This window comes from Roseovarius sp. (assembly GCF_040223625.1).
Taxonomy (GTDB): domain Bacteria; phylum Pseudomonadota; class Alphaproteobacteria; order Rhodobacterales; family Rhodobacteraceae; genus Roseovarius.
Map to the genome: position 1 here is coordinate 1 of NZ_JAVKFX010000048.1, position 55,134 is coordinate 55,134.

General features: G+C 66.5%; 53 protein-coding genes and 3 tRNA genes (1 of these 56 only partly in view). 30 read left to right on the forward strand and 26 right to left on the reverse strand.

The genetic code is table 11. From position 1 onward, the window contains the following. Positions 1–124: 124 nt before the first annotated feature. A tRNA-Gln gene (locus tag RLN94_RS14280) sits at positions 125–199 on the reverse strand. Positions 200–293: 94 nt separating this feature from the next. Next, positions 294–815 carry an SH3 domain-containing protein gene (locus RLN94_RS14285; protein ID WP_350133035.1) on the reverse strand — a complete coding sequence of 174 codons (522 nt, stop codon included), beginning with the start codon at positions 813–815 and terminating at the stop codon, positions 294–296. A 105-nt stretch (positions 816–920) separates the two neighbouring features. Between RLN94_RS14285 and RLN94_RS14290 the strand changes: the two genes are divergently transcribed. Continuing rightward, positions 921–1,907, forward strand: coding sequence for a 2-hydroxyacid dehydrogenase (locus tag RLN94_RS14290; RefSeq protein WP_350133037.1), 987 nt, complete (start codon positions 921–923; stop codon positions 1,905–1,907). Positions 1,908–1,946: 39 nt separating this feature from the next. On the opposite strand, the gene RLN94_RS14295 is transcribed toward RLN94_RS14290, so the two are convergent. After that, positions 1,947–2,921, reverse strand: a complete 975-nt coding sequence (locus tag RLN94_RS14295) for a quinone oxidoreductase family protein (RefSeq protein WP_350133039.1) — start codon at positions 2,919–2,921, stop codon at positions 1,947–1,949. Between the two features lie 131 nt (positions 2,922–3,052). On the opposite strand from RLN94_RS14295, the gene ggt reads away from it, so the two are divergent. The 4 genes from ggt (at position 3,053) to RLN94_RS14315 (ending at position 9,355) form a co-directional block, all read left to right on the forward strand. Then, positions 3,053–4,837 carry a gamma-glutamyltransferase gene (ggt, locus tag RLN94_RS14300; RefSeq protein ID WP_350133041.1) on the forward strand — a complete coding sequence of 595 codons (1,785 nt, stop codon included), beginning with the start codon at positions 3,053–3,055 and terminating at the stop codon, positions 4,835–4,837. A 92-nt stretch (positions 4,838–4,929) separates the two neighbouring features. Further along, entirely contained in the window at positions 4,930–5,907 is a 978-nt protein-coding gene (locus tag RLN94_RS14305; protein WP_350133043.1) for a hypothetical protein, read from the forward strand. A gap of 150 nt (positions 5,908–6,057) precedes the next feature. Then, the gene (locus RLN94_RS14310; protein ID WP_350133045.1) at positions 6,058–8,565 is read left to right on the forward strand and encodes a GcvT family protein; all 2,508 of its coding nucleotides are present in this window, start codon (positions 6,058–6,060) and stop codon (positions 8,563–8,565) included. Beyond that, entirely contained in the window at positions 8,558–9,355 is a 798-nt protein-coding gene (locus RLN94_RS14315) for a hypothetical protein (protein WP_350133047.1), read from the forward strand. Before RLN94_RS14310 ends, RLN94_RS14315 begins: the two co-directional genes overlap by 8 nt. A 7-nt stretch (positions 9,356–9,362) precedes the next feature. Here the strand turns inward: RLN94_RS14315 and nusB are convergent, their stop codons facing one another. Genes nusB through ribB form a run of 3 tightly spaced genes read right to left on the reverse strand, consistent with a single transcriptional unit; the run spans position 9,363 to position 11,544 of the window. Then, on the reverse strand, positions 9,363–9,848 hold the full coding sequence (gene nusB / locus RLN94_RS14320) for a transcription antitermination factor NusB (protein WP_350133049.1): 486 nt from the start codon (positions 9,846–9,848) through the stop codon (positions 9,363–9,365). Further along, entirely contained in the window at positions 9,845–10,387 is a 543-nt protein-coding gene (locus RLN94_RS14325) for a 6,7-dimethyl-8-ribityllumazine synthase (protein ID WP_350133051.1), read from the reverse strand. The genes nusB and RLN94_RS14325 overlap by 4 nt, the downstream gene beginning before the upstream one ends. Next, entirely contained in the window at positions 10,387–11,544 is a 1,158-nt protein-coding gene (ribB, locus tag RLN94_RS14330; protein WP_350133053.1) for a 3,4-dihydroxy-2-butanone-4-phosphate synthase, read from the reverse strand. The genes RLN94_RS14325 and ribB overlap by 1 nt, the downstream gene beginning before the upstream one ends. 185 nt (positions 11,545–11,729) lie before the next feature. On the opposite strand from ribB, the gene RLN94_RS14335 reads away from it, so the two are divergent. After that, the gene (locus RLN94_RS14335; RefSeq protein WP_350133055.1) at positions 11,730–12,068 is read left to right on the forward strand and encodes a hypothetical protein; all 339 of its coding nucleotides are present in this window, start codon (positions 11,730–11,732) and stop codon (positions 12,066–12,068) included. 291 nt (positions 12,069–12,359) lie between these two features. On the opposite strand, the gene RLN94_RS14340 is transcribed toward RLN94_RS14335, so the two are convergent. Together RLN94_RS14340 and RLN94_RS14345 are read right to left on the reverse strand one after the other, a co-directional pair. Beyond that, positions 12,360–13,142 carry a COG3904 family protein gene (locus RLN94_RS14340; RefSeq protein ID WP_350130901.1) on the reverse strand — a complete coding sequence of 261 codons (783 nt, stop codon included), beginning with the start codon at positions 13,140–13,142 and terminating at the stop codon, positions 12,360–12,362. Further along, positions 13,139–14,431 carry a hypothetical protein gene (locus RLN94_RS14345; RefSeq protein WP_350130900.1) on the reverse strand — a complete coding sequence of 431 codons (1,293 nt, stop codon included), beginning with the start codon at positions 14,429–14,431 and terminating at the stop codon, positions 13,139–13,141. The genes RLN94_RS14340 and RLN94_RS14345 overlap by 4 nt, the downstream gene beginning before the upstream one ends. A gap of 151 nt (positions 14,432–14,582) precedes the next feature. Between RLN94_RS14345 and RLN94_RS14350 the strand changes: the two genes are divergently transcribed. After that, complete coding sequence (locus RLN94_RS14350; RefSeq protein ID WP_350130899.1) at positions 14,583–15,032, forward strand: MmcB family DNA repair protein; 450 nt, start codon at positions 14,583–14,585, stop codon at positions 15,030–15,032. On the opposite strand, the gene RLN94_RS14355 is transcribed toward RLN94_RS14350, so the two are convergent. Beyond that, positions 15,027–15,215 (reverse strand): DUF6324 family protein, encoded by a 189-nt coding sequence (locus tag RLN94_RS14355; RefSeq protein ID WP_350130898.1) that lies wholly within the window; start codon positions 15,213–15,215, stop codon positions 15,027–15,029. The genes RLN94_RS14350 and RLN94_RS14355 overlap by 6 nt on opposite strands. A gap of 78 nt (positions 15,216–15,293) precedes the next feature. On the opposite strand from RLN94_RS14355, the gene RLN94_RS14360 reads away from it, so the two are divergent. Continuing rightward, on the forward strand, positions 15,294–15,776 hold the full coding sequence (locus tag RLN94_RS14360) for a GNAT family N-acetyltransferase (RefSeq protein ID WP_350130897.1): 483 nt from the start codon (positions 15,294–15,296) through the stop codon (positions 15,774–15,776). Positions 15,777–15,964: 188 nt separating this feature from the next. Continuing rightward, positions 15,965–16,041, forward strand: a tRNA-His gene (locus RLN94_RS14365). 29 nt (positions 16,042–16,070) lie between these two features. Here RLN94_RS14365 and RLN94_RS14370 read toward each other — a convergent pair. Continuing rightward, the gene (locus RLN94_RS14370; protein ID WP_350130896.1) at positions 16,071–16,373 is read right to left on the reverse strand and encodes a DUF6476 family protein; all 303 of its coding nucleotides are present in this window, start codon (positions 16,371–16,373) and stop codon (positions 16,071–16,073) included. On the opposite strand from RLN94_RS14370, the gene RLN94_RS14375 reads away from it, so the two are divergent. The 4 genes from RLN94_RS14375 to RLN94_RS14390 all read left to right on the forward strand — a co-directional run bounded on the left by RLN94_RS14375 (position 16,372) and on the right by RLN94_RS14390 (position 20,897). Then, the gene (locus tag RLN94_RS14375) at positions 16,372–17,397 is read left to right on the forward strand and encodes an RluA family pseudouridine synthase (protein WP_350130895.1); all 1,026 of its coding nucleotides are present in this window, start codon (positions 16,372–16,374) and stop codon (positions 17,395–17,397) included. The genes RLN94_RS14370 and RLN94_RS14375 overlap by 2 nt on opposite strands. A 175-nt stretch (positions 17,398–17,572) precedes the next feature. After that, positions 17,573–18,469 (forward strand): RNA polymerase sigma factor RpoH, encoded by an 897-nt coding sequence (gene rpoH / locus RLN94_RS14380; protein WP_350130894.1) that lies wholly within the window; start codon positions 17,573–17,575, stop codon positions 18,467–18,469. Between the two features lie 62 nt (positions 18,470–18,531). Next, complete coding sequence (locus RLN94_RS14385; RefSeq protein ID WP_350130893.1) at positions 18,532–19,614, forward strand: alpha/beta hydrolase; 1,083 nt, start codon at positions 18,532–18,534, stop codon at positions 19,612–19,614. Between the two features lie 86 nt (positions 19,615–19,700). After that, positions 19,701–20,897: a hypothetical protein gene (locus RLN94_RS14390; protein WP_350130892.1), complete on the forward strand. Its 1,197-nt coding sequence runs from the start codon at positions 19,701–19,703 to the stop codon at positions 20,895–20,897. Between the two features lie 57 nt (positions 20,898–20,954). On the opposite strand, the gene RLN94_RS14395 is transcribed toward RLN94_RS14390, so the two are convergent. The 7 genes from RLN94_RS14395 to RLN94_RS14425 form a co-directional block, all read right to left on the reverse strand. Further along, a complete protein-coding gene (locus tag RLN94_RS14395) occupies positions 20,955–22,775 on the reverse strand; it encodes a M3 family oligoendopeptidase (protein ID WP_350169156.1) in 1,821 nt (606 codons plus the stop codon). A 243-nt stretch (positions 22,776–23,018) separates the two neighbouring features. Next, the gene (locus RLN94_RS14400) at positions 23,019–23,888 is read right to left on the reverse strand and encodes a porin (RefSeq protein ID WP_350130890.1); all 870 of its coding nucleotides are present in this window, start codon (positions 23,886–23,888) and stop codon (positions 23,019–23,021) included. Between the two features lie 329 nt (positions 23,889–24,217). After that, the gene (locus RLN94_RS14405) at positions 24,218–25,498 is read right to left on the reverse strand and encodes an NADase-type glycan-binding domain-containing protein (RefSeq protein ID WP_350130889.1); all 1,281 of its coding nucleotides are present in this window, start codon (positions 25,496–25,498) and stop codon (positions 24,218–24,220) included. Positions 25,499–25,563: 65 nt separating this feature from the next. Next, complete coding sequence (locus RLN94_RS14410; protein WP_350130888.1) at positions 25,564–27,159, reverse strand: ATP-dependent DNA ligase; 1,596 nt, start codon at positions 27,157–27,159, stop codon at positions 25,564–25,566. Next, positions 27,156–28,175, reverse strand: a complete 1,020-nt coding sequence (locus RLN94_RS14415; protein WP_350130887.1) for a ligase-associated DNA damage response exonuclease — start codon at positions 28,173–28,175, stop codon at positions 27,156–27,158. Before RLN94_RS14415 ends, RLN94_RS14410 begins: the two co-directional genes overlap by 4 nt. Positions 28,176–28,215: 40 nt before the next feature. Then, positions 28,216–29,172: an alpha/beta fold hydrolase gene (locus RLN94_RS14420; RefSeq protein ID WP_502949384.1), complete on the reverse strand. Its 957-nt coding sequence runs from the start codon at positions 29,170–29,172 to the stop codon at positions 28,216–28,218. Beyond that, entirely contained in the window at positions 29,169–29,459 is a 291-nt protein-coding gene (locus tag RLN94_RS14425; protein ID WP_350130886.1) for an SCP2 sterol-binding domain-containing protein, read from the reverse strand. The genes RLN94_RS14420 and RLN94_RS14425 overlap by 4 nt, the downstream gene beginning before the upstream one ends. 78 nt (positions 29,460–29,537) lie before the next feature. Here RLN94_RS14425 and RLN94_RS14430 point away from each other — a divergent pair, with 78 nt between their 5' ends. The 5 genes from RLN94_RS14430 (at position 29,538) to RLN94_RS14450 (ending at position 34,752) form a co-directional block, all read left to right on the forward strand. After that, a complete protein-coding gene (locus RLN94_RS14430) occupies positions 29,538–30,095 on the forward strand; it encodes a tetratricopeptide repeat protein (protein WP_350130885.1) in 558 nt (185 codons plus the stop codon). 19 nt (positions 30,096–30,114) lie between these two features. Then, on the forward strand, positions 30,115–33,150 hold the full coding sequence (locus RLN94_RS14435; protein ID WP_350130884.1) for a helicase-related protein: 3,036 nt from the start codon (positions 30,115–30,117) through the stop codon (positions 33,148–33,150). A 7-nt stretch (positions 33,151–33,157) separates the two neighbouring features. After that, on the forward strand, positions 33,158–33,544 hold the full coding sequence (locus tag RLN94_RS14440; RefSeq protein ID WP_350130883.1) for an RNA-binding S4 domain-containing protein: 387 nt from the start codon (positions 33,158–33,160) through the stop codon (positions 33,542–33,544). A gap of 52 nt (positions 33,545–33,596) precedes the next feature. After that, positions 33,597–33,935, forward strand: a complete 339-nt coding sequence (gene fdxA / locus RLN94_RS14445) for a ferredoxin FdxA (protein WP_300892077.1) — start codon at positions 33,597–33,599, stop codon at positions 33,933–33,935. A gap of 307 nt (positions 33,936–34,242) precedes the next feature. Then, positions 34,243–34,752 carry a CarD family transcriptional regulator gene (locus RLN94_RS14450; RefSeq protein ID WP_300892078.1) on the forward strand — a complete coding sequence of 170 codons (510 nt, stop codon included), beginning with the start codon at positions 34,243–34,245 and terminating at the stop codon, positions 34,750–34,752. An 84-nt stretch (positions 34,753–34,836) separates the two neighbouring features. Here the strand turns inward: RLN94_RS14450 and cobS are convergent, their stop codons facing one another. After that, a complete protein-coding gene (gene cobS / locus RLN94_RS14455; protein ID WP_350132826.1) occupies positions 34,837–35,595 on the reverse strand; it encodes an adenosylcobinamide-GDP ribazoletransferase in 759 nt (252 codons plus the stop codon). A 77-nt stretch (positions 35,596–35,672) separates the two neighbouring features. On the opposite strand from cobS, the gene cobT reads away from it, so the two are divergent. After that, the gene (cobT, locus tag RLN94_RS14460) at positions 35,673–36,689 is read left to right on the forward strand and encodes a nicotinate-nucleotide--dimethylbenzimidazole phosphoribosyltransferase (RefSeq protein WP_350132824.1); all 1,017 of its coding nucleotides are present in this window, start codon (positions 35,673–35,675) and stop codon (positions 36,687–36,689) included. Here cobT and RLN94_RS14465 read toward each other — a convergent pair. Both RLN94_RS14465 and RLN94_RS14470 read right to left on the reverse strand, forming a co-directional pair. After that, positions 36,686–38,608 carry a monovalent cation:proton antiporter-2 (CPA2) family protein gene (locus tag RLN94_RS14465; protein ID WP_350132822.1) on the reverse strand — a complete coding sequence of 641 codons (1,923 nt, stop codon included), beginning with the start codon at positions 38,606–38,608 and terminating at the stop codon, positions 36,686–36,688. The two genes, cobT and RLN94_RS14465, sit on opposite strands and share 4 nt — an antisense overlap. A 32-nt stretch (positions 38,609–38,640) precedes the next feature. Beyond that, positions 38,641–39,096: an Lrp/AsnC family transcriptional regulator gene (locus RLN94_RS14470; protein ID WP_350132820.1), complete on the reverse strand. Its 456-nt coding sequence runs from the start codon at positions 39,094–39,096 to the stop codon at positions 38,641–38,643. Positions 39,097–39,239: 143 nt separating this feature from the next. Here RLN94_RS14470 and hppD point away from each other — a divergent pair, with 143 nt between their 5' ends. Next, positions 39,240–40,334 carry a 4-hydroxyphenylpyruvate dioxygenase gene (gene hppD / locus RLN94_RS14475; RefSeq protein WP_350132818.1) on the forward strand — a complete coding sequence of 365 codons (1,095 nt, stop codon included), beginning with the start codon at positions 39,240–39,242 and terminating at the stop codon, positions 40,332–40,334. Between the two features lie 48 nt (positions 40,335–40,382). Here hppD and RLN94_RS14480 read toward each other — a convergent pair whose 3' ends face one another. The 5 genes from RLN94_RS14480 to RLN94_RS14500 all read right to left on the reverse strand — a co-directional run bounded on the left by RLN94_RS14480 (position 40,383) and on the right by RLN94_RS14500 (position 46,809). Beyond that, entirely contained in the window at positions 40,383–43,280 is a 2,898-nt protein-coding gene (locus tag RLN94_RS14480) for a hypothetical protein (protein ID WP_350132816.1), read from the reverse strand. 145 nt (positions 43,281–43,425) lie between these two features. Further along, positions 43,426–44,721, reverse strand: coding sequence for an O-acetylhomoserine aminocarboxypropyltransferase/cysteine synthase family protein (locus RLN94_RS14485; protein WP_350132814.1), 1,296 nt, complete (start codon positions 44,719–44,721; stop codon positions 43,426–43,428). Between the two features lie 75 nt (positions 44,722–44,796). Next, positions 44,797–45,102 carry a hypothetical protein gene (locus tag RLN94_RS14490; protein ID WP_350132812.1) on the reverse strand — a complete coding sequence of 102 codons (306 nt, stop codon included), beginning with the start codon at positions 45,100–45,102 and terminating at the stop codon, positions 44,797–44,799. Positions 45,103–45,205: 103 nt separating this feature from the next. Further along, complete coding sequence (locus RLN94_RS14495; protein WP_350132809.1) at positions 45,206–45,751, reverse strand: DUF421 domain-containing protein; 546 nt, start codon at positions 45,749–45,751, stop codon at positions 45,206–45,208. 53 nt (positions 45,752–45,804) lie between these two features. Beyond that, positions 45,805–46,809: a GT-B fold glycosyltransferase domain-containing protein gene (locus tag RLN94_RS14500; RefSeq protein WP_350132807.1), complete on the reverse strand. Its 1,005-nt coding sequence runs from the start codon at positions 46,807–46,809 to the stop codon at positions 45,805–45,807. A 272-nt stretch (positions 46,810–47,081) separates the two neighbouring features. Here RLN94_RS14500 and RLN94_RS14505 point away from each other — a divergent pair, with 272 nt between their 5' ends. The 9 genes from RLN94_RS14505 to RLN94_RS14545 all read left to right on the forward strand — a co-directional run bounded on the left by RLN94_RS14505 (position 47,082) and on the right by RLN94_RS14545 (position 54,708). After that, on the forward strand, positions 47,082–48,158 hold the full coding sequence (locus RLN94_RS14505) for a coiled-coil domain-containing protein (protein WP_350132805.1): 1,077 nt from the start codon (positions 47,082–47,084) through the stop codon (positions 48,156–48,158). 27 nt (positions 48,159–48,185) lie between these two features. Next, complete coding sequence (locus RLN94_RS14510; protein WP_350158799.1) at positions 48,186–48,401, forward strand: hypothetical protein; 216 nt, start codon at positions 48,186–48,188, stop codon at positions 48,399–48,401. Further along, complete coding sequence (locus RLN94_RS14515) at positions 48,394–49,539, forward strand: hypothetical protein (RefSeq protein WP_350132801.1); 1,146 nt, start codon at positions 48,394–48,396, stop codon at positions 49,537–49,539. The genes RLN94_RS14510 and RLN94_RS14515 overlap by 8 nt, the downstream gene beginning before the upstream one ends. A gap of 51 nt (positions 49,540–49,590) precedes the next feature. Then, on the forward strand, positions 49,591–50,016 hold the full coding sequence (locus RLN94_RS14520) for a hypothetical protein (RefSeq protein WP_350132799.1): 426 nt from the start codon (positions 49,591–49,593) through the stop codon (positions 50,014–50,016). After that, positions 50,013–51,950, forward strand: a complete 1,938-nt coding sequence (locus RLN94_RS14525; protein ID WP_350132797.1) for an AAA family ATPase — start codon at positions 50,013–50,015, stop codon at positions 51,948–51,950. The genes RLN94_RS14520 and RLN94_RS14525 overlap by 4 nt, the downstream gene beginning before the upstream one ends. A gap of 39 nt (positions 51,951–51,989) precedes the next feature. Continuing rightward, positions 51,990–52,361 carry a hypothetical protein gene (locus RLN94_RS14530; protein WP_350132795.1) on the forward strand — a complete coding sequence of 124 codons (372 nt, stop codon included), beginning with the start codon at positions 51,990–51,992 and terminating at the stop codon, positions 52,359–52,361. Between the two features lie 64 nt (positions 52,362–52,425). After that, the gene (locus RLN94_RS14535) at positions 52,426–53,772 is read left to right on the forward strand and encodes a DUF6638 family protein (RefSeq protein WP_350132793.1); all 1,347 of its coding nucleotides are present in this window, start codon (positions 52,426–52,428) and stop codon (positions 53,770–53,772) included. A 3-nt stretch (positions 53,773–53,775) separates the two neighbouring features. After that, entirely contained in the window at positions 53,776–54,042 is a 267-nt protein-coding gene (locus tag RLN94_RS14540) for a hypothetical protein (RefSeq protein ID WP_350132791.1), read from the forward strand. A gap of 9 nt (positions 54,043–54,051) precedes the next feature. Then, on the forward strand, positions 54,052–54,708 hold the full coding sequence (locus RLN94_RS14545; protein ID WP_350132789.1) for a DUF1523 family protein: 657 nt from the start codon (positions 54,052–54,054) through the stop codon (positions 54,706–54,708). Between the two features lie 12 nt (positions 54,709–54,720). On the opposite strand, the gene RLN94_RS14550 is transcribed toward RLN94_RS14545, so the two are convergent. Then, positions 54,721–54,804 (reverse strand) — tRNA-Tyr (locus RLN94_RS14550). Between the two features lie 130 nt (positions 54,805–54,934). Between RLN94_RS14550 and rlmB the strand changes: the two genes are divergently transcribed. Next, positions 54,935–55,134 carry the beginning of a 23S rRNA (guanosine(2251)-2'-O)-methyltransferase RlmB gene (rlmB, locus tag RLN94_RS14555; protein WP_350132787.1) on the forward strand. 592 nt of this gene lie beyond the right edge of the window, so only the first 200 of its 792 coding nucleotides appear in the window; it begins with the start codon at positions 54,935–54,937; its stop codon lies beyond the right edge, outside the window.

Sequence of the window (55,134 nt, forward strand, 5' to 3'; positions counted from 1 at the left end):
ACAAGCCTCCGCCGCGTGCTCCGAGCAGCTCACCCGACACACCCGACGCGAGGGGCACAAATCGGGGCACTTCCGGACCAAGCGCAGGTCGCGCCGTCCATCGGTTTAAATCTCGGAGAAGCTATGGCTGGGGTGGTAGGATTCGAACCTACGGTACACGGTACCAAAAACCGCTGCCTTACCACTTGGCTACACCCCAACGTGACGCGCGTATTACTCCGGTCGGTGCGGCTGTTCAAGCCCGGATTGGCAGAAATTCTCGGCTTTTGATGTCGGCATGCGATCGGGGGCGGTCACTCGAGGATTTCGTCCGCCGCGACGCCCCAGATCGTGCCTTTCGGGGTCCAGCCCTCGTAGCCGGCCACCTCGAGACGGCACCATGTGGCGGTGCAGGTTTCGATGCGCGCGATCACGCCGATCTCGAGCCGGGCGACGACGAGCGAGGCCGGGTCGGGCTGGGCGCGGAGTTCGAGCATGTCCGTCTCGGCAATCGCCGTGCGCACGCCGGAGAGGAGCGAGTAATGCACCCAGCCGCCCGCGCCGTCGCGGTCGCGCACGCGGCGCCAGTGGCCGTGCTCGGCGGTGATCTCGAGCGGGATGTCCTCGTGCTTGAAGACCCAGTCGATACGGTGCGTGAGGCTGGGGCCGCGGCGCACGTTCGCCTCGGCCGCCTTCATCGAGACATAGCGTGGCAGGGGAAGGTTGGTGACCGGGCCGCGCTCCTGTGACCGGGCGGGCGCGGCGGTGGCCAGGGCGGAGATGACACAGGCAAAAATGGCCGGGGCCACCCCCGGAAACGCCGATTTCAGCGACATGTTCGAATTCCTGCTCTTCAATGCCAATGGGGTTCTTGTGCCCCGCTGTTTCCTGCGCCAGTCTGGCATCATCGCGCGGTCTTTGGAAGTCAAAGGAGGAGCTTCATGCCATCTGCCCGTCTGAGTGTTGTCGTTACGCGACGCCTGCCCGAGCCGGTCGAGCGCCGGATGCAGGAGCTCTTCGACGTGCGCCTGCGCGAAAGCGATACGCGGATGACGCGCGAGGAGCTGGCCGAGGCGGTGGCGACGGCAGACGTGCTGGTGCCGACGATCACCGACCGGATCGATGCGGGGCTGATCGCGCAGGCCGGCGAGAAGCTGAAACTGATCGCCAATTACGGCGCCGGGGTGGACCATATCGACGTGCACACGGCCCGCCAGCGCGGGATTCTCGTGTCGAACACGCCCGGCGTGCTGACCGATGACACCGCCGACATGACCATGGCGCTGATCCTGGCGGTTCTGCGCCGTATTCCGGAGGGGCTGGCCACCATGCAGTCGGGCGAATGGCATGGCTGGTCGCCCACCGCGCTGCTGGGCGGGCGCGTGGCCGGGCGGCGGTTGGGTGTCCTCGGGATGGGCCGGATCGGGCAGGCGGTGGCCCGCCGGGCCGCGGCCTTCGGGATGCAGATCCACTACCACAACCGCCACCGCCTTCGGGAGGAGACCGAGGAGGAACTGGGCGCGCGCTATTGGGAAAGCCTTGACCAGATGGTGGCGCGGATGGACGTGATGTCGATCAACTGCCCGCACACTCCCTCGACCTTTCACCTGATGAACGCGCGGCGGCTGAAGCTGATGAAGCCCGATGCGGTGATCGTGAACACCTCGCGCGGCGAGGTGATCGACGAGAACGCGCTGACAAGGATGCTGCGGGCGGGGGAGATTGCCGGGGCGGGGCTCGACGTGTTCGAGCATGGCACCGAGATCAACCCGCGCCTGCGGGAGCTGAAGAACGTGGTGCTGCTGCCGCATATGGGCTCGGCGACCAACGAGGGGCGGATGGAGATGGGCGAGAAGGTGCTGTTGAACATCAAGACCTTCGATGATGGGCACCGCCCGCCCGACCAGGTGGTTCCATCGATGCTTTGACGGGGGAACGGCGCCACGAGGGCGCCGTTCTTCGTTTGCTCAGAGGGTGATGATGGTGGAACCGGTGGTTTCGCGGGCTTCGAGCGCGCGATGGGCCTCGGCGATGTCCTCGAGCTTGTAGCGCTGGCCGATATTCGTCTTTACGTCGCCGCTTTCGACCTTCTCAAACAGGTGTTTCGCCATCGCCTGGCAACGATCGTGATCAGCGAGGAAGGTAAAGAGCGTCGTCCGGGTCATCTTGAGCGAGCCCTTGGAGGCCAGCGTCAGCAGGCTGACCGGCTCGACCGGGCCTGAGGCGTTGCCGAAGGAGATCATCATGCCCAGCGGCTTGAGGCAGTCGAGCGAGGCGTCGAACGTGTCCTTTCCGACGCCGTCCATGACAATGTCGACGCCCTTGTCGCCGGTGATCTTCTTCACCTCGGGGGCGAAATCCTTATCGCGGTAGTTGATGCAGTGGCTGGCGCCCATGTCGAGGGCGAGCTTGCACTTTTCGTCGGTTCCGGCGGTGCCGATCAGTTCGATTCCTTCGGAGCGGGCCCATTGGCAGGCGAGCAGGCCGACGCCGCCGGCGGCGGCGTGGAAGAGCACGGTCTGGCCTTTCTCCAGCGGCCAGGTGCGGTGGAAGAGGTATTCGACGGTCATCCCCTGCAGCATGATCGAGGCGGCGTCTTCGAAGGAAATGCCGTCGGGCAGGGGGCAGACCTGGGCGGCGGGCATGACGCGAGCGTCGGAATAGGCGCCGGGGGGCACGGCGGCATAGGCGGCGCGGTCGCCTTCCTTCAGGTGGGTCACGCCATCGCCCACCGCCTCGACGATGCCGGCGGCCTCCATGCCGAGGGCGTGGGGCAGGGGCAGGGGGTAGAGACCCGTGCGCTGGTAGACGTCGATGTAGTTGAGGCCACAGGCCTTGTGGCGAATGCGGATTTCGCCCGGTCCGGGGTCGCCCACCTTGGCCTCGGTCAGTTTCAGTTGCTCGGGGCCGCCGGCCTGTTCGATGATGACGCTACGTGACATGGGCGCTTCCTTGGATGTTGCGTGGATTTGCGCGGCATTAGTGCATGGATTGCGGGGCAGGCTCAACCGGTTGCCTGCGAGCGCGCATTGCGACAGAGTTCTGGCAACTCCCCTTGCCACAGGAGGCCGTCATGCGCCGCTTCATCCTCTGCCTGTCCCTTTGTCTTCCGCCGGTGGCCCTTACGGCCCAGCAGGCCGCCGATGCCGTCGAGCCGGAGGCCGCGGGGGCGGGGCAGGTTGCCGTATCCGAGCAGACAATGCACGCGCTCGAGGCGAAGGCGGCCGGGCGGCCGGTGGAGGCGCAGGACTGGATGGTCGCCGCGGCCAACCCGCTGGCCGTCGAGGCCGGGGCACGGGTGCTGGAGCAGGGCGGCACGGCGGCGGACGCGATGGTGGCCGTACAGGCGGTGCTGGGGCTGGTCGAGCCGCAAAGCTCGGGGCTTGGCGGGGGCGCGTTCCTTGTCTGGTACGATGGCGAGAGCGGCGAGGTGACGACGCTCGATGGCCGTGAGACCGCGCCGCTGGCGGCGACGCCGCGGCTGTTCCAGGACGAGGCGGGCGAGCCGCTGGATTTCTACGATGCCGTGGTGGGCGGCCGGTCGGTGGGGGTACCGGGGACGCCCGCGCTTTTGAAGGCGGCCCACGAGGCGTGGGGCCGGTCCGAGTGGCCGGGGCTGTTCGACGAGGCGATCCGGCTGGCCGACGAGGGATTCGCGGTATCGCCCCGGCTGTCGACCATGGTGGCGGGGGACGCGATACGCCTCACGCGGTTCGCGCCGACGCGGGCGTATTTCTTTCCCGAGGGCAAGCTGCCGGAGGTGGGGCAGGTGCTGAGGAACCCGGACTATGCCGAAACGCTGCGCACGCTGGCCAGCGAGGGGCCGGCGCCGTTCTACACGGGCGATATCGCCAAGGGCATCGTGGCAACCGTGCAGGGGGCGCCCGGCAACCCGGGCGTGATGGAGGAGATCGACCTTGCCATCTACAGCGTGAAGGAGCGCGCGCCGGTTTGCGTGCCCTATCGCGGTTACGAGGTGTGCGGGATGGGGCCGCCCTCGTCGGGGGCGCTGACGGTGGGGCAGATCCTGGGGCTGCTGGCGCCGTTCGACCTGGCCGCGATGGGGGCGGAGAGCGCGGAGGCGTGGCGGCTGATCGGCGATGCCAGCCGGCTCGCCTTCGCCGACCGGGGGCGGTACATGGCCGATACAGATTACGTACCGGTGCCGGTGGAGGGGCTGGTCGAGCCAGGCTACCTGGCGGAGCGGGCGGAGCTGCTGAAGGGTGAGGCGGCTCTGGAGGAGGTTGCGCCGGGCGCGCCGGAGTATGACCACGCGCTCAACTGGGCCGACGATGCGTCGATCGAGTTTCCCTCGACCTCGCATATCTCCATCGTCGACGGGTATGGCAACGCGCTTTCGATGACGACGACGATCGAGAACGGCTTCGGCTCTCGCCTGATGGTGCGGGGGTTCCTGCTGAACAACGAGCTGACCGATTTCTCCTTCACCAGCCACGAGGACGGGCGGCCCGTGGCCAACCGGGTGGAGCCCGGCAAGCGGCCGCGCTCGTCGATGGCGCCGACCATCGTGCTGAAGGATGGCAAGCCGGTGCTGATCGTCGGCTCGCCCGGGGGCAGCCGGATCATCGGGTACGTGGCCAAGACGATCATCGCCCATCTCGACTGGGGCATGGATGTGCAGGAGGCGGTGGCGCTGCCGCACCTTGTGAACCGGTTCGGGACCTATGACGTGGAAGGCAGGCTGGTGAGCGACGAGCTGGTCGGCGCGCTGGCCGGCATGGGGTTCGAGGTGAACCGGAACGTGCTGACCTCGGGGCTGCACGCGATCTCGCTTCAGGAGGGCGGATTGCTGGGCGGGGCCGACCCGCGCCGGGAGGGGGTGGCCATCGGGCGGTAGGCCCGCGCCACCCAATCGCCGCCCCTGATCCCGATTTCCGCCCCAATCCGGTGCGATCACCACGCCAACCGGAGAAAGAGCGGAGCTATTCAATGTTCAATCCCTACGCCATCGGGTTCGTCTGCGTGGCCGCCAGTTTCGTCGTGGGCGCGGATTACGTCGTGCAGGCCAAGGCCAACGGCTCGTTCCCCGGCGAGTACGCGTTTTCCGAGTATGTCGGCTCCTACAATGCTCGCCTCGGCGAGACGGTAAGCGCCATCGACACCGCGCGCCGCCAGTCGAAGGAGGCCCATATCCACCTGCCGGAGGCCCCCGAGGGTTGGGAGCGCCGGGCGTGGAAGGATCCGAACCCCGATGCCGACGAAAAGCTGGCAGGCCTGCCGCTGACGACGCAGATGGCGGTCCGGAAGGAACTCAAGAAGGCGGCGCAGGTCGCGCTGTTCGACACGTGGGATTACGTGCGCGGTGACGAGATGGTGCGCCTCTCGGCCCGCTACATAGGCAATGATTCCGAGGGGCGGGGGATCGTCGCGCTGGGCCACCTCGTGTCGGAATCTTTCTACGGCTCTACCGGCCCGACCTATGTGCCCTATGCCGTCGTGCAGGGTGTGCCGTTCTTCGAAGTCACCGGAGAAGACGTGCAGGGCGGCGCGCAGCTGGCGCTGGAAGCCTTCATCGGCGAGGACATCCTGATCGGGGTGGCCGCCAATGCCGAGGCCGACACGGTGCGCGCCTTCCTCGAGCTAATCGATTACGACAGCCTCAACCTGATGCTTGACGAGCCGGTTGCCGGTGTCGGCAGCGCGGCCCCGGCGTTGACCACGGCCGAAGAATTGCAGCTTGCCGAAAGTGCCGCCGCACTGCGCTATGGCGAGAAGACTCTCGCCCCGACGACGGGTCAGGGCGAAGCGGATGCTGCGCCCGAGCCGGAGGCGCCGGCGGCGACGGTCGTTAAGCTGAACGGCGGCAATGCGCTTGGCCAACGCACGGAAGACAGCGGCGTGAGCCGCCTGCAACTCTCCGGCGGCCGGTCCTGCCTGGGCGCCTCGAGCGGCCGGCTCTGCGACTGATCCACGCCTTTTCGTGACATGCACCGTCCGCCCGGGGTTTCACCACCTCGGGCGGCGTCGGTTTTAAGCCTGTTTATGTCGGCTGAAACCGCCGTGGCCATGCAGGAATGGTACATATGCGCCAACGCATGCACGAAGGAGTCGCAGCCCATGAAAACGCAAGTGAAAGCCCTGGTCGTCGGCGGCGGCGCCGTCGGTACGTCGATCGCCTATCACCTGGCCAAGGCTGGCTGGGAGGACGTGATGCTGGTCGAGCGCGACGAGCTGACCTCAGGCTCGACTTGGCACGCGGCCGGTCTGCTGCCGCTCTTCAACATGTCTTATGCGACGACGCATATCCACAAGTACTCGGTCGATTTCTACAAGACGCTGGAAGAGGAAACCGGGCTGAACGCCGGGTTCGCCGTGGTCGGCAACCTGCGCATGGCGCAGACGCAGGAGCGGATGGACGAGTACATGCTCTATGCCTCGACCGCCGAGACCTGTGGCGTGTCCTACGAGTTCCTGAGCCCCGACGAGATCAAGGCGCGCTGGCCGCTGATCAACACCGAGGATCTGGCCGGCGCGATCTATCACCAGACCGACGGCTACATTAACCCCGCCGACGTGACCATGGCCATGGCCAAGGGCGCCCGCCAGCGCGGCGTGATGATCGAGCGCAAGTGGCAGGCCGACAAGTTCGAGTGGATGGGCGACCACTGGGACGTGACGCTGACCAAGATGGTCGAGAAGGGCGGCAACCTCGTGCCCGGCGAAGAGCAGACGGTGATCAGCGCCGAGCACGTGGTGACCGCGTCGGGCAACCACGCGCAGCGGACCGCGAAGCTTCTGGGTATCAAGATGCCGGCCATCCCCGTCGAGCACCAGTTCATCGTGACCGACGCCGACCCGGCGCTGCAGAAATACCGGGCCGAGGGCAATGGCGAGCATCCGGTGATCCGCGATGCCGATGCGCAATCCTACGTGCGGGAGGAGCGGGGCGGCTGGATTCTGGGCGTTTACGAGAAGAACGCGCCGGCCTGCTTCGAATACGGTGTGCCCGACAGCTTCCGTGCCGACCTGTTCCCGCTCGACCTCGAGCGGATCGAGGAGCAGTACATGGCGATGATCCACCGCATGCCCTCGAGCGAGGAATGCGGGCTGAAGGACGATTTCAATGGGCCGATCTGCTATACGCCGGACGGCAACCCGCTTGTGGGCCCGGCGCCCGGGCTGCGCAACCTGTGGCTGGCCGAGGGGTTCAGCTTCGGGATCACCGCTGCCGGCGGCACCGGGTACTATCTCGCGCAGATGATGGTGGATGGCGAGGCTGAGATCGACATGGCCTCGCTTGACCCCAAGCGGTATTCGTCGAACTGGATGACGACGGAGTTCGCGGCGCGCAAGAACGAAGAGTGCTACGACCACGTCTACATCCTGCACCACCCCGACGAGGAACGCCCGGCCTGCCGCCCGCTGCGGACCGTGCCGGCCTATGATCGGCAGAAGGCGCGCGGCGCGCAGTTCGGCTTCGTCAACGGCTGGGAGCGGCCGAACTATTTCGGGCCGCTCGATGCGCCGGACAGTTTCGATCACGACGCCCGCAGCTTCCGCCGCGGCGAGTGGTGGCAATACGCGGTCGAGGAGGCCAAGGCGATCCGCGAGGGCGTGGGCCTGATCGACGCGTCGGCCTTCAGCAAGCATATCGTCAAGGGTGCGGGGGCGACCGCCTTCCTTGACTGGTTCACCTGCAACAAGCTGCCCAAGGTGGGGCGGATCAACCTGACCTATGCGCTGACCGCCAATGGCACGACGCGCACCGAGTACACGATCGTGCGGCTGGAAGAGGACAAGTATTACCTCGTCTCGGCCGGGGCGTGGACGGAGTATGACGCCGATTACCTGAAGAAGGCGATCGAGGACAAGGAGGCCGAGTTCGGCCGGATCGAGCTGCAGGACGTGACCAGCCAGTGGGGCGTGTTCGCCATTGCCGGGCCGAAGTCGCGCGATGTGCTGAACGAGGTGATCAAGGATGCCGACCCGGCGACCGCATTGTCGAACAAGCGGTTCCCGTGGCTGTCGGCGCGGCCGATCGAGCTGGGCATGTGCCCGGTCAACGCGATCCGCGTGGCCTATACCGGCGAGCTGGGCTGGGAGCTGCACCACCCGATGGAGATGCAGAACTACTTGTTCGACCTGCTGGAAAAGGCCGGGGAGAACCACGGCATGAAGCTGGTCGGTGCGCGGGCGCAGAACTGGCTGCGGCAGGAGAAGAGCTATCGCGCCTTCGGCAACGAGCTTGGCCGGGACGCGACGCCTCTGGAGGCCGATCTGCCGCGCTTCGTCGATCTCGACAAGGAGTTCCACGGCAAGGACAAGCTGGTGGAAACCGGCGTGCGGGTGAAGTGCTGCACCCTGCTGATCGACGGGCCGGAGGATGCCGACCCGTGGGGCCGCGAGGTGCTTTACACCGAGGATGGCACCCGCGTGGGCCGCTTGACCTCGGGCGGGTATTCGGTTCACTTCGGGAAGTCCATCGGCATGGGTTACGTCAAGCCCGAGCAGGCGGTGGAAGGCACGAAGCTGAAGGTCAAGATGCAGGACAAGCTGTGGGATGCCGTGGTGACCTGTGACAGCCCCTACGATCCGAAGAACGAGGTGATCCGCAAGGATGGATAAACCCGGCCGCCATCGGTACTTTCTTGCCCCGGTGGCGGCGGTTCTCTGCTTTGCGCTGGCATTTTTCTATCCGCTCAACCCCTTGTCCAACGGGGCGGAGAGCTATGCCAGCCGGGTCGCGGCGGCGAGTGCGGTGACCTATGTCTCGCTGCGCACGCTCAACGCGTTCCTGTCGACCGCGCAGGAGGCCGAGGTCGGCCTGTCGGTGGGCGCGTCGGCCTCGGTTCAGCCGCTCAAGACGCTGGAGCCGATCGACGACACGATCGAGAGAATCGCCTCTGTCGTTTTCGCGATGATGATGGTGTCGGGTGTGCTGTCGGTCGCCATGGGGCCTGTCGGCGCCATCGGGTTCGCGATGGCGGGGCTGGGCCTGCTGACCATGGTGGTGGTGACGCGCATGCGGGTGGGGCGGAAGCTTCTGCTGTATGGGGCGTTCTTCGCAGTTGCCTTGCCCTTGTCTTACTGGCTGTCCGGGTCGCTGGCCGATTTGATGACGGAGCGGACATGGACCGAGAACCAGCGCATCGTCAGCGAAATCATCGACGGGGTCGAGACTGCGCCGCCGGAGGCGGAGGATGAGGGCTGGTTCTCGGGCTGGTTCGAGCAGGGGGATGCCATTGCCCGCTACAGTTCGATGGCCTCGCGGATCGTGTCGGAGGCGGATGTGCTGATCCAGAGCTATATTGAACTGCTGGCGGTGCTGCTGTTCAACCTGATCCTGCTGCCGATGACCCTGATCGGCGGGGTCTTCGTGCTGTTCCGCTGGGTGGCCAACGACGCGCTGGCGTAATCGCGGTCTAGAACGCTTCGGGCTTCGCCTCGCGCGCCATGTGGTCGAGCACGGCGTTGACGAACTTGGACTCGCGCCCCTCGGGGTAGAAGCTTTTGGCGATGTCTACGAATTCCATGATCACCACCTTGGGCGGGGTGTCGGAATTGACCATCTCGGCCCCGGCGGCGCGGAAGAGGGCGCGCAGGGTCGGGTCGATGCGGTCGATCTTCCACTCGGCGACGATGGCGCGGTCGGTCATCTGGTCGATCTTCGCCTGCCAGGTCACCGCGTCGTCGAGCAGCTTGCGAAAGAGGTCGATATCGCCGTCGGCCATGTCGACGCCTTCATCGAGTTCCGCGCCGAACCGGTGCGAGAGGAATTCCTGCACCACGGAATTGACGCTTTGCTGCGAATGCTCCATCTGGAATAGCGCCTGCACGGCATAGAGCCGCGCGGCCGAGCGCATGCGCCGCTTCTGGTTGCCGGAAACTGCTTTGACGTCGTCGGTCATGCCTTTGGGGCGTCCTTGTCGTGATCGGATCGTGTCGTGTCGGGCTCGGGCAGGAAGCCCACGCCCTTGCGACGGCCGCCCCACTTACGGCCCAACGCGACCAGATGCAAGGCTGCCGCCGCGGCGCCGGCGCCCTTGTTCATCTGGATCGGGTCGGCGCGGGCGACGGCCTGATCGCGGTTCTCGACCGTGAGGATGCCGTTGCCCACCAGCGTGCCCTGAAGCCCCAGCAGGGTGATCCCGCGCGAGCTGTCGTTGCAGACCGTGTCGTAATGGGTCGTCTCGCCCCGGATGACGCAGCCGAGCGCGACGTAGCCGTCGAACTTGGCCATCCGGTCGGCCATGCCGATGGCGGTGGGGATTTCCAGGGCGCCGGGCACCTCGACGATCTCGTGCGTGCCGCCGCTGGCCTCGATCTCGGCCACGGCGCCGGCGATCATCATGTCGGCGATGTCGCGGTAGAAGGGGGCCACCACGATCAGGAGTTTCACCGGGTCGGTGAAGGTGGCGCGGGGCAGGGTGTATTCGGTTCCGGCCATCAGGATTTTCCTTGGCTGAGGGGCTTTGTGCCGACGATGGTGATGCCGTAGGCGTCGAGCCCGAGATAGCGGGTGTCGCGGTTGTCGGACAGCAGGATCAGCTTGTGCAGGCCCATGGTCGACATGATCTGGGCGCCGAGGCCGGTCTGCTTGATGGTGCGCGGGCCCTCGTCTTCCTCGATCTCGCCGGCAAGCTTGGGGCGGGGCTGGCGGAAGAGGAAGACGGCGCCGCGGCCTTCCTCGGCGATGATGTCCATGGCGCGGGGCAGCTTGCCGGTGGGGCGGCCCTCGGCGGCCGAGAGACCGATGCCGAGCACGTCTTCCAGCGCGTTGAGCGCATGGGCGCGGGCCAACACAGGCTTGCCGTCGGAGATGTCGCCCTTGGTCAGGACCACGTGTTCCGTTCCTGTGATCTGATCGGCGAAGATGCGCATCTGCCATTCGCCGCCGTGGGAGGAGGTGACCGTGTCGCGCCGCACTTCGCGGATCAGGTTGTCGTGCTTGTGGCGATAGGCGATGAGGTCGGAGATGGTGCCGATCTTGAGGTTGTGGGCCTCGGCGAATTCCACGAGGTCGGGGAGGCGGGCCATCGTCCCGTCTTCCTTCATGATCTCGCAGATCACGCCGGAAGGGTGCAGCCCGGCGAGACGGGAGATATCGACCGCCGCCTCGGTATGACCGGCGCGGACCAGCACGCCGCCGTTGCGGGCGCGGAGCGGAAAGACGTGGCCCGGCGTGGCGATCTGGGCCGAAGTGTTCTGGTCGTTGATCGCGGTGGCGATGGTGTGGGCGCGGTCGGCGGCGGAAATGCCGGTGGTCACACCTTCGCGCGCCTCGATCGAGACGGTGAAGGCGGTTTCGTGCCGCGACGAGTTGTTCACCGCCATCATCGGCAGGCCGAGCCTGTCGATCCGTTCGGCCGTCATCGGCAGGCAGATCAGGCCGCGGCCGTGGGTGGCCATGAAGTTGATCACCTCGGGCGTGGCGAATTCCGCGGCGACGACGAGGTCGCCCTCGTTCTCGCGATCCTCGTGGTCGACGAGGATGAACATCTCGCCCTTGCGGGCGGCGGCGATGATTTCCTCGGTGGACGAAATCGCGCTTCGCAGCTCGTTTTCGACGGGTCCGGGTTTTTCAAAGGCGTGGGTTTCGGACATCTCGGCTCCCCGGGGGCGGTGCAGGACTGCCAGATAGCGCAGGGGCGATGCAATGGCCAGAGCGGAATCCGGTGGCAGAAATACGCGTGCGACGTGAAATCGCGGGGGCGCGCCCGGAGAATTCCTTGAGAACGGGGCATGGTGTGCTAGAGTCAATGGCGCACCTCGAAAAGGAGTCGCACACCATGCCCAAGCTTATCAGCCTCTATATCAAGAATGTCGCCATCGGCTTCGGACTTGCAGGGGTGTTCGTGGGCATGCTGCTGTGGTTCGACATCGCAAATCTCTGGCACCTGATCAGCACGTCCGACAAGGGCTGGATCGCGCTGTTCGTGTTGTGGGTCTCGAACGGCGTGATATTTGCCGGCGTGCAGTTCGGCATCGCGGTGATGCGTATGAAGGATGACGACGACGATGACGGCCCCGGCGGCGGGCTGCGTCAGCAAGTCGACATGCGGCGCGAATACGCGACCATCCCGGTGCGGGCCGACCAGGGGAACCGGGCGTTCTGGGAAAAGCGGTAGGGCTTCCGATATATTGCACGTGATGATGCCGCGCGGGTCAACCGACGCGGCATTTTCTTTGCGATTTCGTCGTTGTGCGGAATGTGTGACGGGCCCGCACGCAACCGTTTGGTTATCTCATTCCCGAGGACCTGCATGTACAGGTGGGCGCCGGGTAACCGGACCAGGGCCCGGACAGAGCCAGCTCCCTCGGAATTATTTAAGGCCACCGGAATGCAACCGTTCACGAGAAGGGCAGCACCCGTCACGCGCAATAGGTAAGCTGCGGAAGGGCCCAGAGCAAGGGGTCTGTCAGTCTTCTTGTGTCACGAAACCGTATTCGCGAAGCTGCTCGGGCAGCAGCACGTAGATCTCGTCGGGCGGGGTGGCCAGAGCGTGGGTCATCACCATCGGGTCGATGCCCATGTCGTTGAGGTAGACCATCACCTCGCCCTGTCCGGCCTGGATGTCCTCGACCGCGAATGAGGCGGGGAGGATCGTGCTTTGGCCGAAGTAATGCTGGTGCATGCCGACCTGCGCGCTGTCGTCGATGTCGCGCGTCGCGCCGCCGACGAGGATGTAGGGGCAGGCAGAGAGGCAGAACTCGCCCGCCAGCATCTGCGTGCCGATCTCACGGTCGCGCAGGTGGCGGCCAAGCTCGAGCGCGTCCTGCACCGAGCCGCCGGGGGATTGCAGGACAAGGGTTTCGGGCGTGGGCGTGGCCTCGGACAGCAGTTTCTTGACGCGGGCGCCGTCGCCCTCGGCCACGGCGCCTTCGAGCCGGTAGGTGGCGCCCTCGATCTGGGTCAGCATCAGCCGCTCTGGCAGTTGGCCGGGGTCGCGGGCGGGCTGGGTCGGCGGGCGGTCGCGCTCGGGGCGGTAGGTGCGGCGCTGGTCGCCGGGTCGGACAGGCTCGGTCAGGCGCGGGGCGTTCGGGCCGAGGCCGGGAAGGGAGAGGCGGCCTAACTGCACGTCGCCCAGGACCAGCATGGCGCCGATGCCGAGCTGGAAGATCAGGATAGCGGTGAGGATGCGGCCGACGCCGTTGCCCGTCTTCTCCTTTGGGTTCGGCTTTTCACGCGGGTCGTTGCTCATGAAGAGCCGCCGGTGATGCGCTTGATCTTGTTGCCGTCGGCATCGCGGGCGGGGGGCTCGTCATGGTGGTCCATGGCGGCGTCGACCTCCCGTGCGGCGGCCAGCGCGGCGCGCAGTTCCGCCAGTGTCAGCATGTCCTCGACGGTGGTGCCGTCGCGGCCCGTGCGGATGGCCGACTGGGTGATGGCGAGGATCAGGACCAGCACGGCGGGCAGCAGGTCGATGGCGATGGCGCCGGCCCAGGAGGGCACGAAATTGCCGGCATAGAGGATCACCGCGTCGGCGGCGGAGATGGGCGTGTAGGTCACTTCCGGGGCGGAGGGGAGGTTAGCCACCTCCTGTGCCGCGCTTTCGAGCGTCGCGGCACGCTGGCCCAGCACTTCGAGGACGGAGGTGATGGTGGAGGATTGGCTGTTCCGGCTTTCGGCGGTGCTGCCGTCAAGCTCGGGCAGGACGACGGAATCGGCGAGGTCCTGCGCGGCGCGGGCGACGAGGGGGGCGACGGTGAGTTGCCGGAGCTGGGTGATCAGGCCCTGAAGGCGCACGGCCAGTTCGGAGAATTCGATGGAGCGTGCCTCGACCGGGCCCGGCTCGACCGTGAGCGCGCGCATCCGGCTGAGGATCTGGTTGCCCTCGGTGAAGGCGTTGTCGACAAGCGGCGTCTGCTGGGCGATCTGGGTTTCCAGCGCGGTAAGCTCCGCCGCTTTCTGGCGCAGGACGCGGAACACGGCGCCGCGACCGGCGAGGCCGGAGAGGTTGCCGGTGGCCTCCTGTTCGCTGAGATCCTCGAAAGACTGGCGCACGCGGGCGACGTCGCGTTCGAGGGCCTGACCGGTCAGGGCGACCTCGTGGGCGCGCTCGAGGCTGGTCTGGTAATCCTGCACGGTCTTGGCGAGGTGTTGTTCCACAGCGGCCGACCCGGCAAGTGCTGCGGCGTTGAGCCAGCTCGACATGGCGACGATGGCCAGCGAGCCGAGCCCCATGGCGCCCAGAAGGCCCAGCCGCGCCTGCCGGGAATTGACCGCCGGGAAGAGGCGGAGGAGGTAGGACCAGAAGACGAAGATGCCGACCGAGACGGCGACCGAGTAGGCGATGGCGGCGAAGGCCGACATGGCGCCGGTGTCGTCGAGCAGCGAGGAGACGCCGAGATAGGTGTAGATGCCCGAGGCCACCGCCAGCACGCCAAGCGCGGTGCCGGAGAAGCTGTTGAGCCAGTCCACGTGGCCTTCCAGTTCGCGGGCATAGCGCACACCCCGGCTGCGGGCGGTTTCGGATTTCGTTTCGGACATGGTCTGGCGCTTTCGGTTGGGCAGGAACGGGGCGGAACCCCTTGGGAAGTATGAATTGGTTGAGACAAACATCAAGCTCACAAAGGCGGGCCTTACGGTCACGTGAAGGAAGGGGTTGCCAATGTTCACGTATTGTTCATAAATTGGGGCCATGACGCAGGTGCTGTACCCCTCCGACACGATGCTGCCGGGCCAGTTGCTGGCCCGCGGGGTGTGCCGTCACCTTGCGAGCCATGACTTCGTCTGCGTCGAGGAGTTCATGCCGGAACGGGGCCGCCGGGTAGACGTGATGGCGCTGGGACCGAAGGGCGAGATCTGGGTGATCGAGTGCAAATCCTCGCGCGCGGATTTCATGTCGGACGGGAAATGGGAAGGCTACCTGGGCTGGTGCGACCGGTATTTCTGGGCGGTCGACGAGGCGTTCCCGTCGGACCTGCTGCCGCCGGAGACGGGGCTGATCATGGCCGATGCCTATGATGCCGAGATCATCCGCATGGCGCCGGAGGACAAGCTGCCGGCGGCGCGGCGCACGGCGCTGACGCGGCGCTTTGCCCGCCACGCGGCGCGGCGGCTTCAGGCGCTGCGCGATCCTGTCTTATGAGCCGCGTTTTTCCGCGGCCTTGGCGGCGGACATGATTTCCTCGGCAATCTCGCGGGCCTCGTCGGGCTCGAAATCCATGGGGATTTCAACGCCGTCCGCCTCGACGTAGATGCGCACCATGCCCTGATCGGTCGGCCCGATCTGCAGGTTCGCCTCGATGTCACGTTCGGTGTTGATGCCCATGGTGCCCTCCTGAAAAAGCGCTCTGCAGGTATATCGTTCCGGCTTGAAAGACAAGCCTGCAAACGGTTTGGTTGTTCCATGGAGACCATCGCCATCCGCCCGTTTGCGCCCCGCGACGCCGACTGGATCGTCGCGCGGCATGGCGTGCTTTATGCGCAGGAGGCGGGGTTCGACGACAGTTTCGGGGCCCTGGTGGCCGAGATCGTGGCGGATTTCGTGGCCTCGCATGACCCGGCCTGCGAGCGGGGCTGGATTGCCGAGCGGGACGGGCGGCGGCTGGGCTGCATCTTCTGCGTGCGGCTGGAGGGGGAGGTGGCCAAGCTGCGGCTGTTCCTGGTGGAGCCCGAGGCGCGGGGCACGGGGCTGGGCAAGCGGCTGCTGGAGACCTGCCTGGATTTCGCGAAGGCGCGCGGATACCGGCGGTTGAGGCTCTGGACGCATGAGAGCCACCGGGCGGCCTGTGCGCTCTACAAGGCGCGGGGGTTCACCTGCGAAAGCTCGGTTCCGGTGCGGTCCTTCGGGCAGGCGCTGGTCGAGCAGAGCTGGTCGATCGCTCTCTGAGCCCGGCGTGATATTTCGCGGCCCGTTCTGGAGGATCGCCGCGGGCGGAGGGTGAGCCAGGCGGAAATTTGGCGTGAGGCGCTGTCACACAGGCGCTTTTCCCGGTTGCATCGGGCGGAGAGCTTTGGCATACGAGGCTCCAGTCTCGGCATCTGACGGTTTCGCCTGTGCCGGGACGGATTGGCAGTGCCGCCTTAGCTCAGTAGGTTAGAGCGCTAGATTGTGGATCTAGAGGTCCCCCGTTCGAGCCGGGGAGGCGGTACCATCTTCCCCCCAGTTTCGCATGTCCGGCGGTCATTCCACCTGGAGGGTCTGGCGCAGCTCGCCGCTGTCGAGGTCGAAGATCAGGATCCGGTCGTCGGAGGTGACGACGGCGTACCAGTCGGCGCCTTTCGTGAAGGCGGTGGGGGTGGTGCCGTCGGGCAGGGTGATGACATCGGGCAGTTCGGGGCCGAAGGCATCCGAGAAGCGGATGACAAACAGCACGACGATCACTATGAACCCCAGAATCATCGTCGCGGTCAGCACCGTGACCAGAATACGCAGGTATTTCACGGTTCCGGCATCGACCGGCTGTTCGTGGGAGTTGTCCGCCATGGGGTCGTCACCCTTGTCTTTCCGGATCGCGGCCGCGCCGCCGCCCCGCCTTGATAAGGCGCTTTCCCGCGATGTGCCAGAGGGGGCGGCGCTGTCGCGCACGCGGCTGGCACGGCTGATCGCGGAGGGGCAGGTGCGGGTGAACGGCGCGGTGGTGACCGATGGCAAGGCGCGGGTGGCCGAGGGCGACCTGGTGGAAATCGAGGTGCCGGAGGCGGGCGAGGTCGAGACGGTGGCGCAGGAGATTGCGCTCGACGTGGTCTACGAGGACGGCGACCTGATCGTCGTGAACAAGCCCGCCGGGATGGTGGTGCATCCCGCGCCGGGGAGCCCCGAGGGCACGCTGGTCAACGCGCTGCTGCATCACTGCGGTGACACGCTGTCGGGCGTGGGGGGCGAGAAAAGGCCGGGGATCGTGCACCGGATCGACAAGGAGACCTCGGGCCTGCTGGTGGCGGCGAAGTCGGACCGGGCGCATCATGGGCTGGCGAAGCAGTTCGAGAAGCACAGCGCGGAACGGGTTTACCTTGCGCTGGCCTATGGCTGCCCGGATGCCGCCGACCCGAGGCTGCGCGGGACGCGGGGGGTGTCGTTCGAGCCGGGCAACGTGCTGAAGATCACCACGCAGCTTGCCCGGCACCGGACCGACCGGCAGCGACAGGCGGTGCTGTTCGATGGCGGGCGGCACGCGGTGACGCGGGCGAGGGTGCTGGAATGTTTCGGAAATCCGGGCGCGGTGAGCCTGCTGGAATGCCGGCTGGAGACGGGGCGGACGCACCAGATCAGGGTGCATATGGCGCATGCCGGGCACGGGCTGATCGGTGATCCGGTGTATGGCGGGCGGCGAAAGCCGGCGGCCAATGCCTTGTCCGAGAACGCTTTTTCGGCCCTCTACGGGTTCCGCAGGCAGGCGTTGCACGCCGCCGTTCTGGGCTTCGAGCACCCGGTTTCGGGCGAGTGGCTGCGGTTCGAGGCGCCGCTGCCGGCGGATTTCGCCGGGGTTCTGGAACTGCTGCGGGGCTGACATCGTTTGCACGGTTGCGTGAGAACGTTGTCACAGCTCTGGCCAAATCAGCGGAAGAGGTTCATGCTAATTTAAACTATTCGGTTCAGTTGGGTTGAATCGACCCCTACGTCATCTTAAATCAATGTTAACAGGTTAAACATTGGTTAACCGGTTCACTTGGAGGAACGAGGCTTTGGCTAACTACGCAAATCTTCCCGCACCGACGCCGGAGGGCGGGCTTAACCGGTATCTGCAGGAAATCCGCAAGTTTCCCCTGCTGGAGCCCGAAGAGGAATACATGCTGGCCAAGCGCTGGGTCGAAGGGCAGGACACCGAGGCCGCGCACCAGCTTGTCACCAGTCACCTGCGCTTGGCGGCCAAGATCGCCATGGGCTATCGCGGCTACGGCCTGCCGCAGGCCGAGGTGATTTCCGAGGCGAATGTGGGCCTGATGCAGGCGGTGAAGCGGTTCGATCCCGAGAAGGGGTTCCGGCTGGCCACCTACGCGATGTGGTGGATCCGCGCCAGCATCCAGGAATACATCCTGCGCAGCTGGTCGATGGTGAAGCTTGGCACGACGAGCGCGCAGAAGAAGCTGTTCTTCAACCTGCGCAAGGCCAAGTCGCGCATCGGCGCGCTGGAGGATGGCGACCTGCGCCCGGAAAACGTCAAGCAGATCGCGCATGATCTTGGCGTGACCGAGGACGAGGTGATCTCGATGAACCGGCGGATGTCGGGCAGCGACGCGTCGCTGAACGCCACGGTCGGCTCGGACGAGGACAGTTCGATGCAATGGCAGGACTGGCTTGAGGACGAGGACGCCGACCAGGCCGCCGATTACGAGAAGCAGGACGAGCTGACCGCGCGGCGGGAATTGCTGGCCGAGGCGATGGACGTGCTGAACGATCGCGAGAAGGACATCCTGACCCAGCGGCGGCTGAACGACCAGGCGGTGACGCTGGAAGAGCTGAGCGGCCAGTATGACGTGAGCCGCGAGCGTATCCGGCAGATCGAGGTGCGCGCCTTCGAGAAGCTTCAGAAGCGCATGCGCAGCCTTGCGCACGAAAAAGGCATGTTGCCGGCTGTCTGAGGTCTTTCAGCATCTGTCAAATCGCAGTAGCCTTCCCGCGTAGTCCGTGGGGAGGCTTTTTCATGACCGGCGTTCCGAATTCGTTAATGGTCCGGCCGGTCGTGGGAACGGCGGCGCGCCGGCTGGTGATTGGCCTGCTGGCGGCGGCGCTGGTGGCCTGTTCGCCGCGGCAGGCGGCGCAGTTCGCTGCGCCCGACCCCTCGGCCAGTATCGAGCGGATCTACGTGGCGACCGAGCTGGATCTCGACGACCTGGGCCGGCAGTTCGGGCAGGAGCGTCCGAGGGGGCTGAAATACCTGCATGTCGACGTGTCGATCCCGCCGACCCATTCGCCCGGCAAGGTGGAATGGCCCGAGGGCCCGCCCGACGCGGCGACGGATTTCGTGATGACCGGCAGCCAGGTTTATCGCGGGGCCGATGACATGGTGGGCGCGATGCGCCACCGGACACCGGGTACCGAGACGCTGGTCTTCGTGCATGGCTACAACAACACGTTTTCCGACGCGGTCTATCGTTTTGCGCAGATGCGGGCCGATTTCGGCACAACCGGGCCGGGGGTCGTGTATGCGTGGCCCTCGGCGGGGGATCCGCGCGGTTATGCCTATGACCGCGACAGCGTGCTGTATTCGCGGGATGATTTCGCGCAGGTGCTGGGCGCCCTGACGCGGACGGGGGATGATAGGGTGTTCCTGCTGGCGCATTCGATGGGCGCGCAGCTGGTGATGGAGACGCTGCGGCAGGCGGCGCTGCGCGGGGACCGGGCGCTTCTGAACCGGATCAACGGGGTGGTGCTGATGTCGCCGGATATCGACCCGGACGTCTTTCGCATGCAGGCCGAGGCGATCGGACGGCTGCCCAAACCGTTCCTGATCTTCGTCTCGCAGCAGGACCGGGCGCTGTCGCTGGCCGGGTTTCTGACCGGGCGCAAGCCGCGGCTGGGCACGATCGACAGTGCCGAGCAGCTCGAGGGGATCGAGGAGGTCCGGGTGGTGGATTTCACCGCGCTGGGGGATGGCGAGGGGCTGAACCATGCCACCGCCGTGACCTCGCCGGCCGCGATCGAGGTGTTGAAGGGCATGATTTCGCAGTTCGAGAGCGGGGCGGAGGAGTTCGAGGATTACATGGTGCTCGACGCCGATATGTAAGGCGGCGTGGGGCCATCGGAAGCTCTTGTAATTTCCCGGTATTGGCGCATCTTGGGCGCGGTTCGCGTCAATGGGAGGGGCGGCGCATGCATGCCATAGCGGATACGAAAAGCCTTGTGGCCGACGGGGTGATCGACGCGCGCCAGGCGCGCGTGATCGAGGCGCGGGCGCGCGAGACGATGGTCGCGCTGGCGATCAACTCGATCCTGTGTTTCGGCATCGTGGCGGCGACGGCGGGGCTGATCTTCTGGCTGGCCAACGCGGTGTCGGTGGCGGTGTTCGGGGCGCTGGCGCTGGCGGGCGGGCTGGTGCTGCTGGCCAGGGGCGGCGAGATGTACCGGATGTTCGGCAATGCCGCCGCGCTGATCGGGGCGGGGATGCTGATCGGCGGCGGGGTGTTCGAACTGATCGACAAGTACGAGGGAAGCGCCGGCTGGGTGATGCTGTTCGCCGGCGTGCCGGTCGCTGTGGCGGGGGCCGTGGCGCTGTGGCGCGGGGCGTGGACGACGCATTTCGTGACCGGGGCGATCTTCCTGATGGGCGTGGCGTTGCATCTGGGCGGCTGTGCGCTGGTGCTGATCCAGTACGAGGTGACCGGGCTGCCGGTGGCGGCGATGTATCTCTATGCCAGCCTGCTGATCGCCGGGGCCGGGATGCTGACAGATGTGCGGCTGGTCACGGCGCTGGCGATCGCGCCATTTGCGCAGATGCTGGACACCGGGACGGCCTATTTCCATGCGGCTTACGTGTTCTATTCGCCCGAGCCCACGCTGACGATCCTGCAGATGGGGGTGATGGTTCTGTTGCTGATCTGGGCCAAGAACGTGTGGCCCGAGCGCTGGGCCCGACATGCGCGGGTGCTGTCGGTGCTGGGGTTCATCGTGGCGAGCCTGTGCGCGCTGGTGGGCTCGCTCTGGGGCGACGTCGTGGGCGAGACCATGTGGGGGCCGGGGCGGTTCAGCGACCCGGACCAGACATGGGAGGAGTTCGAGGCGCAGCGCGAGGCGTTCCGGGAGGGGACGCTGGTGATCTCGCACCACGTCTATTCGGTCGTGTGGGCGGTGGTGCTGGCGGTGGTGATCTATATCGCGGCCGTGCGGGCGAACCGGGGGATCTTCAACGCGGCGATGACCTTTGCGGGCATCCATGCCTATACGCAGCTCTTCGAGAGCTTCGGGGACGAGCCGCTGGCCTACGTGGTGGGCGGGCTGGCGGCCATTCCGCTGGCCTGGGGGATGTGGCGGCTGAACGGGTGGATGACGGCGCGGCAGGAGCCGGGGTGACGTGAAACGGGCCGGAAAGCGGCAGCTTTCCGGCCCGTGTGTTCGAAGCTTTTCGGCTCAGTCCTCCATCGCCTCCAGCTCGTCGATGAAGCGCGAGATCATCGACAGGCCCTTGTCCCAGAAGGCCGGGTCGGAGGCGTCGAGGCCAAAGGGGGCCAGAAGCTCCTTGTGGTGCTTGGAGCCGCCGGCGCGGAGCATGTCGAAATACTTGTCCTGGAAGCCCTCGGGGTTCTCCTCGTAGACCGCGTAGAGCGCGTTCACCAGACCGTCGCCGAAGGCGTAGGCGTAGACGTAGAACGGGGAGTGGACGAAGTGCGGGATATAGGCCCAGAAGCTTTCGTACCCGTCCATGAATTCGAAGGCCGGCCCGAGGCTTTCGCCCTGCACCGACATCCACAGCGCGCCGATGTCTTCGGGCGTGAGTTCGCCGTCGCGGCGGGCGGCGTGGAGTTTGCATTCGAAGTCGTAGAAGGCGATCTGGCGGACCACGGTGTTGATCATGTCCTCGACCTTGCCGGCGAGCAGGACCTTGCGTTCCTGTTGGTCCTTGGCGGCGTCGAGCATCTTGCGGAAGGTCAGCATCTCGCCGAAGACGCTGGCGGTTTCGGCCAGGGTCAGCGGGGTGGAGGAGAGCAGTTCGCCCTGGTCGGCGGCGAGCACCTGGTGGACGCCGTGGCCGAGCTCATGCGCCAGCGTCATCACGTCACGCGGTTTGCCGAGATAGTTGAGCAGCACGTAGGGGTGGACGTTGGTCACGGTGGGGTGGGCGAAGGCGCCGGGGGCCTTGCCCGGCTTGACGGCAGCGTCGATCCAGCCCTTGTCGAAGAAGGGTTCGGCGATCTCGCCCATGCGGGGGTCGAAGGCGGTGTAGGCGTCCATCACCATGCCGCGGGCGGTGGGCCAGTCGACGGTCTTCTTCTCTTCCATCGGCAGGGGAGCGTTGCGGTCCCAGACCTGCATGGTGTCGAGGCCGAGCCACTTGCGCTTCAGCTCGTAATAGCGGTGGCTGAGCTTGGGGTAGGCGGCGACGACGGCGTCGCGCAGGGCCTCGACCACTTCCGGCTCGACATGGTTGGCGAGGTGGCGGCCGGTCTGGGCCGTGGGCATCTGGCGCCAGCGGTCGACGACTTCCTTTTCCTTGGCGCAGGTGTTGTGGACGCGGGCGAAGGTGCGGATGTTCTCGCCAAAGACGCGGGCGAGTTCGCGGGCGGCGGCCTCGCGGTTGGCGCGCTCGGGCTCGGTGAGGAGGGTGAGGGTGCTTTCGATGCCCAGCTCCTCGCCGTCGACGGTGAAGGTGAGCCCGGCGATGGTTTCGTCGAAGAGGCGTTCCCACGCGTCGCCCACGACGCCGAGGTCGTGCAGGAACCTCTCAAGCTCGTCGGAGAGCTGGTAGGGCTTCATCGCGCGGATGCGGTCGAGCACCGGCTTGTAGCGGGCGAGCGCTTCGTTCTCGGCATACATCGAGGCCAGGGCGTCATCGTCCAACCGGTTGAGTTCCAAGGTGAAAAACACCAGCGGGGTGGTGTAGTTGGTGATCTTTTCCTGGCAGTCGGAGAGGAACTTGGCGCGGCCCGGATCGGTCGTCACCTGGTGGTACCGGAGGCCGGCGAAGGACATGATGCGGCCGGCGATGTTGCTGATCTTCTCGTCGCGTTCGATGCAGGTCAGGAGGCCGGCGGCGTCGAGCGAGGCGAGCTTGCCCTCGTAATCGGCGGCGAAGGCGGCGCATTCGGTTTCCAGCCAGTCGAGATCGCGCTGGAGTTCGGGGGCGTCCTCGGAGCTGTAGAGATCGGTCAGGTCCCATTCCGGCAGGTCGCCAAGGTTGTCGGAGCCGGAGCTGGCATTGGCGTCGAAGGCGGGCCGGGGCAGATGGATCATGAAGCTCTCCTGTCAGGTTTGGGGTCAGACATAGAAGCAGGTGGCGGCGGGCTCAAGCGGGGAGATTGTCGCGGAGTCCGGCGATATGGAGCGAATCGGGGTTAACGGCCTGAAATGGCGGGATTTCCGGTTTCGGTATCGCGTCGGTATTACGTCGGTATTACGTCGGTATTTTGGGCGGTGCCCGCCCCGGAAGACGCAGGGTTAACCGGGCGGGCGTTGGGTTTGCGCGCCGTTAACGCCTCAGAACCGTTGTTCGAGGGTGGCGTGAAAGGCGCTGCCGCCGCTGCTGTCTGTGGCCGAAAGGATCCAGGACGTGCTGTCGCGCAGGATGAAGTCGGCCGCCACGCCATAGGCGTCGTCGGTGTCCTCGAGGCTGATCTCGCCGAAGGCCAGCAGGTCGAGCCCCTTGGTGGGCGACCAGGCGAAGTCGAGCGCCAGCGTGTCGGGCCGGGCGTTGGCGTCGGGGTGGAGATAGGCGAGGCCGATGCGGGTGGCGCCGAAATCGTAGCTGCCGCCGAGCTTGGCGTTGATGCCGTCGTTGGTGAGGGCATCGGCCCAGACGCCTTCGACGGCGCCGGAAAGAGTGAAATCCTCCCACTCGCGGGAGACGGCGAGGGCCAGGGCCGTGAAGTCGCCCTTGTTGGCATGGTGGGCGGAGGCGGCGAATATGGTCTGGCCGAAGCTGCCGGTATAGGAGACGCCCGCCGGCACGGCGGCGCGGCGGATGGGTTCGACGGTGGCGAGCGACCGGGTGTATTCGACCCGGTCGAGGCCGACGCGGGGGGCGGCGTGGTCGAAGGTGGATTTCAGCACGGTGTCGTAGACCGAGGGGGTGAAGCCCACGCGCCAGGTGTCGTTCCAGGTGAGCGCGACATAGGTTTCGTGCGGGCGGCCGGGCTTGCCGGCGAAGCCGTAGAAGCCCAACTCGGCGCCGAGGGGGACGGTGCGGAAGAAATCGAAACCAACGATGATGTCGGCGGCGCCGATGCCTTCGCCGCCATAGAGGCTGGTGGCGCCGACACGAAGCTCGCCGTCGATGTCGAGTTGCTGGGCGTGGGCGGTGGATACGCAGATACAGAGCGCCAGGGCGGCGCAGACTACTCGGAACATGGCCTCGGCCTTGTGATTGTTATCGCGGGGGAAGATGCACCAGGGGACGGGAATAGGGAAGCGGGAAAGGGTGGGCGTGGGATCTGGGGTGGTTGGCGTGGTGTTATTGGCATTATCGTACCTGACCTCGTGGCTGGTACACGCCCGGAACAAAGCCGCGCCTTGGCGCGGCGCCGGGCGAGCGCCGGCCCGTCCCGGCGGGCAGGCGCTTTGGCGGATGTTGCGCGGCATCTCCATCTGGGATGTGATCGGGGCCATAAAGTGCTGGCCATCATCGTTGCAGCGCCTCCCCACGGGCCGGCGCTCGCCCGGCGTCAACTATCCTCGGACTACTGGTACCCCAGTGCCGAAATGGCCGTGTCCTCGTAATGCGTGCCGGGGTAGGTGGAGAGGATCTCGAGCTGGAGCCAGCGTTGCGCCGCCATGCCGGGGAGGTCGAAGCGCTGCCAGTCCATCGTGTCGCGCAGGCTGAGGGTGGCCTGGGCGCCGGTGGAGCCGGTGACGCGCAGGCTGGCGACACGGGCGTTGCGGGTGAAAGTGCGCTCGGACTTGGCGTAGCCGTTGATCAGGTAGAGCGTGTTGATGTCGGTATCGGCGCCGAATTCCCAGGCTAGCGTCTGGCCTTTGCCGGTGCCGCTGACGCCTTCGACCCAGGCGGTGGCGGGGCTGTCGTCGATCAGGTTTTCCGGCCCGTAGCTGTTGGCGCCCTGCGAGGCGAGCACGCTGGAGGCGCAGAGGCTGGTGGGCACGCCGTCGATCTGGCCCGAGAGGCAGGTCTCGGTCATCAGGGCCGGGCGGGGGTTGTGGGTGACAGCGGGCCGGGCGAGGGCGGTGTTGGTGCCGGTCGCGGTGTCGGCGGTGCGGGGCAGGCCGGCGAGGTAGACCTCGTCGACGAGGGCCGAGTTCTCCCACGGGATCTGGCGGTTGTTGGAGGCGTTCATCACGTCGGCGCGGACGCGGCGCATGACGGCGTGGATATCCTTGCCGGGGCTGTCGATATGGCGCAGCAACGCCTCGGTAAAGGGGCTGTTGCGGCCGGCGCCGTCGGAGGCGACGTTGCCGGGCTCTGTCGAGTAGGCGATGAAGGACCCGGCGCCGGCATCCATGCGGAAGAGGCCGCGGGCGCCCTCATCGGCCGAGCGGCTGCCCTCGGCGCTGCTGATGAAGGGGTTGTTGCGGCAGGCGTCGAGGATGATGAGCCGCGTCAGTGCCCGGGATTCGAGCGTGGCGAGGATGGCCTGCATGCTGATGGAGCTGTCAACCAGCTCGTTCTCGCTTCCCGGGGAGGCGTCGATGGGCATGATGTAGTTTTGGCTGCCGAGCTGGGTGGCGTGGCCGGCGAAGTAGAAGAGCACGGTGTCGTCGTATTGCAGCCGTTGGCCGACCTGTTGCACGAGGAGGAGGGCGTCGCGGCGGGGCAGGTCGATGCCTTCGTAGACGGTGAAGCCCATCTCGCGCAGGCGGGCGGCCACGTCGGTGGCGTCGTTCACGGCGTTCTTCAGCGGCTTGGCGTGGCGGTAATTGCCATTGCCCATGACGAGGGCGACACGGTCGGCGAGGGCGCCGGAGGCGGTGGCGAGCAGCAGGGCGAGGGCAATGAGCAGGCGCATGGAATGGGGCGCTATCTAAATCGAGAGCGATGTTAGCGCGGGATTTGACGCCGGGGAAGGCGGATTCAGCCGTATTGCGACAGGAGGGCGTGGAGATCGTCGAGGGAATTGGCCTCCTGCACCGGCTTGTCGTGGCGCCAGCGGGCCATGCGGGGGAAGCGGAGCGCGATGCCGGACTTGTGGCGGGGGCTTTCGAAGATGCCTTCGAAGGCGATCTCGAAGACATGCTCGGGGCGGACCTGCCGGACGGGGCCGAAGCGTTGCAGGGTGTTCTTGCGGACCCAGGCGGTGATCTTGCGGAACTCGGTATCGGTGAGGCCGGAATAGGCCTTGGTGAAGGGCACGAGATCGTTGCCGGACCAGACGGCGAAGGTGAAATCGGTGAAGAGGTTGGCGCGGCGGCCGTGGCCCTGCTGGGCGTAGATCATGACGGCGTCGATGGTGAGCGGGTCGAGCTTCCATTTCCACCAGTCGCCCTTCTTGCGGCCGACATGGTAGGGGCTGTCGCCGCGTTTGAGCATGAGCCCTTCGGCGCGGTGATCGCGGGCGGTGGCGCGGGTTGTCGCGAGGTCGTCCCATGATTTGAAGGGGATGAGGCGGGAGGGGCGCAAGGGGGCGTCGGGGGGCAGGTCCTGCAGGAGGGCGTCGAGGCGGGCGCGGCGGGTGGTGAAGGGGAGGTCGCGGAGGTCCTGGCCGTCTTCCTCGAGCAGGTCGTAGGCGAGGAGGATGACGGGGGCCTCTTTCAGCAGTTTCTTCGGCACGGTCTTGCGGCCGATGCGTTTTTGCAGGGCGTTGAAGGGGAGCGGGTGGGGGTCTTTCCAGGCGACGATCTCGCCGTCGATCACGGTGCCGTCGGGGAGGAAATCGCGGGCGCGGGCGAGTTCCGGGAAGCGGTCGGTCATCAGTTCCTCGCCGCGGGACCAGACGAAGTGTTCGGCGCCGCGGAGGATGAGCTGGCCGCGGATGCCGTCCCATTTCCATTCGGCGTGCCAGTCGGCGGGTTGGCCGAGGCTGTCGGGGGTGTCCTCGTCGAGCCCGTAGGCGAGGCAGAAGGGGTAGGGGCGGGAGAGCTGGGCGGCCTTGTCCTCGGCCTCGATGAGGCTGTGGTAGGTGGTGGTTTCCGGCGTCCAGTCGCCCATGAGGCGGTGGGCGAGCTGGGCTTCGTCCTGTCCGGTGGCCTGGGCCAGCGCGCGGGTCATGAGCTTGCGGGAGATGCCGACGCGGAAGCCGCCGGTGAGGAGCTTGTTGAAGACGAGGCGTTCGAGGGGCTCCATCCGGTTCCAGGCGTCGAGGATGGCGGTCTTGCGGTCGTCTTCGGAGGCGGCGTCGAGGGCGAGGAGGCGGGTGATCCATGTGGTGAGGCTGTCGTCTTGCGTCTCGGTGGGTTCGGGCAGGACGAGGGCGATGGTTTCGGCGAGGTCGCCGACGATTGGGTAGCTTTCCTCGAAGAGCCAGAGGGGGATGCCGGCGCGTTCGGCCGCCCATTCGCGCAGGCGGGTGGTGGTGATGGTGCGGCGGGGGCGGCGGCCGGAGAAGAGGGCGATGGTCCAGAGGCGGTCATCCTCGGGGGCCTCGGAGAGGTAGGCGGCCAGCGCTTCGACCTTGCGGGTGGTCTTGGTGGTCTGGTCGATGGTGGCGTAGAGGGCGGCGAAGCGTTTCATGAGGCGGTGTCGGCCTCGGTGCTGGCGTCGTCATCGAGGGATTCGCCGGTGAACTCGGTCGGGACGACATGGGCGTCGTAGCCCTGTTCGGTGAGCCAGCGGGCGAAGATGTCGGTGTAGCCGTGGGTGGCGTAGATGGTTTCGGCGCCGGTGGCCTTGATGGCGGCGTTGAGCCCGTCCCAGTCTGCGTGGTCGGACATGACGAAGCCGCGGTCGACGGCGCGGCGGCGGCGGACCCCGCGCAGGCGCATCCAGCCCGAGGCGAAGCCGGTGGAGGCCGGGCGAAAGCGGCGGGCCCAGGGTGTGGAGAGGGCGCCGGGCGGGGCGAGGACAAGGGCGCCGGGGTGGTCGGCCGCCTTGGTGTCCGGCGTGACGTGGATGGTGTCGGGGAGGGGGAGGCCCTGCCCGCGCAGGACGGCGTTGGTGTTCTCGACCGCGCCGTGGGTGAGGATGGGGCCGATCGAGGGGTCGAGGAGGGAGAGGACGCGCTGGGCCTTGCCGAGGGAATAGGCGCCGAGAAGGGAGAAGCGGCCATTGGCGGCGTTGTCGGCCCACCAGTGGTTGACCTGGGCCGCGACCTCGGGTTCGGGCGCCCATGTGAAGACGGGCAGGCCGAAGGTGCATTCGGTGATGAAGCTGTGGCAGCGGACGGGTTCGAAGGGTTCGGAGAGGCGGTCGGGGTCGGTCTTGTAGTCGCCGGAGACGACCCAGACCTGGCCCTTTACTTCGACACGGATCTGGGCGGAGCCGGGGACGTGGCCGGCCGGGTGGAAGGAGACGCTCGCCCCGCCGATCCGGCGTGTCTCGCCATAATCGATGGTATCGAGGGTGATGTCGCCGAGGCGGTGATGCATGACGGGGGCCGCGGCGGCGGTGGCGAGGTAGCGGGAGTGCCCGGGGCGGGCGTGGTCGGCATGGCCATGGGTGATGAGCGCCCGGTCGACGGGGCGCCAGGGGTCGATGAAGAAATCGCCCGCCGGGCAGTAGATGCCCTGTGGTTTGAATTCCAGAACCATGGGCGAAGGATAGCCCGGTTCTGGCGGGGGGAAAGGGGGCTCAGGCGGGGGCGGCGATGGCGCCGTGTGACGTGAAGAAATCGCCCATCAGGCCGAAGACCGCGGCGCGGGTCTCGGGGTCGTCCATCATCACCTCGTGGCGGCCGCCCTCGATCACCTCGAGCCGGCCGCCGGGCCAGGCCGCCATGCGCTGGCGGATGCGGGGGACGTCGACGATATCCTCGTCCGAGCCCATGATGGTGAGGCAGGGCAGATCGGGCGAGGGCAGGCGGGCCAGCGCGCGGGTTTCCATCAGCGCCTCGTGCAGCCAGTGCAGGCTGGGGCCGCCGAGGCCGAGCTCGGGCCGGGTGTTGAGATGACGGGTCATGTAGTCGTACATCTCGCGGTCGCGGGTGAGCTTGTTGGTCTCAAAGGGTTCGGTGAGCACGTAATTGCCGCCCGCCGTGCCGGGGGCGTAGAAATGGCCCATGCCGAGGCGCTTGGAGGTCCACGAGAGCGACCATGCGACGGGCCGCAGGGCGTCGGCGATACGGATGCCCCACATCGGGCCGGAGAAGACGCAGGAGGCCACGGGCATCCCTTCCATCGCCGCGCGCAGGCCGATGCAGCCGCCCATGGAATGCCCGAGCAGGTGCCACGGGCGGGGGAGGTCGAGCTCCTCGGCCGCCGCCAGCATGGCGCGGACATCGTGCTGGTAGTCGGTGAAATGCATCACGTGGCCGGCCATCGCGTCATCGACGAGGCGGTCGGCCAGGCCCTGGCCGCGCCAGTCGATGGTGAAGGTGGCGAGCCCCTGCGCCGCGAGGTCGCGGGCGGCGCGGCCGTATTTCTCGATATACTCGGTGCGGCCGGGGAAGAGGAACACCGTGCCGCGCGCCCCCTCGGGCCGCCAGAGGCCGAGGCGGATGCGGGTGCCGTCTTCCGTCTCGGCCCACCACGCCCGGCCGCCGCCGGGCCCGTCGGACATCTCGTCGAAGAAGGGGGCGGTTTCGGTCACGAAAGGACGGAACCGAGCTTCATCGCGAGGCCCATGTCGCCGTCGACGCTGAGCTTGCCGGACATGAAGGCGGAGGTGGGGTCGAGATCGCCCTCGAGGATGGCCTGGAAGGTCTCGGCCTCGGCCGTCAGGGTCACGTCGGCCTCCTCGTCGCCTGCGCGCACGCCCTTGTCGTCGATCATGATGGCGCCTTCGCCCTCGATCACGAACTTGGCGGTGCCGCCGTCGAAACCCTCGCCGACCTTGGGCTTGAGGGCCGCGACGGCGCTGTCGATCACATCACTCATTTTTCAATTTCCTCCGGTATTGCCATCGGGGGGCTATGATTCCCCGCGACGGGCGCTAAATTCAGGGGTGTTATGGGCATGTCATTCCAAATTCTCAATCGTACCGTTGCGTCGGTTCTGGCGATAGTCCTGTCGTCGACCATTTCCTGGGCGGCGGATCAGGAGAAGCTCGACCGGCTGTATGGCCAGTTGCAGGATGCCGACCCCGCCGGGGCGCGCCGGGTGGCCAGGGATATCGAGATGGAATGGTCGAAATCGGGCTCGCCGGCGATGGACCTGCTTCTGAAGCGCGGGACGGACGCGCTGGAGGCGGGCGACATGGAGGCAGCCATCGGCCATTTCACCGCGCTCACCGATCATGCGCCGGATTTCGCCGAGGGCTGGCACCGGCGCGCCGTGGCCTATGCGCGGGCCGAGATGTTCGGGCCGGCGGTGGCGGACCTCGAGCGGACGCTGACGCTGGAGCCGCGGCATTTCGAGGCGATTGCCGCGCTGGGCGCCATCCTGGGCGAGATCGACCGGTTCGACCTGGCCGTCGAGGCCTTCGAGCGGGTTCTGGCTATACATCCGCACCATGCGGAGGTAACGGAAACCCTTGAAAATCTGGGAAGCCGGGCCGGCGGCGCAGATCTCTGATCAATTACGGAGCGGTCGCATGGCCGAGCAGTCAAGAACCCTTGCGGTTCTGGGGCCGACGAACACGGGCAAGACTCATTTCGCGATCGAGCGGATGCTGGGCTACCGGACCGGGGTGATCGGTCTGCCGCTGCGCCTGTTGGCGCGGGAGGTGTATGACAAGATCGTCAAGGTGCGGGGGCCGTCGGTGGTGGCGCTGGTCACCGGCGAGGAACGGATCGTGCCGGAGCGGACGCAGTATTGGGTCTGTACCGTCGAGGCGATGCCGGAGGGGATGGGTGCGGATTTCGTGGCCGTCGACGAGATCCAGCTTTGTGCCGACCCCGAGCGGGGGCATGTGTTCACCGACCGGTTGCTTCGGATGCGGGGGCTGAAGGAGACGCAGTTCCTGGGCTCGCATTCGATGCGGGGGGCGATTGCCGCGCTGGTGCCGCAGGTCGAGTTCGTGGGGCGCGAGCGGATGTCGCAGCTCATGTACACCGGCTCGAAGAAGATCCCGAAGATTTCGCCGCGCAGTGCGATCGTGGGGTTCTCGGTGGAGAATGTCTATGCGATTGCCGAGCTGTTGCGCCGCCAGAAGGGCGGGGCGGCGGTGGTGATGGGGGCGCTTTCGCCCCGGACGCGGAATGCGCAGGTGGAGCTCTACCAGAACGGGGATGTGGATTACCTCGTGGCGACGGATGCGATCGGGATGGGGCTGAACCTCGATATCGATCACGTGGCGTTCTCCTCCCTGACGAAATTCGACGGGCGGCGGATGCGGGCGTTGCAGCCCAACGAGCTGGCGCAGATCGCGGGCCGGGCGGGCCGGGGGATGCGCAACGGCACGTTCGGGGTGACGGGCGAGGCGCCGGATCTCGACCCGGAGGTGGCGCAGGCGATCATGGATCACCGGTTCGCGCCGATCCTGAAGCTGGAATGGCGGAACCCGGCGCTGAGCTTCGGGCATCTGGATGCGCTGATCGCGTCGCTGGAGGCGCGGCCCGACAACGAGCGGCTGGCCAAGGCGCGGGAGGCCGACGATCTTGGCGCGCTCAAGACGCTGGCGGAGGTGGCCGAGGTGCGGGCGCGGGCCAGCGACGGGCCGTCGGTGCGGCTGTTGTGGGACGTGTGCCGGGTGCCGGATTTCCGGGGCATCAGCCATGCCGAGCATGCCGGTCTTCTGGAGAGGATCTATTGCGACCTGCACGAGCGCGGCCGGGTCTCGGAAGACTGGTTTTCGCGTCAAGTTCGCCGAATCGACCGAACCGAAGGCGACATTGATACGTTAAGCAAACGTCTGGCCTATATCCGGACGTGGACATACGTGGCCCAGCGGAATGGCTGGATCGAGAACGAAACCCATTGGCGCGAGGCGACTCGCGCGGTAGAAGACCGCCTGTCGGATGCGCTGCACGGCGCCTTGACGCAGAGATTTGTCGACAGGCGCACCTCGGTGCTGCTCAGGCGGCTCAAGCAGAAGGAGGCCATCGTGGCCGAAGTGAACGATACCGGTGAAGTGACGGTCGAGGGCGAATTCGTCGGCCGGCTGGAAGGATTCCGTTTCATCCAGGACAAGGCGGCCGCCGGGCAGGAGGCCAAGACGCTGCAGCAGGCGAGTTTGCAGGCGCTGAGCCCCCATTTCCACCTGCGGGCCGACCGGTTCTACAATGCGCCTGACACCGAGATCGATTTCACCGAGCAGGGTGGCCTGATGTGGGGCGACCAGGCGGTGGGTAAGCTTGTCGCCGGGTCGGACCCGCTGAAGCCGGGGGTTTCGGCCTATGTGGACGACACCGCCGGGCCCGAGGTGATGCAGAAGGTGCAGCGGCGGTTGCAGCATTTCATCGACCGCAAGATCGCCACGCTGTTCGAGCCGCTGCTGAACATCCAGCGGGACGAGGCGCTTGCCGGGCTGGCGCGGGGCTTCGGCTTCCGGATGGTCGAGAATTTCGGGGTGATCCCGCGGGGCCAGGTGGCCGACGAGGTCAAGGCGCTGGACCAGGACTCGCGCGGGGCGCTGCGCAAGCACGGCGTGCGGTTCGGGCAGTTCACGATCTTCATGCCGCTATTGCTGAAGCCCGCGCCGACGCGGTTGCGGCTGGTGCTGTGGTCGCTGTCGAAGGGGCTGGACGAGTTCCCCGAGTCGCCGCCGCCGGGGCTGGTGACGGTGCCCGCGACCGAGACGACGGAAGGCTATTACGCCATGGCCGGCTATCGCGCGGCTGGCGAGCGGGCGATCCGGATCGACATGCTGGAGCGGCTGGCCGACATGTTGCGGGCCGAGGACAGCCGGGGCGGGTTCGAGGCCAAGGCCGACATGCTGTCAATCACCGGCATGACGCTGGAACAGTTCGCCGACCTGATGCAGGGGCTGGGCTACAAGGCCGAGCGGGCCGAGCGCGAGAAGGTGAAGCCGGTCGACCAGGCGGTGGCGGATGGTTCGGCGGACGAGGCGGCGACGGCCGAGGCGGGCGATACGCCGGTGATGGATGCAGGCGAGGCCGGTGCAGCGGCGGAGCCCGCGGCCGGGCCGGCGGAGACGGACGAGGCCGGTGACGCGGCGGAGCCCGAGGCCGGGCCGGTAATGGACACGGCGGAGGCCGCGGCGGGCCATGTGCCGGAGGCTGCGGATGCGCCGGCGGAGACCGCCGAGGACAAGGTCGAGGAGATTGCCGACGCCGGCGAGGCGCCCGTGGCGGCAGAGCCCGCCGAGGCGCCCGAGGACGAGGCGGAGATTCCCGCGACGCCTGAGGAGGAGATCCTGCCCGGCGAGATGCCGGCGGAGGTGGCCCAGCCCGAGCTGGAAGTCTACTATACCTTCACCTGGGCCGGGCGGCCCAAGGCCAACCGGCAGAACCACCAGCGCCGGCAGGGCAAGCCGCAGGGGCAGGAGAAGGGCCAGGAGCGCGGACAGGACCGCGGGCAGGGCCGCAAGCCCAAGGGCAAGGCGCGGGGCGCCAAGCCCGATCAGAAGGGCGCGCGCAACTATTCCTCGCGCCCCGAGAAGAAGGACCGGATCGACCCCGACAACCCCTTTGCCGCCGCGCTGATGGGGTTGAAGGACAAGAGCTGATGCTGCGGTGACCCAAGGCCCGGGCAAGATCCGCCTCGACAAGTGGCTGTGGCAGGCGCGGTTCTTCAAGACGCGGGGCCTTTCGGCGAAGCTTGTCTCGGGCGGGCATGTCCGGGTGAACAGCCAGAAGGTGGCCAAGCCCGCCCATGCGGTGGGCGCGGGTGACGTGCTGACCTTTCCGCAGGCACGGCAGGTGCGGGTGATCCGGATCGTGGCGCTGGGAGACCGGCGCGGGCCGGCGCCCGAGGCGCAGGCACTTTACGAGGACCTGGCCCCGCCCGAGCGCGAGGAGGCGAACAGCGTTCCGGCTGCGCCGCGCTACGAGGGAAAAGGGCGCCCCACGAAACGGGAACGCCGCAAACTCGATCTCAATCGTCCTGACACGCTTGAATGATCCGGGGCACTGGATTAGTTCAGGCGCAAGATATCAAGGATGAACCCGCCAGATGACTTACGTGGTGATCGATAACTGCATCGAATGCAAATACACCGACTGTGTGGAGGTGTGCCCCGTGGACTGTTTCTACGAGGGCGAGAACATGCTGGTGATCCACCCCGACGAATGCATCGACTGTGGCGTCTGCGAGCCGGAATGCCCGGCCGACGCGATCCGGCCCGATACCGAGCCGGACATGGAGGAATGGGTGGAGTTCAACCGGAAGTATTCCGAGATGTGGCCGGTGATCATCACCAAGAAGGACCAGCTTCCCAATGCCGACGAGCGTGACGGGGAAGAGGGCAAGCTGGCCAAGTATTTCTCGGAAACCCCCGGCGAGGGGGGCTGAACCGGGCGGTTCAGCTGATTCGAGCCCCGGCGGCCCGGGAAGGGGCTGAAAAGGGGATGAGACCTGTCGTGTAACGCCTTTGATTCAAAGGCGAAATGCGGCGGATCAAGCGATTGTGCTTCCAGATGTCGCATTTTTATGCTATGATTTTGTGACATATGAAGAACACCGCCTGGTATCCATTCACCCGAGCCGCTTTGGGAATGGGTATCTCTGCGCCTGTTGCATCGGCTCATCGGATCACCACATCCCCTGGGACGTGCCCTATGCGCTGTCTGCGACGGTTTGCATGATGAGGAAAGACTGAATGAGCAAATCCAAGAAATCCGAGTTTCGGCCCGACGATTACGTTGTCTACCCCGCCCATGGCGTGGGGCAGATCGTGTCGATCGAGAAGCAGGAGATTGCCGGGATCGAGCTGGAACTGTTCGTGATTTCGTTCGAAAAGGACAAGATGACCCTGCGGGTGCCGACGAACAAGGCGGCCGAGATCGGCATGCGGAGCCTGTCGAGCCCGGACGTTGTGTCGAAGGCCATGAGCACGCTGAAGGGCAAGGCCCGGGTGAAGCGCGCCATGTGGTCGCGCCGCGCGCAGGAATACGAACAGAAGATCAATTCTGGCGACCTGATCGCGATTGCCGAGGTGGTGCGCGACCTGCACCGCACCGATGACCAGCGCGAGCAGAGCTATTCCGAGCGCCAGCTTTACGAGGCCGCGCTGGAACGCCTGACCCGCGAAGTGGCCGCCGTGAGCGGTGGCGACGAGGTGCAGGCGGCCAAGAAGGTCGACGAAGTGCTGGTGTCGCGCGCGGCGTAACTGCCGGGCGATATTGGGAAAATGCGCAAGGCCGTGCCCGTTGAGGGCGCGGCCTTTGGCGTTTTCGGGGGAGTGTCGGGGCTCTCAGGCGACGAGGCTGAAGAGGATGGCGATCTCGGCCACCTGCTGGGTCGCGCCGAGGATGTCGCCCGTCTGACCGCCGATCATGGAGCGGGCGAGAAAGCCCATGGCCAGTGCCGCGGCGAGGGCCCAGAAGATGGCGGGCAGGCCGCTCCACCCGGCGAGGAGGATGGCGGCGAGGGCGGCGATGGCCAGTGCCAGCCATGCCGCGCGCTCGGGCACGGGGCCGACGCTGTGCGAGAGACCGCCGGCGCGGGCATGGGGCAGGCGGGCCATCAGCAGCGGCATGGCGGCGCGGGAGAGGGTGGCAGATGTGATCAGGGCCGCGGCCGCGGTGCCGCCGCCGAGGTCGTAGAGCAGGGAGAGCGCCGCCCAGCGGGCCGCCAGCGACAGGATGAGGGCCACGACGCCGTACGTGCCGATATGGCTATCCTTCATGATCTCGAGCCGGCGGTCGCGGGTCCAGCCGCCCCAGAAACCGTCGGCCGTGTCGGCCAGCCCGTCCTCGTGCATGGCGCCGGTGGCGAGGATCAGAAAAACGAGGGCGATCAGGGCGGTGAGGGGCGAAGGTAATCCGAAGGCATGGGCGATGGCACCGGCCAGTGCGGCCAGCGCGCCGAGGATCAGCCCGGCCACCGGGTAGGCCCAGGCGGCGGCCGCCGTGCGCTCCATGTCGGCGGGCGGGACCGGCAGGCGGGAGAGCAGGCCGAGCGCCGTGGCGATGTCGGACGGGGCGGCGAGGGCGGTTTCGTTTTTGGACATGCCGGTGCCTCTTTTGGGGCTGTCTCGGGAAGCGGGCTGCGGTAGAGGGGGCGGAAACGGACAGGACGGGGACAGGTATGCATCAGGATTTCGGGTCGGTCGAGGCGTTTTCGCAACTGTTGCAGGCGCTTCCGGAGGAGGACGCGGCGGCGCGGGCCGGGGCGCAGGAGCGAAACGGGCAGCTGACCAAGCCGCCGGGGGCGCTGGGGCGGCTCGAGGATCTTGCGGCATGGTACTGCGCGTGGCGGGGCGATGCGCGGCCGGAGATTGCCCGGCCGCAGGTGATCGTGTTCGCGGGCAACCACGGGGTGACGGCGCAGGGCGTCTCGGCATTCCCAGTGGATGTGACCGCGCAGATGGTGGCGAATTTCGAGGCCGGCGGCGCGGCGATCAACCAGTTGGCCAAGGCGTTCGGGGCGCGGATGGATGTGCACGCGCTTGAACTGGATCGGCCCACGGCGGATTTCACGCAAGGGCCGGCGATGAGGGCGGAGGAATTTGTTGATGCCTTGAAGATCGGCTGGGAAGCCGTTGATCCGGAAGCGGATTTGCTGGTTGTCGGCGAGATGGGGATCGGCAACACGACCGCCGCGGCGGCGATGGCGCTGGCGTTATATGGCGGCGAAGCAGGCGATTGGACGGGCCGCGGCACCGGGGTGTCCGACGAGGCGCTGAGGCTGAAGGCCGAGGTGGTGGCGCGGGCCGTGGCGGCAAATGCGGGCTGTGGCCGCGACGGGCTGGAAGTGCTGCGCTGTCTTGGCGGGCGAGAGATTGCCGCGATGGCGGGGGCGATGGTGCGGGCCAGGGTGCTGCGGATACCGCTGATCCTGGACGGGTTCATCTGTACGGCGGCGGCGGCCTGTCTCGAGGCCGCGCGGAGGGGCGCGCTGGACCATGCGGTGGCGGGCCACGTGAGCGCCGAGGCGGCGCATCCGGCCTTGCTGGAACGGCTCGGGAAGGCGCCTCTTCTGGCGATGGGGATGCGGCTGGGCGAAGGCTCGGGCGCGGCGCTGGCGATCGGGGTGCTGAAGGGGGCCGTGGCCTGTCATTCGGGCATGGCGACATTTACCGAGGCCGGGGTGTCGGGCGGCTAGGCGCCTTCCTTGTCCTTGTCGGGCAGGTCGTTGGCGGCGGTTTCCTCGAGTTGCGAGAGCAGCATGGTCTCGAGTTCCGATTCGAGCTCCTTGGCGCGGGAGATGTAGGCCGCGTTCTCGATCGTCGGCTTTTCGGGGTCCCACAGGGCGGCGAGTTCGCGCACGGAATGGCGGTCGTGCTTGTAGAAGGTCTTCTGCAGCTCGGCGGCTTCGAATTCGGATAGTCCCATGTTTTCAAGCACGTAGCGCCCGGCGCGGAGCGAGCTGTCGAAGAGTTCGCGGACGATGTCATTGGCGCCGGCCTGGTAGAGGCGGAAGACGTGGGTGCGGTCGCGGGCGCGGGCGATGATGTGCAGGTCGGGCCGTTCGCGGCGGGCGAAGCTGACGAGGCGGGTGGTGGCCTCGGGGCTGTCGAGGGCGACGACGAGGACCTTGGCCTCCTTCAGGCCGGCGGCATGGAGGAGTTCGGGGCGGGAGGGGTCGCCGAGGAAGCCCTTGATGCCGAAGCGGCGCATGCGCTGGATCGCGGCGAGGTCGTGGTCGAGCACGACGGTGTCGAAGCCGCTGGAGCGGACGAGGCGGTTGACCACCTGGCCGAAGCGGCCGATGCCGGCGATGATGACCGGGCCGCGGGCGTCGATCTCGTCGGGTTCCTGCGCCTCGGTGCCGTCGTCGATGCGGTTGGAGAGGATGTCGTAGAGGATGAAGAGCAGCGGCGTGATCAGCATGGTGATCGCCACGACGAGAAGCAGCATCTCGGTCATGGCGCGGGGAATGACGTTCTGTTGTCCGGAAAAGGAGATCAGGACGAAGCCGAATTCCCCCGCCTGGGCCAGCGAGAGGGTGAAGAGCCACAGGGTGCGGCCGCGGAGTGAGAAGATGCGGCCGAGGAAATAGAGGATGCCGCCCTTAAGTACGATTATTGCAAGCGCAAGGCCGATTACCGTGAAGAAGTTGGCAAACAAGATCGTGAAATTGATACCCGCGCCGACGGTGATGAAGAACAGGCCGAGCAGCAGGCCCTTGAACGGCTCGATATCGCTTTCGAGTTCGTGGCGGAATTCGCTGGAGGCGAGGACCACCCCGGCAAGGAAGGCGCCGAGCGCGGGCGACAGGCCGACCACGTTCATCAGGAAGGCGATGCCCACGACGATGAGCAGGGCCAGCGCGGTCGACATCTCGCGCAGGCGGGCGGTGTGGATGTAGCGGAACACGGGCCGGGTGAGGTAGATGCCGGTGAGGATGATCGAGGCCACGGCGGCCAGCGTGACAAGGGTGACGCCCCAGCCCGGCAGCGACTGGATGAAGGTGGCCGCTGCCTCGTGCGCGCCCTCGGAATGGGCGCCGGTATCGGCCTCGCGGGCGCGGCGGATGGTTTCGCCGAGGATCATGTCGGGCGTCTTGGGCATGGCCAGAAGCGGGATCAGCGCCAGCATCGGGATGACGGCGATGTCCTGTGTCAGCAGGACGGAGAAGGAGGAGCGGCCGCCGCCGGTCTGCATCAGCCCCTTTTCCGACAGGGTCTGCAGGACGATGGCGGTGGAGGAGAGTGCGAAGACGAGGCCGATGGCGAGCGAGATGCTCCAGCCGATGCCAAGCGCCATGGCGCCGACCATGACGGCCAGGGTGGTCAGCGCGATCTGGAGCCCGCCGAGGCCGATCAGCCTGTGCCGCATGTCCCACAGCGCGCGGGGTTCTAGCTCGAGCCCGATGAGGAAGAGCATCATGACCACGCCGAATTCGGCGAAATGCTGGAGCTCTTCCGTCTCGTGCCCGGCGACGAAACCGAGGATCGGGCCGATCAGGATGCCGGCGGCAAGGTAGCCCAGCACCGAGCCCAGCCCTAGCCGCGCCGCGAGCGGCACCGCGATGACCGCGGCGGCGAGGAAAATCGTGGCCTGGAACAGGAAGCCTTCCATGAAATCTTAGGTCCTTGGTAACGGTGTTTCGGTCATAATGGCAGGGGCGCGTCGGGTTTGCACTGGTCCATGACGATCTGGCTTTGCACCTTGGCGACGGCGGCGTGTGGCAGAAGGATCTCGTGGATCAGGCGGTTGAGCGCGGGGAGGTCTTCGCAATAGACGCGGAGGAGGTAATCGGCGTTGCCGGTGAGAGTCCAGGCGCTGACGACTTCGGGCCTCGTGTCGAGCAGGCGGGTGAAGGAGCGGGATTGCTCGGGCCCGTGGCTGGAGAGTTCGACCTGCACGAAGGCCTGGATGGCGAGGCCGAGATGCACGGGGTTCAGTTTGGCCGAGTAGCCGAGGATCAGGCCGCTCGATTCCAGCCGCTGACGGCGGCGGCCAGCCTGGCTGGGCGAGAGGCCGAGCTCGGCGCCGAGATTCTGCGCGGTGAGCTGCGCGTTCTTCTGGAGGGCCGAGAGCAGGCGGATATCCGTTTCATCGAGCATATGCGGATATTATGCGGCCTGTGCGACAGATTTGCAAATCCCCCGCAGGGTGCGTGTGGAAACCGGCCATGAATGCGCACATCCCGTATGCGGGATGCGGTATATTTGATCCGAACAGGAACAACCGCGAAGGAGATGCGCCAATGGGACCATTCCCGCATGACCGCCCGCAATCGAAGATCACCGACGAGAACCCCGCCGGCACGGACGGGTTCGAATTCGTCGAGTTCGCGCACCCCGATCCGGAGGAGCTGCGGACGCTTTTCGCCTCGATGGGCTATCAGAAGGTGGCCCGGCACAAGGAGAAGGATATCGAGCTGTGGCAGCAGGGCGATATCACCTATGTGGTGAATGCCGAGAAAGGCAGCTTCGGCCAGAAGTTCGTGGACGAGCACGGGCCTTGTGCGCCGTCGATGGGCTGGCGCGTGGTGGATGCGCAGCATGCGTTCGAGCATGCCGTTGCAAAGGGCGCCGAGCCGTATGAAGGCGATGGCCGCGTGCTGGATGTGCCGGCGATCTACGGGATCGGGGGGAGCCTGATCTACTTTATCGACCAGTATTACGATACCTCGCCCTATAACGAGGAATATCAGTGGCTTGAGGTGTCGAAGCCGAAGGGGGTCGGGTTCTTCTACCTCGATCACCTGACGCATAACGTGTTCAAGGGGAACATGGACAAGTGGTTCCGGTTCTACGGGGACCTGTTCAACTTCAAGGAAATCCGGTTCTTCGATATCGAGGGCAAGTTCACCGGGCTTTTCAGCCGGGCGCTGACCTCGCCCTGTGGGCGGATCCGCATTCCGATCAACGAGGACCGGGGCGAGACCGGGCAGATCGTGTCCTACCTGAAGAAGTACAACGGCGAGGGCATCCAGCATATCGCGGTGGGGACCGAGGATATCTATGGCTCGACCGATGCGATTGCCGAGATGGGCGTGAAGTTCATGCCGGGGCCGCCGGATACCTATTACGAGATGTCGAAGGAGCGGGTCACGGGCCATGAAGAGCCGATCGACCGGATGAAGAAACACGGCATCCTGATCGACGGGGAAGGCGTGGTCGATGGCGGGGAGACGAAGATCCTGTTGCAGATCTTCTCGAAAACCGTGATCGGGCCGATCTTCTTCGAGTTCATCCAGCGCAAGGGGGATGACGGGTTCGGCGAGGGCAACTTCAAGGCGCTCTTCGAATCGATCGAGCAGGAGCAGATCGACAGTGGCGAGTTGAAGGCGGGCTGAGACCCGGCCGGGGCGAGGGGCGGCAAACCGCCCTTCGCCGTCCCGGGGCTAGCCCTGGGGCATTTTCAGGACGACGGAGCGGCCGCCCTTGACATAGCGCAGCTCGCTCTCGCCGATGGCGGCGACCTGGCCGCCATCGAGACGATCCCCAACCTGCACCTTCTGATAGCTGCCATTGGCCATGCGCACCAGCGCGCGGCGGCTGTTGGGTTTGCCGTAGACGCCGATAAGGTTCAGTTTTCGCAGGGAAATCTGTTTCCGCTCTGTCGCCGCGCGGGCCACGGAGGTGGCGGTGGGTATGTTGACGGCGACGCGCTGTTCGCGGCTGACTGGCTGGGAGGCGGCGGCCTGCTCCCGGGCGGCGGCGGCCTTGCGGGCGTCGGCGATGATGGTCTCGAACCCGGTGGGCCGGTTCTGCGGCTTGAGCGAGGCGGCGACAGCCTGTTCGGTGGCGGTGGCCATCGGATCGGCGCTGTCGGGGTCGGTGCCGGTTTCCTCGGCCAGCGCCTCGACCGCTTCCTGCTGGGCGCTTTTCGGGCGCAGGCGGGGGCGGAAGCTGGCCAGTTCGGTCCGGGTCATGCCGCCGAGGACCGAGCGTTCGCGGGTTTCCTGCAGGTCGCCGGGCCGGGCGCGGGGGCGGATCGTGGGATCCTCGGGCGCGGCAGCGGCGGGGCCATCGACCACTTCGGCCGAGGCGCGCGGCGGCGTGTCGGGCGGGATGATCGGGGGCGGGCCGCTGAAGACGACGGCGCCTTCGGGCGTTTCGGCGCCGTCGGGCGTGGCCGCGATGAAGCCGCGCTGGTCAAGCTGGTAGCGCACGCCGGGCGGCGGCGGGTCGGAGGGCGTGACGGGCCGGGCGCCCGGTGCCAGCTCCTCGGCCTCGGGCAGGGCGACCGCGTCGGAGAAGTTCACGTCGGGGTCAAGGTTGGTCTGGTAGACATCTTCCAGAGTCGTGGCGCCCGGCGCCTGTGAAGGCTCGGGCGCCATTTGCCAGATGCCGGTTGCCGCGTAGCGGGCGCGTGCTTCGTCCGGGGTCAGCTCCTCGGGCACGCGCTCGGGGCGGGGGGTTGGCGGCGGCTCTTCAAGCGCTTCGACCTGGGCGTCGGGGTCGGCCGGTGCGTCGGGCGTGCTGCCGGAGAGGGCGGCGATTTCGGTGTCGGGTTCGGTCGTGTCCTGCTGGGCGGCGGGCTGTTCGGTCAGGGCGGCGGAGACGGCCTCGTCGATGGTGTCGGTATCGGGCTCGGCCTGTTCGACGGTTTCGACGGGCTCGCCGCTGCGGAAGAGGCCGGCGACGCCGTTATCGAGGAACAGCGCGGCCCATGCGGCGACACCCACGAGAACGAGCAGCAGGATGGCGGTGAGGACCAGCGCCATGTAGCGCGGTTTCTCGGGCTGCATGCTTTCGGAGCGGCGGGCGCCGAAGATGGTCATCCGCTCCTTCTCGTCGAGGGAGCGGGCGGCGGCGGTGGGCTGCGGGTCGTCCGCGGCGGCAATGCTGGTCTCGGAATGAAGCGGCGCGGGGGCGGGTTGACGGCCTTTCGCGCGGGGCTTGTCCGCGGGCAGGCCTTCGGGCGCCTCGCGCCGGGACAGGAAGCCGCCGATGCCGGTTTTGCGTTTCTTGTCCGTGGCTTCCGGGGTGATGCTTGCCGGCGGCGGGCCGGTATAATCGTCGTCTTTCGGGCGCGGCGCGAATTCGGTCTCGGGTTCGGGCGCGGGGACGGCGGCGAGGGAGGCGGCAAGCTCGGCCGCCTGCATCTCGGGGGGCTGTTCCACCGGTTTTTGCCCTGCCTGCGGCTTGTTCGCCGGCGGGGCCGGGTTGCGGATGCCGGAGACGGGCGGCGGCGTGAACCGGGCGCCGGGCAGGGGCGAGATCCGGGCGGGCTGCGGCGTGCCGCCGGCGCCATCGCGCGGGGCGGTGCGGATCGAGGTGAAGGCGAAGGCGGGGGCGGGTTTCGGCTCGGCCTCCGCCTGGGCGGGTTTCTTGCCGGCGGGCTTGTCGGGTGCGGGCGCTTCACCGGCGGATTTGTCACCGGCCGGCTGTTTGTCGGCGCGCTTTGGCCTGGGCGGCTTGCTGTCATCCGTGGCGGGCGCTTCGGCGGTGCCGGCCTCGGGCTGCGCGTCATTCTGACGGGCCTTCTTGCCCTTGCCCTTCTTGCGATTCTGGCGATTGCGTTTGGCGTCGCCGTCCGTACCGGCGTCTGGAGCGGCGTCGGCTTCGGGCTTCGGTGTGACGTCCGGTTCAGGCTGCGGGGCGGGGTCGGCCTCTGGTTTCGTGTCGGATTCGGGCTTGGTGTCCGCCTTCGGCTTGGCGTCGGGCGCCGCATTGGCGGGCGGCTGCGCGTCGGCCTCGGCGGCCGGAGCAGGACTTGCAGGGACGGGGGCGGGTTCGGGCAGGCGGGCCGCGCCGACGATGCGGATGACCTCGTTCTCGCGGTCGACCGATTCGTCGGGGCCGAGCACCTTACCGGCATAGGCGGTTTCGCCGAAGAACGGCTCGCCCGCGAAGGCGTCGTCGGCGGGCATGGCGACGAAGCAGAGCGGGTTGAGCTCGTGTTCCTGTGCGAAGCTTTCGGCCTCGGCCAGGGTTTCGCGGGCGACGGCGGCGACATGCACCCGCCCGTCGCGCACCGACCAGTCGTAGGACAGTTCCTTGAGCGGATAGGGCGTGGCGCCGTCGAGCGCCGCGCGCACCTCGGCCTCGATCGTGTTGACGTCGCGGGCAGTGCTTTCGAGAGCGAGATACTTGATCTGGTCGTCGGGCAGGACGAGCTTGGTGCGCAGGCCGGTCGGGTCGAGCATGCGCGCCTTGGCGGCAAGCTCGGCCAGGTCGGCCGTCAGATTCTCGGCGCTGAGCGCGACCTCGCCGACGAGGTGCCAGCCTGCATGCGTGCGGTGCAGCAGGCTGATCCCGTCGAAAGAAAGTGTCAGCGCAAAATTCGGTTTCATTGGCAACGCTTTAGCACAAGGAGTTCACACGCGTACATACAGTCGAGACCACCGATTTTACCGCAGCTTCGATCCGAGGGAAAGGGAAAGCCCCGCGCCCCGTGCGGAGGGACAAGACGGCGCGGGGCGGAGGGCTCCAAGCGGGTCAGCTTGACGCTTTCTTCAGGGCCTGGTCGAGATCGGCGATGATGTCGTCGGCATCCTCGATCCCGATGGAGATGCGCACCACGTTGGGCGCGGCGCCCGCGGCGGTCTGCTGTTCCGGGGTAAGCTGGCGGTGGGTGGTCGAGGCCGAGTGGATCACCAGCGAGCGGGTGTCGCCGAGGTTGGCGACGTGGCTGAAGAGCTCGAGGCTGTCGACGAGCTTGACGCACGCCTCGTAGCCGCCCTTGAGCGCGATGGTGAAGAGGCCGCCGGCGCCCTTGGGGCAGATTTTCGCCACCCGGTCGTAGGAGGGCGCGGATTTGAGGCCGGCATAGGTGACGGCCTCGATGGCGTCGTGCTTTTCGAGCCATGCGGCGACGGTTTCGGCGTTTTCAACGTGTTTTTGCATGCGCAGGCTGAGGGTTTCGATGCCCATCAGCGTGTAATGGGCGGCCTGGGGGTTGAGCGTCATGCCGAGGTCGCGCAGGCCGATGGCGATGCCGTGGAAGGTGAAGGCGAGGGGCCCGAACGTCTCGTGGAACTTGAGGCCGTGATAGGCGGGTTCGGGCGCGGAGAGGGAGGGGAACTTGTCGGACGCCGACCAGTCGAACGTGCCCGAATCGACCACGCAGCCGCCGGTGACCGTGCCGTTGCCGGTGAGGAACTTGGTCATCGAGTGGACGACGAGGGTCGCGCCATGCTCTATCGGGCGGCAGAGATAGGGCGTGGCGGAGGTGTTGTCGACGATCAGCGGCAGGCCGGCACCGTCGGCGATTTTCGCCAGCGTGTCGAGATCGGCGATATGGCCGCCCGGGTTGGCGATGGATTCGCAGAAGATCGCGCGGGTGTCGTCGTCGATCGCGGCTTTGACGGCGTCGGTGTCGTCGATGTCGACGAACTTGGCCGACCAGCCGAAACGCTTGATGGTCTGCGAGAACTGCGTGACCGAGCCGCCGTAGAGGCGGGTGGAGACGACGACGTTCTTGCCCGGCCCCATGAGCGGGAAGAGCGCCATGATCTGGGCCGCGTGGCCCGAGGAGCAGCAGACCGCGCCCGAGCCGCCCTCGAGCGTGGCGATGCGTTCCTGAAGCACGGCGACGGTGGGGTTGGTGAGGCGGGAGTAGATGTAGCCCACTTCCTGGAGGTTGAAGAGGGCGGCCGCGTGTTCGGCATCGCGGAAGACGTAGGCCGTGGATTGGTAGATCGGCGTCTGGCGGGCGCCGGTCGCCGGGTCGGGGCGGGCGCCGGCGTGGATTTGCAGCGTGTCGAAGCCGAATTCGTGGATCTTGTCGGACATGTGAAACCTCCCTGAAAGCGTTGCAGACAGGGGTATGCCAAGTTCAGGACCGGAACAACAACGATGTTGGCGCGATCACTCGGTCGTCAGGTCGGCGCCGGGGGGCGGCAGGCGGAACTCGTCCATCCCGTCGGTATGGGCGGCCTGCCGGATGGCGCCGGTGCAGGGCATTTCCGGGCAGGGCACGTCCGTTCCGTTCACGCGCACGGTGCGGTGGGCGGCGGGGGTGCCGAAGAGCGCGAAGACCGGCTTGTGGTCGGTGACGGTGTAATAGGCGTCATCGACGCGCATTTCGAATCGGCGGACTTCGGCGGGCTCGCTGCAGGCGCCGAGCGTGGCGGCGCAGAGGGCGGTGAAAAGAAAGGGCTTTGTGAAAGACACGGCGCAGAATCCAGTTGTTGTCTCGGGCAGGCGGGGAAAGTGTAGCACATAAATTCCGGAGTCTGTTGCGCAAAGCGGCAAACTCCGTTTCCGGTGGGGCCGCTCAGCCGGTGCCGGAGCCCTTCTCGCCCACGCCGGCGGGGAGTTTTTCTTCCTTCGCGGCCTCGGGGGTGGCGGTGACGGAGAAGGAACCGTCGCTTTCCAGAACGACCGTCTGGGCCTGATCGGGGGAGGCGAGACCGGCGGAGCGCAGGACGGTCTCGAGCTCGGAATGGGTGATACGCTCGTGTTTCATCGCATCGTCACAGGTCTCGCCCCGGTAGACGAGAAGCCGCGGCTCGGAGCGGACCAGCCGGGCGACACGGGCCGAGCGGACCGAGGTGGCGGTGACCGCCCACTGCAGGCCGATCAGCAGCAGAAGCGCGGTGAGCCCTTCGAAGAGCGTGACGGTCTTGGAGAGCAGGATGGTGGCCAGCGTCGAGCCGATGGCGACGGTGACGACGAGGTCGAAGGCGTTGAGCTTGGCCAGCGTGCGCTTGCCGGAAATGCGCAGCATGGCGACCAGCGCGACATAGGCCAGCGTGCCGACAAGGACCACGCGGAACAGGTCGGACCAGCTTTGAAACAGCATGTCTTCGATTTGCACCATCGCGAGGTCAACCAGCGGCGGGCTGATAGGTTCCGCCGGTGGGAGAAACCCGGTCAGCGCATCCAGTAGCCGTTGCGGCGGATGGTGTTGCGGATCGCCTGTTCCTTGCGGGGGAGGTTGTCACGGTCGAAGAGCGCGCGCGCCTTCCGGCCGCGGCCATGGTAGACCATGAACTTGATCGGGTCGTATTTCTTGAGGACCTTCTTGACCGGGTTGGGGGCGGCGATCTCTTCCAGCACCTCGACCACGCGGTCGGATTCGCGGGCATAGAGCAGGGGGAGCATGCGGTAGTGGCAGGTGATGTCGCCGTCGAGCAGGCCTTCGGGGAGCGTGTCGCGGCCGCCGCCTAGGGAGTGGATGACCAAGGGCAACGCGACCTGGTCGAGCCAGGGGTCGAGGGACTGGCAGACCAGTTCCGGCGGCGGGTCGTCCCGGATGGACAGCGCGTAGTCGAGGAAGCGCTGGCCGAAGACATGGGGGCATTTGTAGAAGAAGAAGCCCGCGTTGAAATAGAGGTAGCGGCGCCAGTATTCATCCGGTTCGCTCAGGTCGAGCGAGCTTTCGAAGTCGAGGCCGAAGCGGTCGTAGAGGGATTTCCAGATCTGGGTGTAGCCGGGGCCGTAGAGCTCGATCTCGGGCCAGGTTCCCTCGCGGCGGAGCGAGGCGGTGGGGCGGTCGAAGTCGAAGGGGACGGTGGCGAGGTCGCCGGTGACCAGCGTGTCGGTATCGAAGAAGACGAAGGGTTCGCCCTTTGGCAGGGCGAGGAGGGCCTCGATCTTGTTGCCGTAGGGGTAGGCCCCGCCGAAATGGGCGTTCTCGAAGGGCAGGATCTCGGCGCCGAGCCGGTCGAGGAGGTCGAGCGTGTCGTCGCCGCGGATCGTCGGATCCTTCTCCCACAGGGGGCCGGGCTGGGGTTCGGCGATGATCAGGCGGCCGGGGAAATCGGGCGCGTTCATCCGCAGCGAGGCGGCAAACAGGATCGCCTCGTATTGCAGGCGCCCGCCCTGGCCGACGATCATGACGTTGAACGGTTGGGTCTCGCGCGGCTTTGCGGCCATGTTCGGGGTGGTCCTGCCTGTCTGCCTGGAGGCCACTATAGGGGGCAAGGCGCCGGGGCAGAAGGGGGAGTTTGGGGCGATTCTCCGGACGGGCATGGGGGGCGGCCGACGCGGGGGCCGGCGACGGGGCGCGGGAAGAGATGAATGCCTCCGGCGGGGATATTTTCGGCCAGAAGAAGCCGCGGGCTTGCCTCGGGCCATGCGTTTCCGCTTAAGTTTCGCGGCGATCCGCATATATTGGGCGCGAGGATGTTTCAGTCAGGGAGTTTTCGATGGCCGATTTGGATGCGCAGGTGCGCGAAAGCCAGCAGCAGGTGGAACAGGCGCAGGCCCGGATCGCCGAGCTGACCAGCCGGATCGAGACGGCGCGCAGCAAGATCAAGGGCGGCGAGGATGCCACGCTCGATATCGAGAACGCCACGCTGGAAGAGGTGCATGCGCATACCGACACGATGAATGCGAATATCGCCGAGCTGATCATGGGGCTCGACGATGTGACCGCCGCGTTCTCGCGCGATTTCGACGAGATGCGCAACAAGACCGGGTGGGAAAGCTTTGTCGGCATCTTTTCCAAGGCCAAGGCAGACAGCATGCGGCAGGATCGGATCCGGACGGCGAATATCGACGACAAGCTGCAGGACCTGATTTCGAAGTCGGACGTGATCGTGAACCTTCTGGAGGGCCAGTTGACCATGCTGGAGGAGCAGAAGGTGAAGGTGGAGCAGAACCTGTCCGAGACGCTGGACGAGCGGGAGGCGACGGTGGGCGAGCTGGAGACGCTGCGCGCCGATATCCAAGGGCTCGACCCGGAGATCATCCAGCTCGAGAACAAGATCGCCAACGAGACGGATGCCGCCGCACGCACCAAGCTGGAGACGCAGCTGGCGGAGATGAACGCGAAGTACAACGAGAAGGTGCAGCAGGAGCAGGTGAAGCTGGCCAAGAGCCAGACGCTGGAGCGCTATATCGAGAAGGGCAAGACCTGGGTCGACAGCCTTCAGAACCAGGCGGCGACGCAGATGGTGCTGATCAACAAGCTGCAGACGGATACCAAGCAGCGGGTGGTGCTGTACGATGCGTTGACCAAGTCGCTGAAGACCGCGCAGCAGCAGGACGTGGCGCACCGGATCAACGAGATCGGCGTGCAGACCGATCAGGAGGCGCAGAGCGCGATGGCCGGGATCGGGGCCGCGACCAACCAGCGGATGGCCGACATGATGGAGCAGCACGAGGGGCACATGGTGTTTGCCCGCGAGGTGCTGGAAGCCAAGGCCAAGGCGGACGAGCGGTTCGCGCGGCGGTTCGCGAAGATCATCGAGAAGCACGACAAGAACCTGTACGGGGCGTAAGTGAGCCGGAAGGAGAGCATCAGGCGCGTGGCCGGGGTTGTGATGCGGTACGGGCTGGCGGGCGGCTTCGTGGGGGTTGCGATGGTGGCGGCCCGTCACGAGGTGTACTGGCTGTGTATCGCGGGGGTGGCCGGGGCCGGCGTCATGATCGTCTGGATCGTGGTCAAGACGAAGACCGGGCCGGTCACGCTCGACGCCTACAAGGACCAGCAAATCATGGTAGATCGGAACAAGATTGATTGATGAACTGCGAAATGGATCGGCCGGGGCGCCAAGCAACGACCATGTCGGGCTGACCGATCTTTACGCCTCGCGCCGGTATTTCGCCAAGTTCGAGCGGGTCACCGGGCACCTGAACCGGGTGGCGGCGGTGATGCAGGCGGACGGGAAGTTCACCAAGGACGAGGTGGAGGTGCTGACCGCCTACGTGCAGGGCATTGCCTATACGTTCCGGGCGCTGAGCATGAAATACCTGCTGGTGGGGCGAGACACGGGGCGGTTCTTCGGCTCGCTCGCGATGGATGTGCGGGAGAGCGGCTTTCCTGTCTTCAACGAGCTGATGGTGATGGCCAACGACGCCCAGCAGGCCGGGCGGCACTTGCAGAACATGCCGGGCGCGGACGCGCTCAAGCGCGAAATGGTGGAGCAGATCATCGGCGAGCGGGTCATTCCCACGAAGCTTCAATTTGCAATGTCCCAAAGGCTTTATTACGAGGAGCTTATCCGCGGGCACCTGTTCTGGGCGCAGAACGATCCACAGCTTGCCTGGCTGAGCGGGATGGGGGAGCGGCGGCGCTACCTGATGCACTGGGCGGTCTATGACAGCCAGGTCAACCTGCCCACGATCTACCTGATGGAGATCGAGGATACCGGGCGCACGCCCTTGCCCAAGGACGGGCGGCGCTGGCCGGAGGTGCAGGCGCACCTGATGGGGCAGGCGCTGGGCGGGCTGAAGCTTCTGACCATCGCGCGGGGCTTCGACGAGACGTTCGACGACATTCACCCCAAGCGCCTGCGGCGGCTGCACCTGGGGCCGATGTATTCGCACGCCTATACGCGGCAGAGCGGGCCGATCCGGGACGTGCTGGCCGAGGCGCATGCGCCGGAGGGGCAGGACTGGGCGCTGGCCTGGACCGACGAGGTGCTGGAAAGCGAGCGGGTGCGGGAGGAGCGTTCGGGCTGGTTCGGGACGGTGGAGCGCGAGGTCTTCGCGCTCGACCCGTTTTCGGGGCGCGGTGTGGATACCGGGGCGACGCGGACGGAACGGAGCATCATCCTGCCAGAACGACCCTACCAGGTGCTGGCCGAGAAGGCGCCGGCGGGGTTCGCGGCGGTGACGAAATACGTGGTGAGCCCCGGCGGCCGCGTTCTGCGGTATTGAGGGGTGGGATTTGAGTATTTTCGGAACAGTGAAAGAACGGGAGTCAGCGCGTTGAAACGATTGGGTTTCCTGATGATTGCCGCCGCCGTTCTTGTGGCGGGTTGCGCCGAGGTCAAGGAGCCGGCGGCGCCGTCGGCGCAGCGGATCGCCGAGCGGCTCGCGGTGCGCAAGGAGAGCCCGGCACAGGTGAAGCGCTGGCTGGTGTCGCGGGGGTTCCAGCCGATCGAGCGGACCGGTTTCGGCGGGGTCTGGCCGCGGACGGGCCCGTGTTACCAGACAGCGAAAGGACTGCTGTACCGCGACAAGACGGTGACGCGGGTGTGCTTCGCGGGTGACCGTTACCCGGTGGTGCTGTTGCGCGAGACCAAGGGCTATTACTGGACGGAGGTCTATCCCAACGACCTGTCCTACAACCTTTACGGGCCGAGCGGCCTTGGGGCGATTTCGGATGAAACGGTGGAGATTTTGAAGCGATGAGCCTGACGGCCGATACGATGGAGCTTCGCGAGGAGGAGATCGCGAAACATTACGAGGCGGCCGAGGCCATGTTGGGCGGGTTCGACCACACGCCGCGCGTGGGCAAGCCGCGGGAGGCGGAGCAGGTTGAGCGCTCGGCCGGGCTTGGCACGCGGCGGCGGTTCCGGACCACGACGCCGGGGTTGGTGACACGCTCGACGGCGCGGGCGGAGGGGGTGCATTTGCTGGCCACGATCGCGGCGGCGGACGGGGATGACCCGCTCACGAGCCCGTTGCAGGCGACGGTGATGCACGGGCTGCGCCGGGCGCTGGCCATTGCGCTGGCGGTGGGCGAGGCGTTTGCCGAGGCGACGGGGCTGGCGGAGTTGCGGCGGGCGAACCTGGCGGGGTCGCTGGGGGCGGACCGGAAGACGGAGTTTACCGAGTTGCTGGGGGCCGAGGCGTTGGCGGTTGCGCATGTCTTTGCCAATGCGACGGCGTTCCTGATGGGGCCGCATGGCTCGGAAGTGTCGGTGGAGGTGAGCGAGGTCGAGGAACTGCTCACCGACAACGCGCAGCTGGCGCTGCACGGGCTGCTCTGGGAGCTTGACCAGCATATCGCGGCGCTGGCGGGGGACGATGCGCGGCTGGTGGCCGTGGTGGCGGCGTTTGCCGAGCAGGTGATGGATAAGGTCGCGATCCGGGCGCAGAATGCCGGGCGGCTGGGGGCCTTTACCGGGGCAAGCTGGCGGGTTGAGGCGGATGATTTCACCATTCGCGGCTTCGAGGCGGCGGCGAAGGGCAAATCGACCACGCTGACCATGGAGTTCAAGCAGCCGCACGAGGTGGTGGGCAACCATATCGCCAAGTACCAGGCGCTGAAGCTGGCGAAGATGATCATGGCCTATGATTTCGACCGGCGGCTGAACCCGTTCGTGGAGCTGGGCGGGTTCATCTTCACCTTCATGGGCGACGGCAAGCCGGGCACGGGGAAGACCACGCTGATCCGGATGATGGCGGGGCTGATGAACGGCTATTGCGAGGTGGCGGGCTATCCGTTCCGCTACATGAACCTTTCGACGGAAAGCATTGATTCCTATCAGGGAAAATCCGCGCAAAACGCCAAGACCTTCATCAATACGGTGCTGGATCCGGCGGTGATCGGGTTCGGCACGATCGACGATATCGACCAGCTGGCCGGCAAGCGCGGCGACCGGCAATCGAGCGCGGGGCAGCTTGAGATCACCGCCGTTCTGATGGAGAGCTTTTCGGGGGCGAACACGGTGGTGCGGGGGAACTGCACCTTCGGGATGTTCTCGAACTACCCGGAGAACGTGGACGATGCGCTGCGGCAGCGGGCGGGGGCACGGTTCCTCGTGGACGGGCCGCAGACGCGGGAGGATTACATCGACATCCTGCATCTGCTGATGGGGAAGAACCACGATATCCCGCTCGGGAGCCACGAGCTTTACGCCGCGCAGGAGATCAAGAAGGCGGTGGCCAATAGCTTCGAGAGCCATGGGCGGCCGCATGAGGATGGGCTTCTAAAGGTTTATGATCGCGTGGAAAAAGACCTTGGCAAACTGGATACGATTGCCAAGCTGGGCACCTATCTGAAGGGCATCCAGGAGGCCGACGAGCGGTTCACCGGGCGGGCGATCAAGAACATCACCGACGCGGTGAAGGTGCGGGCGATGGATTTCGAGCTGCCGGATGAGTGGATGGAGGAGCCGGAGCTGTTCCTGTTCAAGCCCTACGAGGAGAAGCTGGGCATGATCGAGGAGCTGCGCCAGCCGATCACGGTGGAGATGGTGATCCAGGAGATCAACCGCTACGCGGATTCGGAATTCCGCTATGCCGACAAGTCGGACGAGGTGGCGATCGAGAATATGGTGCGGGAGTTCGGGCGGACGGAAGAGGCCAAGCGGCGGTACCTGGAGGGGAAGGACGGGTGAGGCCGGCTTCGCCACAGGGCCGGCGCGCGGGAGGCGCGATTGAACGAGACGACGATAGATTTCTGGAATACCGGGCTGCCGCTGGCGCTGATTGCCGGGGCGACGGTGGTTCTGCCGTTCATCCTCATCCCGTGGCGGACGCGGTCGCACCGGCGGGTGGCGGCCGGCATGGCAGTGTCGGCGGTGTTGATGATCGGGGTTTCGGCGGGCATCTCGGCGCTTTTCGACAAGCGCGGTATCGCGGCCGGGATCGAGATCATGGGGCTCTGGCCGTATGTCCGGTTCATGATCCTGTCGTCGCTGAAATCGGCCTTGTTGTGGGTGCCGCTTCTGGCGTTGTTCTGGTTCAACGCGGCGCAGCGGGTGGAGCGGTTGCGCGGCGAGGACATGGCGCGGAAGGGGGGAATGTGATGCGGTCGATGGTTGCGGACTTGGAAAGGGGCCCCGGCTCGGGGGCCGGGGCGGGAAGAGAGCGATGAAACGCCTGATCACATCCGGCCTGATGTTCGGCAACCTGATCCATGTGGACAGCCCCGCGCTGGTGGAGCGGTATAACCGGGCGTTGAAGCACCTGACTGGGAAGCAGACCAGCCTTACCGATTTCTACATCGACATTTCGGGGTATTCGCCGGAGGTGGGGGATGAGCTGGGCGATCCGCTCTACCTGAACCATGCGGGGGTGAACCGGCAGTTCATTCTGCTGACCACGGCGCAGAAGACGGCGCCGCTTCTGGATGCGAAATTCTCGACCTCGCGGGGCATCCTGCGGCAGTTCATCGAGGAGAACGAGCCGGCGCTTTTCGCGCTGACGGCGCGCGACGCGGTAGCGGGGGAGTTGGTGAACTCCGTCTTCGATCTGTCTGAACCGAAACGGCTTTTCGATATCCGGCGGATCGTGATCGAGGCCGATACGACGAACGGGCGGATCCGGCGGGCGGCGGAGCTCGATGCCAAGGTGGACAGGTTCCTCAACGAGGAGGATGCGTGGTTCGACGACGTGCTGATCGCCGAGATGATCGGGCTGGCGGGCGAGACCGGGGATATCGTGCGCAACCCGGTGACGCTGAAGCAGATGGAGTTCGAGCAGCGCAATTTCTGGACGGCGCATTTCGGCGGGCTCTACCTGTTCCAGGACCTTGAGCTGCCCGGCGTGCTGGCCTCGGCCGGGACCGAGGGGCTGGGTGAATTGCCGATCGAGTATGTCTTCGGGCTGGAGGAGCGGAACCGGATCGCCAATTTCCTCGACCTGAACGGATTGGTGGAACCCATTGTAAAGGCGCGGGGAATCGATGCGGGCGCGCTGCTTCGGCAGAAGATGGATTTCCTGATGGTCGATGCGCTGGCCGATGCCGGGGTCGATCTTGCCGGGCGCACGCGGACCGATATGCGGCGGCTGGCGCGCACCCATGCGGGGCAGTTGCCGGAGGAGTTTCACGCGCTGGCCGCGCTGCTGAACTGGGCCGAGAGCGGGGGGGCGTGGCCCACCATCGGCAGCGACAGCCCGGCCTATTTCTATACGCTGCGGGCCTCGGCCCACAAGGATGCGGACCTTGTGAACATGCTGCTGGCGGAGCTTGCGCCGAAAGATTTCCGGCAGCTTTTCATCTGCCACAAGGAATTGTTCTATCGCCGCTATTCCGGCTGGACGGAGACAAAGAAGGCCTTCGTGGTCGACTATCTGCTGCGGGAATATCAGGTGGACAAGGTGGGCGCGCGCAAGGCACTCTTCGGCAGGGACGCGCCGATGGAAGAACCGGAACCGGAGCGGGACATGGACCAGCTGATCGAGCTGGTCGGACCGTGGGGCCCGGTGAGGAGGTAAGCAATGGCGGCACTGGCCAAGCTCGTGGTGTTCGGCTTCATCGCCTTGACGGTGATATACCTGTGCCTGTCGATCTATTCGCGTTCGGTGCGCAAGGGAAAGCTTGCCGAATGGTGGGAGGAGGAGGGCCGGCCGGGCGACCGGGAGGCCTATATCGAGGCAGGGCTGAAGGAATACGAGGGCTCGCTGCGCCGCAAGCTGATCTGGGGCGTCTATATCGTGCCCGTCGTCGTGATCAGCGCGGTCATTTATTTTACGAATTTTCACTGAGGCGGGGCGATGGTTTATCTGAAATGGGGATTCTGGATCATCGTCTGGCTGCTGATCGCGGCGTTTTTCCATTACACCCTGCCACAGCACGATATCGCGCGGATCACCGACACCTATGAAAAGCGGATCGATTTCGGGGAGAACTCGATTTTCTGGGCGAGCCCGGACGTGGGGAACGATACCGGCGCGGTGAACCGCGACGTGTTCTTCATCCAGGCGGTGCGGACGAACGGCCGGGTGATGGTCTATCGCAACGAGGATACCGGCTGGGGCTGGCCGCCCTATTTCAAGTTCGACACGTCGAACCTTCAGGCCGAGGCGGCGGACCAGAGGTCGACGGCGGATAATCCGAAATGGGTGTCGATCAAGCACTATGGCTGGCGCAACGAGTTCATGTCGATCTATCCCAACGCGGTCAGCGTGCGGGCCGTGGCGGGGCCGGATGTGGGCACTGGGATTCCGTGGTTCAACATCCTGATAATCGGGTGTTTTCTTGCGGTCGCGCTTGGCCTCTGGGCGCTGTGGCGTCGGTTTCGGGCGCGGCGGATCGATCCGATGTTCGACGATATCGGCGAGAGCTGGGATGCCGCGGGCGACCGGGTGGATCACCATCGCGGGCGGTTCAAGCGCTGGCGGGACAGCTGGAAGCCCAAGCACAAGCGGTGAGGGTGGGGAAAGTGGTGGGCGACCTAGGAATCGAACCTAGCGTGCGTCTCCGCGAGGGAGTTACAGTCCCCTGCCACACCTTGCGGCCTGTCGCCCACTGAGCCCCGGGTCATGCCCCGGGCGTGACGGCGTATTTAGAAGCGCCGCCTTGGCCCGTCAACCGGAAAATGCCTTGCGGGCGGGACGATGGCCGCGCATTGTCGCGGCCCGGACAAGGAGGGCTGAGATGGCCACGAAGAAACCCCGCTGGGTCGTCGAGAAGGAGCAGGCGAAGAAGGCCGCATCGGCCGAGACGGTCTGGCTTTTCGGGCTGCACGCGGTGCGCGATGCGCTGCAGAACCCGGCGCGCGAGAAGCTGCGGCTGATCGTGACGAAGAACGCGCTCGACCGGCTGGGCGAGGCCGTTGTGGCGGAGGCCGGGGTAGA

Bases quoted from the DNA above. Each gene is read 5' to 3' on its own strand.
- RLN94_RS14285 (WP_350133035.1), bottom strand. From the start codon at position 815: ATGTCGCTGAAATCGGCGTTTCCGGGGGTGGCCCCGGCCATTTTTGCC.
- RLN94_RS14290 (WP_350133037.1), top strand. From the start codon at position 921: ATGCCATCTGCCCGTCTGAGTGTTGTCGTTACGCGACGCCTGCCCGAG.
- RLN94_RS14295 (WP_350133039.1), bottom strand. From the start codon at position 2,921: ATGTCACGTAGCGTCATCATCGAACAGGCCGGCGGCCCCGAGCAACTG.
- ggt (WP_350133041.1), top strand. From the start codon at position 3,053: ATGCGCCGCTTCATCCTCTGCCTGTCCCTTTGTCTTCCGCCGGTGGCC.
- RLN94_RS14305 (WP_350133043.1), top strand. From the start codon at position 4,930: ATGTTCAATCCCTACGCCATCGGGTTCGTCTGCGTGGCCGCCAGTTTC.
- RLN94_RS14310 (WP_350133045.1), top strand. From the start codon at position 6,058: ATGAAAACGCAAGTGAAAGCCCTGGTCGTCGGCGGCGGCGCCGTCGGT.
- RLN94_RS14315 (WP_350133047.1), top strand. From the start codon at position 8,558: ATGGATAAACCCGGCCGCCATCGGTACTTTCTTGCCCCGGTGGCGGCG.
- nusB (WP_350133049.1), bottom strand. From the start codon at position 9,848: ATGACCGACGACGTCAAAGCAGTTTCCGGCAACCAGAAGCGGCGCATG.
- RLN94_RS14325 (WP_350133051.1), bottom strand. From the start codon at position 10,387: ATGGCCGGAACCGAATACACCCTGCCCCGCGCCACCTTCACCGACCCG.
- ribB (WP_350133053.1), bottom strand. From the start codon at position 11,544: ATGTCCGAAACCCACGCCTTTGAAAAACCCGGACCCGTCGAAAACGAG.
- RLN94_RS14335 (WP_350133055.1), top strand. From the start codon at position 11,730: ATGCCCAAGCTTATCAGCCTCTATATCAAGAATGTCGCCATCGGCTTC.
- RLN94_RS14340 (WP_350130901.1), bottom strand. From the start codon at position 13,142: ATGAGCAACGACCCGCGTGAAAAGCCGAACCCAAAGGAGAAGACGGGC.
- RLN94_RS14345 (WP_350130900.1), bottom strand. From the start codon at position 14,431: ATGTCCGAAACGAAATCCGAAACCGCCCGCAGCCGGGGTGTGCGCTAT.
- RLN94_RS14350 (WP_350130899.1), top strand. From the start codon at position 14,583: ATGACGCAGGTGCTGTACCCCTCCGACACGATGCTGCCGGGCCAGTTG.
- RLN94_RS14355 (WP_350130898.1), bottom strand. From the start codon at position 15,215: ATGGGCATCAACACCGAACGTGACATCGAGGCGAACCTGCAGATCGGG.
- RLN94_RS14360 (WP_350130897.1), top strand. From the start codon at position 15,294: ATGGAGACCATCGCCATCCGCCCGTTTGCGCCCCGCGACGCCGACTGG.
- RLN94_RS14375 (WP_350130895.1), top strand. From the start codon at position 16,372: ATGGGGTCGTCACCCTTGTCTTTCCGGATCGCGGCCGCGCCGCCGCCC.
- RLN94_RS14370 (WP_350130896.1), bottom strand. From the start codon at position 16,373: ATGGCGGACAACTCCCACGAACAGCCGGTCGATGCCGGAACCGTGAAA.
- RLN94_RS14385 (WP_350130893.1), top strand. From the start codon at position 18,532: ATGACCGGCGTTCCGAATTCGTTAATGGTCCGGCCGGTCGTGGGAACG.
- RLN94_RS14390 (WP_350130892.1), top strand. From the start codon at position 19,701: ATGCATGCCATAGCGGATACGAAAAGCCTTGTGGCCGACGGGGTGATC.
- RLN94_RS14395 (WP_350169156.1), bottom strand. From the start codon at position 22,775: ATGATCCATCTGCCCCGGCCCGCCTTCGACGCCAATGCCAGCTCCGGC.
- RLN94_RS14400 (WP_350130890.1), bottom strand. From the start codon at position 23,888: ATGTTCCGAGTAGTCTGCGCCGCCCTGGCGCTCTGTATCTGCGTATCC.
- RLN94_RS14405 (WP_350130889.1), bottom strand. From the start codon at position 25,498: ATGCGCCTGCTCATTGCCCTCGCCCTGCTGCTCGCCACCGCCTCCGGC.
- RLN94_RS14410 (WP_350130888.1), bottom strand. From the start codon at position 27,159: ATGAAACGCTTCGCCGCCCTCTACGCCACCATCGACCAGACCACCAAG.
- RLN94_RS14415 (WP_350130887.1), bottom strand. From the start codon at position 28,175: ATGGTTCTGGAATTCAAACCACAGGGCATCTACTGCCCGGCGGGCGAT.
- RLN94_RS14425 (WP_350130886.1), bottom strand. From the start codon at position 29,459: ATGAGTGATGTGATCGACAGCGCCGTCGCGGCCCTCAAGCCCAAGGTC.
- RLN94_RS14430 (WP_350130885.1), top strand. From the start codon at position 29,538: ATGTCATTCCAAATTCTCAATCGTACCGTTGCGTCGGTTCTGGCGATA.
- RLN94_RS14435 (WP_350130884.1), top strand. From the start codon at position 30,115: ATGGCCGAGCAGTCAAGAACCCTTGCGGTTCTGGGGCCGACGAACACG.
- fdxA (WP_300892077.1), top strand. From the start codon at position 33,597: ATGACTTACGTGGTGATCGATAACTGCATCGAATGCAAATACACCGAC.
- RLN94_RS14450 (WP_300892078.1), top strand. From the start codon at position 34,243: ATGAGCAAATCCAAGAAATCCGAGTTTCGGCCCGACGATTACGTTGTC.
- cobS (WP_350132826.1), bottom strand. From the start codon at position 35,595: ATGTCCAAAAACGAAACCGCCCTCGCCGCCCCGTCCGACATCGCCACG.
- cobT (WP_350132824.1), top strand. From the start codon at position 35,673: ATGCATCAGGATTTCGGGTCGGTCGAGGCGTTTTCGCAACTGTTGCAG.
- RLN94_RS14465 (WP_350132822.1), bottom strand. From the start codon at position 38,608: ATGGAAGGCTTCCTGTTCCAGGCCACGATTTTCCTCGCCGCCGCGGTC.
- RLN94_RS14470 (WP_350132820.1), bottom strand. From the start codon at position 39,096: ATGCTCGATGAAACGGATATCCGCCTGCTCTCGGCCCTCCAGAAGAAC.
- hppD (WP_350132818.1), top strand. From the start codon at position 39,240: ATGGGACCATTCCCGCATGACCGCCCGCAATCGAAGATCACCGACGAG.
- RLN94_RS14480 (WP_350132816.1), bottom strand. From the start codon at position 43,280: ATGAAACCGAATTTTGCGCTGACACTTTCTTTCGACGGGATCAGCCTG.
- RLN94_RS14485 (WP_350132814.1), bottom strand. From the start codon at position 44,721: ATGTCCGACAAGATCCACGAATTCGGCTTCGACACGCTGCAAATCCAC.
- RLN94_RS14495 (WP_350132809.1), bottom strand. From the start codon at position 45,751: ATGGTGCAAATCGAAGACATGCTGTTTCAAAGCTGGTCCGACCTGTTC.
- RLN94_RS14500 (WP_350132807.1), bottom strand. From the start codon at position 46,809: ATGGCCGCAAAGCCGCGCGAGACCCAACCGTTCAACGTCATGATCGTC.
- RLN94_RS14505 (WP_350132805.1), top strand. From the start codon at position 47,082: ATGGCCGATTTGGATGCGCAGGTGCGCGAAAGCCAGCAGCAGGTGGAA.
- RLN94_RS14525 (WP_350132797.1), top strand. From the start codon at position 50,013: ATGAGCCTGACGGCCGATACGATGGAGCTTCGCGAGGAGGAGATCGCG.
- RLN94_RS14535 (WP_350132793.1), top strand. From the start codon at position 52,426: ATGAAACGCCTGATCACATCCGGCCTGATGTTCGGCAACCTGATCCAT.
- RLN94_RS14540 (WP_350132791.1), top strand. From the start codon at position 53,776: ATGGCGGCACTGGCCAAGCTCGTGGTGTTCGGCTTCATCGCCTTGACG.
- RLN94_RS14545 (WP_350132789.1), top strand. From the start codon at position 54,052: ATGGTTTATCTGAAATGGGGATTCTGGATCATCGTCTGGCTGCTGATC.